Genomic DNA, 57,671 nt, shown 5'->3' with positions numbered 1-57,671 from the left:
GAAGTCATAAATCCTGAGCATGAAGTTCATGGAAAAATGAAACACAACACATCAAACAAACACGAAAGTGCGTTTACATCCGTGACCATTCAAGAAAATAATTCCGTAATGTTGTCCACATTGGCGGGAAGCACTTTGGGAGTTTGGATTTCGCATGGAGAAGGAAAATTTAACTTGCCATTACCCGAAGAAAACTACAATATCGTTTCTAAATATTCTTATTCAGATTATCCTGCAAATCCAAATGGATCCGATTATAACACGGCAATGCTTTGCGATAAAACCGGACGACATTTGGTAATGATGCCGCACATTGAGCGATCAACATTCCAATGGAATTGGGCTAATTATCCAAAAAATCGCACAGACGAAGTTTCCCCTTGGCACGAAGCTTTTGTGAATGCAAGATTGTGGATTGAAAACAATTAAAATATTTACATAAAAAAACTCATAATTTAATTATGAGTTTTTTTGTACCAATTGGAAAATTCCTATTTTTCCAAATTCAATTCTTTTCTGCTTTTATAATTGTGAAGAAAATCTCCTTTAGGCTTTCCTAAATCAAAGGAAGTCCATTTGGTAATAAATCGTGTACTTTTTCTTGCCTTGTCTCTATTCATGTTTTCATATTCAATTCTATAAATTGCCGAATACATTTCAGCACGCCCAACTCCGTGGTAACAATGAATTAAAACGGGGTAATTATTGGGATTATCCATAATTTCAAAAAACATATCTAGATTTTTCTGAACTGGAACTTGGTCAGATCCATTGTTGAAATAATTTACACCCTTAATTTTTTTAACCGCATTTTTTTCGGCAGTTAATTCAATAGGAATTTCTGGATTGTTTACATCATCACCAGTACCCGGAAAACGCAAGTCTATGATTGATTTTATATGATACTTATTTACATAACTTTCAATTTCATCTGGCGGTATTACTCCCGATTTATATACTTTCCCTTCAGTTATCGTTTCGAAATTATGATTGATATTCATGTCATAAACATATTTTCCAACCAAAATTAGAATGAAAGCTAATACGATAAATCCAATTTTCTTAATGTTCTTTTTCATTTCGTAAAATTAAAAACTAATTTCTATAAATAATGTTAATAATATGAATTAAAAAAAATGTTCGTGAATTTGTTTATTTTTCATTAATTTGCAATTATAAAATTATCAAGTCCAAAATGACAAATATAACGCGGTTATTCGAATTTCCTTATTATCAATTAGAGAAATTTAACTCTATTCCAGATGCATTAGTTACTAAGCAAAATGGAACTTGGATAAAAACTTCTACTCAAGAATATATTGCTAAAGCAAATGCTATTTCAAGGGCGCTTCTTAGAATTGGCGTGCAAAAAAATGATAAAATAGCGGTGATTTCGTCAAACAATAGAACTGAATGGAATATTACTGATATAGGAATTTTGCAAATAGGAGCTCAAAATGTGCCAATTTACCCAACGATTTCTGAAGATGATTACGAATATATTCTAAATCATTCTGAAGCTATTTATTGTTTTATATCTGATATAGAAGTCTTTAGAAAAATAAATCTGATTCGAAATAAAGTTCCAAAACTAAAAGAAGTATATTCATTTAATGAAATTGAAGGATGTGCAAATTGGACTGAATTATTAGAATTAGGAAAAGATACAAGTAACCAAGATGTTGTTGAAGACAGAAAAAATAGTGTTAAAACAGAAGATTTAGCAACTATTATTTATACTTCTGGAACTACTGGAAAACCAAAAGGCGTAATGCTTTCTCATCAAAATATTGTTTCAAATGTTTTGGATAGTGCGCCAAGAATTCCCTTTACCGCTGGAAATAGTCGTGCTTTAAGTTTTCTTCCTATTTGTCATATTTTTGAAAGAATGATTCTTTATTTATACCAATATTATGGTGTTTCAGTTTATTTTGGAGAGTCAATTGAGAAAATTAGTGATAACATAAAAGAAGTGAAACCAACTGTAATGACAGCTGTGCCAAGACTTCTTGAGAAAGTATATGATAAAATTTTTGCAAAAGGATTGGAATTAACTGGAATTAAAAAAGTACTCTTCTTTTGGGCAGTAGATTTAGGATTGCGATTTGAACCATACGAAAAAAATGGTATTTGGTATGAATTTCAACTTAAAATAGTCAGAAAATTAATATTCAGTAAATGGAAAGAAGGACTTGGTGGAAACTTAGATTTGATGGTTTCTGGAAGTGCTGCATTACAACCAAGATTAGCTCGAATATTTGCAGCAGCACAAATTCCTGTGATGGAAGGATATGGATTGACTGAAACTTCTCCAGTAATTACTGTTAATGACATAAGGAATTTTGGTTTCAAAGTCGGAACCGTTGGAAAAGTAATCGATAATGTAACGGTTAAAATAGCGGAAGATGGTGAAATTCTTTGCAAAGGTCCGAACGTAATGATGGGATATTTTAAAGATGAAAAATTAACAAGTGAAGTAATTACGGATGGATATTTCCATACTGGCGATATAGGCGTATTTGACGACGAAGGTTTTCTGAAAATTACAGACCGGAAAAAAGAAATGTTTAAAACATCAGGTGGAAAATATATTGCACCACAATTGATTGAAAATACAATGAAACAATCCCGTTTTATAGAGCAAATTATGGTTGTTGGAGATGGTGAAAAAATGCCTGGTGCTTTTATTCAACCCAATTTTGAATTTGTAAAAGAATGGGCAAAAATTCATAAATTAGATATTGGGACTACAAATGAAGAAATAGTTTCAAATCCTAAAGTAATCGAACGAATTCAGGAAGAGATATCCGAATTGAATGAGAAGTTTGGTAATTGGGAAAAAATAAAACGCTTTGAATTGACACCTGATTTATGGACAATTGATGGAGGTCACCTCACTCCTACCTTAAAATTAAAGCGCAAAATTGTGTTAGAAAAATATAAAGATTTATACGCTAAAATTTATGAATAACCCTACTATTTAAACTCCTCAGATTTGAGGAGTTTTTTTTATTATAAAATTAACACTAAATACTATGCGTGCATACTATTTTTTATTATATTTGAAAAGAATTAAAAAAGTATGAAAGAAAAAACTATAGATTATATTCTTAGAGCGACTTGGCAAGCTGTTTCCAGAATGTATAATGATGAAGCGCAAAATTATGGTGCAACGATGGCTACGGGTTTTGCCTTGTTAAGTATGGATAAAGATCATGGAACTCCATCGACTTCATTAGGACCAAAAATGGGTATGGAAGCCACGAGTTTAACACGAACTTTAAAATCTATGGAGGAAAAAGGATTGATTATTAGAAAAAAAAATCCTAAGGATGGTCGAGGTGTATTGATTTACTTAACCGATTTTGGGAGAGAAAAAAGAGAATTATCTAAAAATACTGTTCTGAAATTTAATGATACCGTAAAAAAGCATATATCTGAGGAAAAATTTCAACATTTTATAGAGGTTGCTGAAACTATAAATGAGTTAATCCAAGAGAAAAATATTTTTAATAGTAAGGAGAATTTAATTCTTCAAAAAAATAATAAATAATGAAACGCACCATAAAAAAAGTTGCAGTAATTGGTTCTGGAATTATGGGGTCAGGAATTGCCTGCCATTTTGCTAATATTGGAGTTGAAGTTTTACTCCTAGATATTGCTCCAAGGGAGCTTAACGATGCTGAAGCAAAGAAAGGATTAACATTGGTTAGTAAAATCGTTCGCAACCGTTTGGTAAACGAGCATTTAGCCAATTCATTGAAATCAAAACCTTCTCCTATATATAATCAAAAATTTGCAAGCCGAATAACTACTGGAAATACTTCTGATGATATGGCTAAAATTGCCGATGTCGATTGGATAATTGAAGTTGTTGTGGAGCGGTTAGATATTAAAAAATTGGTTTTCGAGCAAATTGAAAAATTCAGAAAACCAGGTACTTTAGTCACTTCAAACACCTCTGGAATTCCTATTCATTTTATGAGTGAAGGACGATCTGAAGATTTTCAGAAACACTTTTGTGGAACTCACTTTTTTAATCCTGCTCGCTATTTAAAATTATTCGAAATTATTCCAAGACCTCAAACTTCGTCCGAAGTATTGGATTTTTTAACGATTTATGGCGAAAAATACTTAGGAAAAACTTCGGTCGTTGCCAAAGATACTCCTGCTTTTATTGGAAACAGAATTGGAATCTTCGGAATTCAAAGTTTATTTCATTTGGTAAAAGAATTGGGATTGACCATTGAAGAAGTCGATAAATTGACAGGCCCTGTTATTGGAAGACCAAAATCGGCCACTTTCAGAACCGTCGATGTGGTTGGATTAGATACTTTGGTACATGTTGCCAACGGAATTTATGAAAATTGTCAAAACGACGAACAACACGAATTATTCAAATTACCTGATTTCATCACAAAAATGATGGAAAACAATTGGCTTGGAAGCAAAACAGGACAAGGTTTTTACAAAAAAGAAGGACGAGATATTCTGTCTTTGGATTTAGATACTTTGGAATATCGTCCTGCCAAAAAAGCATCATTTGCAACATTGGAATTAACAAAAACTATTGATAAACCGATTGATCGTTTCAAAATTTTGGTAAAAGGAAAAGACAAAGCAGGTGAATTCTATAGAAAAAGTTTTGCTGCAATGTTTGCTTATGTTTCCAATAGAATTCCTGAAATAGCAGATGAATTATACAAAATTGACGATGCTATGAAAGCGGGTTTCGGCTGGGAAAATGGACCTTTCGAAATTTGGGATGCGATTGGTGTAGCAAAAGGAATCGAAATAATGAAAGCCGAAGGTTTAGAACCAAATGCATGGGTTAATGAAATGCTGACTTCTGGAAATTCGAGTTTTTATACCGTAAAAGAAGGAGCAACTTATTTTTATAATATTTCAAATAAAACGCAAACTAAAGTTCCTGGACAAGATGCATTTATCATCCTGAACAACATTCGCAAAAGCAAAAAAATATGGAGTAATAGCGGTGCCATTATCCAAGATTTAGGTGATGGGATTTTGAATTTAGAATTCCAATCGAAAATGAATACTATTGGTGGCGATGTTTTACAAGCTATCAACAAAGCAATTGACTTATCGGAAAAAGAATATCAAGGTTTGGTTATTGGAAACCAAGGAGCCAATTTTTCTGTGGGGGCAAATATCGGCATGATATTTATGATGGCGGTCGAACAAGAATATGACGAACTGAATATGGCTATCAAAATGTTTCAAGACACGATGATGCGCGTTCGTTATTCTGGAATCCCAGTAATTGTTGCCCCTCACGGAATGACTTTGGGTGGCGGTTGCGAAATGAGCATGCACGCCGATAAAGTAGTTGCTGCAGCAGAAACGTATATTGGTTTGGTTGAATTTGGAGTTGGTGTAATTCCTGGAGGTGGCGGATCGAAAGAAATGACCTTGAGAGCATCCGATTTATTTCGTAAAAACGATGTGGAACTGAATGTTTTACAAGAATATTTTATGACCGTGGCGATGGCAAAAGTTTCGACCTCTGCTTATGAAGCATTTGATTTAGGAATTTTACAACACGGAAAAGACGTTGTTGTAGTGAATAAAGACCGACAAATTGCCGAAGCAAAAAAACACGCTTTGCTAATGGCAGAAGCAGGTTATACCCAACCAATTCGCAGAAATGACGTCAAAGTTTTGGGGAAACAAGCTTTGGGGATGTTCTTAGTCGGAACTGATCAAATGGAAGCCGGAAAATACATCTCCGAACACGACAAGAAAATTGCAAACAAACTGGCGTATGTCATGGCTGGTGGTGATTTATCTGAACCGACATTGGTATCTGAACAATATTTATTGGATATTGAAAGAGAAGCCTTTTTGTCGCTTTGCACGGAAAGAAAAACATTGGAAAGAATTCAGTTTATGTTAACTAAGGGGAAACCGCTAAGAAATTAATTATAAATTATAAATGTTGAATTTTAAATTTCTAAAAGACATTTGATTCAACCGATAATTTAAAATTTATAATTCAAAATTTAAAATAATTATGAAAACAGCCTATATAGTAAAAGCATACAGAACCGCCGTTGGGAAAGCACCAAAAGGGGTATTTAGATTCAAGCGTCCTGATGAATTAGCAGCAGAAACCATTCAGTTTATGATGAATGAATTGCCCGATTTCGACAAAAAACGCATTGATGATGTGATGGTTGGAAACGCCATGCCGGAAGCCGAACAAGGACTAAATATGGGCCGATTGATTTCCTTAATGGGATTAAAAATCGAAGATGTTCCTGGTGTAACTGTCAATAGATACTGCGCTTCAGGATTAGAAACTATAGGAATGGCAACTGCTAAAATTCAGTCAGGAATGGCCGATTGTATCATTGCTGGTGGTGCCGAAAGTATGAGTTTTATTCCTATGGGAGGGTATAAACCAACCCCGGATTATGCTGTTGCAAAAGCGGGAAATGAAGATTATTATTGGGGAATGGGTTTGACTGCCGAAGCGGTTGCAAAACAATATAATATATCGAGAATTGACCAAGATGAGTTTGCTTATAATTCGCATTTAAAAGCTTTGAAAGCACAATCGGAAGGTAAATTTGACAAACAAATTGTTCCCATAACTGTGGAGCAAATTTTCATTAATGAAAATGGCAAAAAAGAAACCAAATCATATGTTGTAAATAAAGATGAAGGACCAAGAGCAGGAACTTCGGTAGAAGCTTTGGCAGGATTACGACCAGTTTTTGCGGCAGATGGAAGTGTTACCGCTGGAAATTCATCTCAAATGAGTGATGGAGCTGCTTTCGTTTTAATTATGAGCGAAGAAATGGTAAAAGAATTGAACCTCACCCCTATTGCCCGTTTGGTAAATTTTGCTTCGGCTGGAGTTGAACCCAGAATTATGGGAATTGGTCCCGTAAAAGCGATTCCAAAAGCATTGAAACAAGCGGGATTACAATTAAAAGACATTGATTTAATTGAATTGAATGAGGCATTTGCCTCCCAATCATTAGCAGTAATTCGGGAATTGGGATTAAATCCTGATATCGTAAATGTAAATGGCGGCGCTATTGCTATGGGACATCCACTTGGTTGTACAGGTGCAAAATTATCGGTTCAACTATTTGAAGAAATGAAACTCAGAGGAAATAAATACGGAATTGTAAGTATGTGCGTGGGAACAGGACAAGGAAGTGCGGGGATATTTGAATTATTATAAGCCCCCTAACCCCCAAAGGGGGAACTCTCGTGATAATAAATAAAAAAAAGTATATAATCTAAAACCCTACTTACCCCTGGTAGGAATCCCCCTTCGGGGGTTAGGGGGCTGATATGGATAACAAAACAAGAGGCGGACAATTTATCGTAAAAGAGACAAAATGCGAAGACATCTTCACACCAGAAGATTTCAATGAAGAACAATTAATGATGCGGGATTCGATTAAGGAGTTTGTAGACAAAGAAATTTGGCCTAACAAAAGCCGGTTTGAAAACAAAGATTATGCGCTTACAGAAGAGACTATGAAGAAAGCGGGTGACTTAGGTTTTCTGAGTGTTGCAGTCCCTGAATCTTATGGAGGAATGGGAATGGGATTTGTGAATACAGTTTTGGTTTGCGATTATATTTCAGGTGCAACAGGTTCTTTTTCTACAGCTTTTGGAGCACATACTGGAATTGGAACAATGCCAATTACTTTATATGGAACAGAAGAACAAAAGCAAAAATACGTTCCAAAACTCGCTTCTGGCGAATGGTTTGGAGCGTATTGCTTGACAGAACCTGGGGCTGGATCCGATGCAAATTCGGGAAAAACAAAAGCAGTTTTATCGGAAGATGGAACACATTATAAAATCACGGGACAAAAAATGTGGATTTCTAACGCAGGATTTTGTTCGGTATTTATTGTTTTTGCCAGAATTGGAGATGATAAAAACATTACTGGTTTCATTATAGAAAATGATTCTAATAATGGGATTTCAATGGGTGAAGAAGAACACAAATTAGGAATTCGTGCATCTTCTACGCGTCAAGTTTTCTTTAATGACACTGTTGTATCTGTTGAAAACATGCTTTCTGAAAGAGGAAATGGTTTCAAAATTGCTATGAATGCGTTGAATGTAGGAAGAATAAAATTGGCCGCAGCCTGTTTAGATGCTCAAAGAAGAGTTACTTCTGGTGCAATAAAATATGCCAATGAAAGAATTCAATTCAATACTCCGATTGCACAATTTGGAGCTATTCGTTATAAATTAGCCGAAATGGCAACTTCGTGTTATGCGGGAGAAAGCGCCACCTATAGAGCTTCAAAGGATATTGAAGATAGAATTCATGCTCGTGAAGCTGAAGGAACATCACATCAAGAAGCAGAATTAAAAGGTGTTGAAGAATATGCTATTGAATGTTCGATTCTAAAAGTAGCTGTATCTGAAGATGTACAAAATTGTGCCGATGAAGGAATTCAAATTTTTGGTGGAATGGGATTTTCAGAAGACACACCAATGGAAAGTGCCTGGCGTGATGCCCGAATTGCTCGTATTTATGAAGGTACAAATGAAATCAACAGAATGCTTTCTGTGGGGATGTTGATTAAAAAAGCTATGAAAGGCCATGTTGATTTATTAGGTCCTGCTTCAAAAGTTCAAGAGGAATTGATGGGAATTCCGTCATTTGAAACCCCTGATTATTCCGAATTATTTGCTGAAGAAAAAGAATTAATTGGAAAATTGAAAAAAGCATTCCTAATGGTAGCAGGCGGAGCTGTTCAGAAATACGGTCCTGATTTAGACGAACACCAACAATTATTAATGGCAGCTGCAGATATGTTAATTGAAATTTACATGGCGGAAAGCACTATTCTTAGAGCAGAAAAAACAGCTAAAAAAGTAGGTGAAGATAAAGTTCAGGAACAAATTGCAATGGCAAAATTATACCTGTATAAAGCAGTTGATATAATCAATCTAAAAGGGAAAGAAAGCATAATTTCTTTTGCCGAAGGCGATGAACAACGGATGATGTTAATGGGTTTGCGCCGATTTACTAAATATACCAATATGCCAAATATTGTTGGTTTGAGAGAAGTTATTACATCCAAATTAGTGGAGAAAAATGAATATTGTTTCTAAAATATAAAGGTAGTTATTGATGTTTATGGTTAAAAGTCACTTTGTATTCATTTGCAAAGTGATTTTTTTTTAAAATAAGCCATAAATTTTAATATAACATTAAGTAATATAAACTCGATTTATAAGAATTTATACCTAATTTTAATAAAAATTAAATTTCCTACTATGAAAAAAATAATCGTCTCAATCGCAATAATTATTGCCGTAATTATTGGATGTAAAACCAATTCTTCAAATGGTGTTTCAAATAAATTAAACGTAACTTTTGAACCTAAAAGCAATAGTAATGTTAGTGGCTCTGGGGTATTTACAGAAAAAAACGGTCAGGTTACTTTTACAGCCAATTTCAAAGGATTAAAACCTGGAATTCACGCAATTCACATTCACGAAAAATCAGATTGTACTGCTGCAGATGGAAGTTCTGCAGGAGGACATTGGAATCCAACATTCAAAAAACACGGAAAATTAGGTGAAGGAGAAGCGCACAAAGGAGATATTGGGAATTTTACAACCGATGAATTTGGGAACGGAACAATCATTATCACAACTTCAGAATGGTGTATTGGTTGTGGCGATACTACCAAAGATATTGTTGGAAAAGGTTTAATTGTGCATCAAGGTCCCGATGATTATGTAACGCAACCTTCCGGAAATTCAGGAGCAAGAGTAGCATGTTCAGCAATTATCAAGTAAAAATTAATTTAGTGGAAAATCGCTTTATTAATGCTTGAAAAAATATAAATTTGTTGCTCTAATTCGTAGCAATGATAAACCCATCAGCAACCGGCTGGATTGATAAATTTTTTTTAGATCAAAAATCTTTAACGAATCCTGTTATTGAGAATCCTGACTTTTTTTATTCAAAAGTTAGAGATACAGGTTTCATTTACGGCTATACAATTTCATTGCAAACGCCTGTTTTTGTTGACAATCAAGGTTGGACGGAAGACGAAATTACCAAGATTGCCTTATTGAATACTTTATTTGGTATTTATAAAATCACAACTCTTGAAAGTAATCCTGAAAAATACATTTCCAACGTTTTAGCTTTCTATAATGAGATGCATCCGCAAGGATTTAACTTGTTTAAGAAGATTTTACCGAGCAATTCCAACTCGTTAAATTTAGAGAAAATCATCGATACTCGTGTTCAAACCAATATCGATATTATCAACAAACAGTTTTCTCACGTATTGACCAATGCGTTACTTTTTGTAGATGTTTTGGCGTTTCAATATTATTTAACGCACAATTCTATTCCTGAAAAATATTTAAAAAAGATTGAAGAAACTATTATTAGTTTGGTTTCATTGGCGTTAAAAACGAAATCCAATAAGACTAAATATGACGATTTGCTGATAAAATTATTTGAAGCATCGGTTCGTTACAGTAAGTTTTCAAATGTGAGTATTCAAAATTTAGAAGAATTGAAATTGGATTATTTTACTTCCGATTTAGAAAAATACTATTTGATAGATTTGGCAGGAATGGCGTTGTGGAGTGAAGGTATTGTGGAGAAAAACGAAGCCTATTTCCTTCATAATTTGGCTGAAATAATGACTGTTTCCGATGATTTTGTTTTGGAAAGCATTGCTAAAACAAATGAATTTATTACAGAATACAAAGATGAAATTCCTTATTTTAAATACTCAAATCCCGTAAAACACTTTTTTGATCACACTACTCAAAGTGTGGAAGTTTTGATTAGTCGAAACAAAAATAGATTGTTCAAAGAACTTTCCGAAAGCAAAGAATTAATGATTTTACTTGCAAAATCCACCAGGCGCGATTTAGACGATAAGGAAAAGAAGAAAGTAAAAAAACAATTGTTGGATATTTGCAAATCAATTCCTTCCTTGACCATATTTTTGTTGCCTGGCGGAAGTTTGCTTTTGCCAATATTAATCAAATTTATCCCCAATTTACTTCCTTCGGCGTTTAATGAAAATTTAGACGTAGAATAACATCCCTATTTTTTATTTCTTTAGGAGCGAATTGTCCTCTTGTATTTGGAATTGCAATACCCGCTTTCGGCTATATCTCTTCGCTTCGCTGCGAGGATATCGCCTTAATCGGGGTTAATGGAAGAATTGTTTTGATAATTTTTATATTTCGGAAAACAAAAAATTTATTGAATATTTAAAACTATATTTGAAATAGATAATGCGAAACAAACCTTCGCCAAACCCGAAACCGTTATGCGGCATTTTATGAAACGACAACCAAAATATGAAAATCATCAACTATTTAGCTGACATACTATTCCGACACCAGAAGAAATTGGAAATTATTGCAATATTTCTTCTTTGCTTGACAATTAGTTTTCGTTTCACAAATTTCAAAACAGAATGGCTATGGAGTGACAAAACTTACATTGCTGTCATTTTAGTTTTAATGTTAATTTCAATAGCATTGATTTGGATAAAAATTGAAAAGGTAAAGACCGATAATTTAATCAAACTGATAAAAACTGAAATAATTGTAAACAGAACGAACACAGAAAATCAGTTAGACGAATTATCAGCTAAACAAAAACAGGTTTTTGATTTAATATTAATTGGAAAATCTAACAAGGAAATAATGGATGAATTATGTATTGAGTTAAGCACTCTTAAAACACACATAAATAAGATTTATAAAATACTCGGAATAACATCACGACAACAGATTAAAAAGTTAAAAATCTAAGACTAAAACCCTTTATGCCGACAATTATTCAACAAATCAACCTTTTTTCAACCTTTTTTCAACCCTTCTCAACCTTGACGGACAGCAACGAACAGACTAATTTTGCAGTTCACAATTTAAATAAAGAGAAAATGAAAAGATTAAGAATTACAGGGTTGATGATTTTTGCGTTTACATTATTTTTCACAAAAACGTATTGCCAAACGGGTAAATATCAAAAATTAGTTTATCAATGGAGTGCACCCATTGGCCTGAATGAATTTCCAGTTGTTCTCATTATAGGAGGGTCAGAAGGTGGTATGAATTATGGACAGAAATGGATACCATTACTTAACAAAAAAGGATTTGGTGTAATGGCGTTAGCGTACTTAGGCAAGGATTCTTTAAATGAACAATTTGAAGAAATTCCAATTGAGTATTTTCAAACCGCATTAGACACACTTAGAAGTTTTAAAGGAGTAGATGTAAAAAAAGTTTCAATAATAAGTATGTCAAAGGGAACAGAAGCTGCGATGCTTTTAGCAATTGACAATCCGGATATCAAACTTTTAGTAGTAGCTTCACCAAGTCATTTAGTATGGCAAGGTATTAACCGTGAAAATTACCAATCGCTCAAATCAAGCTGGACCAAGAATAAAATGTCTTTGCCATTCATTTCATATGATTATTCAAAAGGATACTATCCTTTGATAAACTTTTATTTGGGTGCACTAGAAAAGCCAATCAATCAGTATGCAATAATACCGGTTGAAAGAATAAAGTGTAAAATTGTGGTTCTATCAGGTGGAAAAGATATGGTTTGGCCTTCAACCATAATGGCAAATAATATTAAAAGTAGGTTTTTAGAATCGCATACAGTGAATGAAATTGTTTATAAGGACTTCCCAAATTCGGGACATGGTTTTTTAATACCATTTCAGACAGATATTGAAAAACAACAAATCCTCGAAAAAATTAGAAAAAATATTGATTTTTTAGGTGGAAGTGTTGATGCTTTTGAAAATGCAATGACCGAAAGCCTGAAAATAGTTATAAATGAATTATCAAAATAAGAATTGCTAAAAAAAAACGAATTCCATATGAAAAAAAATAAAAAAAAAAGAAATCTGTTTATGTCCACAACAATAATGTGTGGACTTTTTGTTGTTGCATTTACGTTCAAAGGTGACCAAATTACTTGGTTATGGGCTGACAATAAACCCGTAGCAATTATTTTAGGCATCTTAGCTATTGTATTAGGAACACAATGGATAAAGTATCAAAGACTATTGAATAATGCAAAACAGAATTAGAAGAATGTAACAAAAACGGCTTATACCACGGGTTTGGCAAAAGTGGCGGTTCAGTGCTCCGCAGACACATTTGTGGTTAAGCAAAGTTTGGTTCTCCGAATCAACATTTGTGGTAAAAATCGCCACCTTCGCCAAGCCCGAAACCGTCATGTAATATTTTATATCTTAAATTTAGAAAATCTATCTTAAAGAGTAACTAAACAAAAAATAAAATGAAAACAAAAATTACCCCTTTATTCGTAATAGCTTTAGCTATTTTTTCTACAAATTCAAAAGCACAATCAGTTAGTTTTACGAACTTACCAAATCAACCATCTGATAATATTATATCCATTGTCAATGACCCAACATCTAACGACATATATGCTGCAGGCACTTTAAAAGTTATAAAATCAATTGATTCAGGTGCAACATGGTCATTAACAGGCAACACAGGTGCGGCAAACTTAAATGTCATATACTTTACAACTAGTGGGCAACTATATGCAGGCGTTGACAAAACAAATGGCTCTAATTTAGGGTTAATTAAATACATCAAAACCACTGATACTTGGACTGCTGTTGCTGGCTCACCACAAGATATTACCGCAATTGTTGAAGATAATAGTGGTAATTTAATTGTGGGGACAGGCTCAACTGGTAATTATGGTGCATCTAATCCAATCAATAAAAGCTCAGGTATGTATTATTATACTGTTGCTACAAGTACTTGGAGTACTATCAATACAGGTTTACCATCTGTTCCAACTTATACTGTTTTTCCTTTTATTAAAAGTTTAGTAAAAACAGTTGCGGGTACTGTTATTGCAGCTACTTATGGCAATGGTGTATTACAGTTCAACGGCGCTACTTGGAGTAATTACGGTACTGGCTTATCAACTAATTATATAAATACATTAGCACTCACTAGCACAGGGAGTTTATTAGCAGGTACAGACATCGGTGTAAGTGTGGTATCAAACGCTGCAAGTGCATGGTCTGTAATCAGCTCTGGATTACCTGCTAATAAACCTGTTCGTACCTTGTCTATAAACAGTAGTGGAACTTTTTTTGCAGGCTTGGGATTTTATCATTACCAAAATGGTAATATGGCTGGCGATATTTATTCGAGTACTAATAACGGTACATCGTGGTTAAATACTTCAACAGGTTATACGGGTGGAGTCGTATATTCAATCTGTTCTCATCCATCGGGTAATTTATTTATTGGTTCGGCAGGTATTTGGAAAAGCCTCAATAATGGGGCATCTTGGGCATACTCTATGACTGGTGTGAAACTAGCCAATCAAACTATTAAATTAACAAAAAACTCAGCTGGCGATATCTTTGTGATGTGCCATAATAATCTTTTAGGAACACGTTTGCCTTATGGAGGCGTATTTAAATCTACTGATAATGGCGTAACGTGGCAACAAATTGTAAATGGTATTAAAGCACAAAATTTAGATGAGATTTTTGTTGACAGCCAAGATAATATTTGGCTAAGTGGGAGCATCCTCAAATCTAACGCTAATGGTACTAATACAATTTGGGGTACACCAGAATTATATAAATCAACTAATGGAGGAAATACCTGGGTTCAAAATACCTCAATAGTAGCGGCCTCGGGTGCCTATAATCATATTAAAGAATCAAGTAATGGTAAACTTTTTGTGGCGAGTTCATGGGGTACTGGTCAAACAAATATTTCTTCGTCCACAGATTATAATACGTTTGATAATAGCCTTAACATGCCCCCAAACAATGGCAATTTTAGTTTTGGTTTAGCAACTAATAGTAACAATGACGTTTTCCTTGGAACAGAAATAAACGGCATTATGCGTTCAACGAGCAATGGTGCCTCAGGTACATTTATCCCCATTACAACAGGCTCAACTTACACAGCAAGTACACCTTGCCCACTTGGTAATACAGGTGTTTTTGTAGATCCTTATTCGCAATATGTATTTGGTACTGGAACAAATGGCACAACAACAGGTATTCGATATTACGCATCAACAAATACAAATAATGGAACCATTATGTTTCCGTTCTTAAATTTCCCTCCAACATTTACAGCCGCTGCTGATGTGGCCTTTTCTAATACAGGTAAAATGTACACATTAGTACAGTCAAGTCAATTTAATCAAGTAGGAATATATGAAACTCAAGGCCCATTTAATACAAATTCAGCTTTCACAAAAACAATTAGCACAGGTACTTTGTCGTATTATTTCAATTCATTATACATTGATAAGTGTGGTTACTTGTATGGTACATATCAAGGAGGTGGCATTTCAATTTCAAATGGTCATGTAAACTCGCCTTCACAAAGCATTTTAGCACTTCCTACTAACAATGCAATAAATGTATCAATAACTCCTCTATTAACATGGAATGCCTCTTGTTTAGCTGATAGTTTTAATATAGAAATAGCAACAACCCCTAGTTTTTTAAGTACAATAGTTAGTCAAGCAAATCTTTTAGGTAATAATTATTCCGTTTTAACTGGAACTTTAAACCCAAGTACTACCTATTACTGGAGAGTCTATGGTACGAATAATGTTGGAGTCGGTTCGTGGTCTAGTATTTTTAATTTTACAACGGATCTTGCACCATTGTCTATTCAAACACAAGATTTACATGGAGCTTTTGATATTTACCCAAATCCAACAAATAGTTTTGTGAATATTGTTTTGCGTGAAAATAAGTTTGCCGCAAATAAAATTATTATTTATGATTTAACAGGGAAAGAAATAAAATCATTAGATGTAAAATCAAATATGGATTCATTACAAATAGATGTATCTACTTTCTCTAAAGGGTGTTACCTTTTGACTTTACAATCCGACGAAATGAAATATTCAAAAATTTTTACTGTAAAATAAATAGAAAATTTGAGCCACTTAACAACGAAAAAGAAACAACGAACTGGCTAACACAACCTAAATCCCATTTGGGCATTCGGCTTCGGCTTTTGCAAAAGCGGTAGACAATTAGTTAATTTTCGCTTTGCAAAAATCCAATAAACATTTAGCTTTGTCAATAATATTTCGGTAAACAAAGATTAAAATACCCAAACGGAATTTAGTTTGAAACCGAAAAGCGATAACGAAACAAGCTGGAAAAAGATAAAATCAAGCTAATGATAGAAACGGAAAGATTAATTTTAAAACCATTGACATACGGCCAGTTAGTAAAATACACTAAATGTGATAATTCTTTGGAAGCCGAACTGAATTTGAACGAGACTTCAAGAACAATTTCGCCAGAACTAAAAGAAGCATTTCAACAAACTATTTTACCAAACGTAGCGAACAAATCTAAAAATTATTTGTATTCAACACTTTGGACAGGAATTTCAAAATCTGAAAACAAAATGATAGGTGACTTATGTATTGTTGGAGAACCAAATGCAGAAGGAGAAATTGAGATTGGTTATGGAACTTATGACGAGTTTAAAGGAAAGGGATTTATGACAGAAATTGTAGGAGGAATTATTGAATGGACTAAAACACAACAAATCGTAAAAGCAATAATTGCTTCTACAAGCAAAACGAATACTGCCTCTTTCAAAGTGCTTGAAAAAAATAATTTTATTAAAATTGGAGAAACTGAAGCATTGTTTAATTGGAAATTAGAAATGAAAAAAATAATAATTCCATAACTAGAAAAACAACGAACCGCTTACACTTGCTAAATCTCATGGCTGGTTTTTCGGTAAATTGTTCGTTTACTTTTCATAACTTCGCTTGGTCGCTTTTGAAAAAAAAGATTTCCATAAACCGCCACGAGCTCTAACAAGGAAACTTGTCCAGACAAAGCAACCTTCAAACAGAAAACAAAAAGTAATGGAACAAAAAATAATTTATAGAAAGGCTAATCAAACGGATGCTATTAAGCTTTCCATTCTTTTTAAAACAGTGTACATTCAAACTTATGGTACAGAAGGTGTATCAGACGAGTTTGCAAATTTTATTACAAAGCAGTTCTCTGTCGAAAGGCTACACGACTTAATTGTGAACAACCCAGACACATTGATTTTAGCCGTTTATAAAGACAATTTAGTTGGTGTAGTAGAAATAGAATTTGACAAAAAATGTCCAATAAACAATATTATTGCACCAGAACTAAACAAATTATATATTTTAGAATGGTTCTGTGGACAAGGAATAGGATATAAACTATTGGCAGAGGCCGAAAGAGTTGTGAAATCAAAAGGAATCAGTGAAATGTGGCTTTGGGTTCTTGTTACAAACGAAAGAGCCATCTCATTTTACGAACGACAAAATTTCAAATGGATTGGAAACGCTCCTTTTTAAATGGAAACAAATAGTTACGACAACAAGGTTATGGTGAAACAATTTTAATGCTGAAACATTAAATAGACAAGCTATAAATGACAACATATTAACCATCAAATAAACAACAAAATAGTATGACAGGATTTAAAATCACGGACTCAGAAAACATAGAAATAAAATTTGAGTTTTACTTTGACACAGCACCTTTGACATCAAAGGCATTTATTGACATTTTACCTTTTACAAGAACTTTTAATCATGCAAGAGTATCTGGACAAGAAATTTGGATAGACAACGTTCCTCAACTTGACATCATTCAAGAAAACGCATCGGTATTTACAGAACAAGGTGAAGTTGTATTCGGTCCAAAAAAACCAATTAGAACAAAAACAGCAAACTGTTTTGGCATTTACTATGGCGAAGGCAAAGGGCTTGATGCTTGCAACATTTTTGCTAGAGTAATCGAAAGTGACAAGCAAAAATTGATTGACCTTGGAAATAGTATTTGGAAAAACGGCTCAAAAGAATTGACAGTTTCAATTGCAGACAATTCTAAATGACAACGACAAAGAAAAAACAACGAACCCGACCGCTATGATATGTCCCTAAAACGAATAAATGATTTTTATTCCAAACCACCTGAATTATAATTTGAGGCTTTTAGAATGAATTTTGATACTAAAAGCTCGAAATTGCGAGCTATTAACCTGAAATTTCGAGTTAAAAGCCTGAAATTTTCATTTTGGTTATCCTCAAAGGTTTCCAAAACCTTGTAGGTTATTATTGCTTACGCAGAGACAAGAAAAAACGAATATTCTTGTCATGCTGAACTTGTTTCATCATCTCAAAGAAGATGAAAATAGCATCTGAAATAAATTCAGATTGACAAATCAAAGGTGAAATTCAGATTTTCCAAATAATCGCATCAACGATTAACCGAATAAACACTTCTTCCAAATAACCAAATCCACGAATAAACCCTTCCTAAAAACTATCTCGTAAAAACCAATTTCATTTCAGTGGATAAATTAGCGTCATAACAATATCCCTCATAATTAAACCCTTTCAAATCGTCAATAGTTTGGGCATTAGTATCAATGATGTAACGCACCATCAAACCCCTAGCTTTTTTAGCAAAAAAACTAATCATTTTTAATTTTCCGTCTTTATAATCTTTAAATTCTGGAGTAATCACGGGTACTTTCAACGCTTTTACATCTACTACCGAGAAATATTCGGTACTTGCTAAGTTTACAAACAACTCCCCTTTAGCCAGTGATTTGTTTAAAGCAACAGTAACATTATTTTTCCAAAAGGCATATAGGTTTTTAGCATCGCCAACAGCTATTTTCGTACCCATTTCCAAGCGATACGGCTGGATTAAATCCATAGGTTTCAACAAACCATACAATCCAGAGAGTATGCGTAATCTGCTTTGTAAATCTTCCAATTTGTCCAACGGAATCGTACGAATGTCAATACCAGTATAGACTTCACCATCAAAGGCAAAGATCGCGGGACGTGCATTTTGGGGTGTAAAAGGTGTTTTCCAATCTTGGTTGCGTTGCCAATTCAAATTTGCCAATTTATCAGAAATATCCATTAATCCTGACAAGTCTTTTGGCGAAAGTTTTTTCAAAACGCTGTGAACTTGTCGTGATTGCTTTAGAAAAGTAGCTTCCGAATAAATATCGGTTGATAAAGGCATTTCAAAATCCAATGATTTAGCTGGAGAAATTACGATTTTCATAGTGGTTTTTATTGAATTCCAAAAGTACAAATTAGTAACAAAAATTACTAATGTGAGATGGAAATTGTTTTTTAAAACACTAATAAAGAAAATTAATTAGTATTTTATTAATCAAAACAATTTATATAGATTTTCTAAAAAACGGAAATAATTTGTATGAAAATAAAATTACATAAAAGATTTAAAATCAGAGATATTAGAAATATTTAATTTTATATTTTTCAATTCATTAATATTCTATCTTTGATAGATATATACAAATATTGGTTTTAAGAAATATTGGTTTTAACAGAAATATTTAGAATGGAATTACAAATAATATAACTATTAAATGAAAAAAAATGAAAAAAATTACGCTATTATTTATTTTATTGATGTGTTCAAATATGTACTCCCAATGGACTACAAACACAGCTCTGAATACACAAGCAGTTAGTTCTAATTCAGATGATATTAAATCTGTTGGTACTTCAACTGGAAAAACGTATGTGGTTTTTTGGAAAGTAGTTCCTAGTCCAGCTAATTATGAATTACGACTTCAGGTATTAGATGCAGATGGAAACAAACTACTTGGCTTAGATGGAATATTAGTGAGTAGCACACTTCCTATGAGCACTTCAACAGCTATTTCTAAAATAGCTATAGATAAAGAAGATAATTTATATATTGGAGTTACGGGTACTTCCAACTATTACGGATATGGTTTTAAAATGAATACTAATGGTGTCCACCTTTGGAATCCAAATGGTGTGAATCTTGGAAGTGGAAATTTGGTAACTATATTACCCTTAACAACAGGAGAAGCCATAATAGCTTGGCTTGCCAATGGACAAACATTAATGCAAAAATTTGACACAAGTGGCAATCCAATTTGGAACACGAACCAACAAGTATCAAATGGTGCTTCTGGAACAAAAGGACCTGGCGATTTATTCGAACTTTCGGGGGGACAATTTATGTTGGTTTTTCACGTAGTGAGTTCAAGTATCTATTCAACGCTATATGCTCAAAAATATGATGCTAGCGGAAATTCTCTTTGGGCTTCTCCAACCCAATTATCAAATAAAACAACCACTTACAACTCCTTTTATAGCGGAACCCAAGACGGTGATGTTGTTTATTATGGTTATAAAGCAAGTAGTTCCAACCGTTTCGACTCCTTTTTACAGCGAATAAACCCTGACGGCACAATTCCTTGGGGAATTAATGGGATGGATTTTGATGTAAATCAAACCAACTATGAAATGGATACAAAAATAGCCTTTTCTCCTGGCTCGCAATACATTTGGTCTATTTGTAATTATACAAATACATCTCAAAGTCAATTTGGCTTATACATTCAGAAATTTAATAAAACTACCGGCGCAAGACTATTAACTGATACTGCTAAAGTTATTTACGCCATTGGATCATACAATCAAAATAGTGGCGATTTAAGATTAATTGGCGATCAACCTTTATTTTTAGTAAAAAGTGGAATGGATAATGGTGCGAGTCCTACAACGCTAAATGCCTGTTTATTGAATACAATTGGAGATTTTGCATGGGCTGGAGAAACAAAACCTATGGCAACTTTTTCGGCTAATAAAGGTCGGATTCATTTTAATAGACCAGTAAATGGAAAAGTTGTGAGCGTATTTATTGAACAAAAAACAACAGGAAACTCAATGATTTACGCACAAAGCCTTTCTGATAATACCATTTTGTCAACTGAAAATTATTTTTCTGCCAACGAAAATATATCTTATATAAACCCTGTTCAAAATGAACTAAACATTCTATCAAAATCAATAATCACGGAAATTCAAATCTATACTTTTTTAGGACAAAAAATAAGTGAAAATTTTAATGTTAATAGTTTATTTTACAATTGTACTACTCAGGGATGGAATTCAGGAATTTATATTATAACCTTGAAAACAAATTCCGGTATTGTCAAAAAAATAAGAATAATTAAAAACTAGCATTCGATTAACCTCAAAAAAAAAGCCAAGAAGTACTAATTTTAATTCATGGCTTTTTTATTTTCAAATATTTCGGCTTTGAAAACGTTACTTAAATACTTTTAAAAAAGAGTAAAATTTACTTACTATTTAGTGCAAATAATTCTTTTTATATTTAGAAATGTAATTATTAATAGCAAAGATAGGTTACCATAAAGAAATTGGTTAATCGTTTAATAGAATCTGAAATAAATTCAGATTGACAAAACAAAGATTAAATTGAGATTGACAAAAAAAATTAAATTCAGATTTTCCAAATAACCGAATCAACGATTAACCAAATCAAACCTTCCCCCTCCAACTACTTCACTCTTTTCTTCTTCTCTTTTCATAGAGAATTGAGAAAAGAAATAGCCAAATCTAGGATTAACCGATTTTTATTTTTTTTGGTTCTGAACTACGAATAATCTCATAATTTAACTTGCTAAGGAAATAAAATCCGAAGGAATCTGTTAATTAGTTAATCGATTAATTAATTTTTGTGTAGCTATAGCTCCGTTTTCTAATTTGATTTTAGCTATGTAAATTCCTTCAGAAAAATTAAATACAGTAGTACTAGATGTTAAATCAGCACCTTTGATAGAGGTTACTTTTCTTCCAGCAATATCATATATTTGTATGCTACTAATTCCTATTGAAGCAACAACTGATAACATTCCGTTTTCTATGAAAGCAATCGCCTTAGGTCCTTGATAATTAGGATTATTAAGCGCTCCGTCTTGATATACTATTTCAAAACGATTGTTAGCCGCAGCGGAATCACTTGAAAAAGTATAGTCAGTAAGTGTTAAATCGGTATAGGTATTCAAAATTAAATCATGCACATAAACTGGGGTTGCAGCAGCAAAAACTCCTTCTTTTTCTTGAATGCTCAAGGTAAAATTTTCCAATGAAGTGCCTGTTTTACTAACTCCTATAGGTACTACATCTGTATTTATAAAATTAGGCCTTGCGTTGATGGCTAATTTTCTTCCATCATTTTCAAGGATACTGTATAATTGTGCGGTACTTACAGAATTTCTACCAGCATCATACATACGGTCGTAGCCCATTGTGCCTTCAGGCAAATAGGAAACTACTATTTGGCTAAATACCCCATTGTCTCCGGTCATGTTCACTTTGTAACGATCCATAACGGGTGTTTCATTCGCTACTCTGTTAAAATCAGTGTTATTGCCAGTTAAACGCATACAATTGGTAAATGTTATATTTCCTGTTGCCAAAGCCTTAACCAAGAATCCTTGCCCGGATGCAATTTTACCTGCAAAAGGGGTTGACGATACATTTGATGATGCAGTAGTTCCAGCTCTTGTATAGGCAATGTAATCTGCTTGGCCATAAGCGGCTCCATTGTTTGGAGTAATCGCTTTCCAAATATATATAACTCCATCTACAGTGGTGTTATTTTGCAAAAACACATCGGCGTCAATGGCACTAGGATAAGGATTTGCTAATAAATTATGACTTGTCCCTCCGTTTGGATTTGAAGCATTCTGAACTACTCCCACTGTAATATCTCCGTTATTCGCAGTACCCGTAAATTTAAGATTAATATAATCAGTAGCACTTAAAGTTGTAAAAGGTGCTTGCGCTTTTACTCTAGCTATAAAACCTTTTCCAATTTCTGTAGTAGTTAGGTCTTGCCATCCACCACCTGTTCCAGAAACATATTTATATTTGCTATCAAAAGCACCTGCAGAAGCAGCGGTGCTTGCTTGTGCTAATGCCAATTGACTGAAAGCATCTTCTACTATTGGAGAACCAAAATAGGTATAATCGTTTTGGCGTATGGAACGAGTAGCTTTAGTAAGCTCAATTAAAGGTTTAGCTACACCCGTAGCTCTTTGAACTAAACTAGCGCCACTAGACATAATAATTTTTCCTGTACCTGTAATTCCATTCACCACTTCTATAGATTGACCATTTGTTAAAGTTATATTTGCATTTAACACTAAACTATTACAAACAAAAGAACCGGGAGAACCTGCAGAAGAAATTGTAACTGCATCTGCAAGTGTTGGAGTTATTGAGAAATTTGAACCGGCCCAAGATAATGCACTACCTGCTGAAAAGGATAATTCAGGACAAACAGTTCCTTTTAATCCAATTGAAAAGCCACTATAATTAGCCAGTGGAACATTTCCAGTGGAAGACACAGAACCAGTGGTTATAGTGCTTGCTCCTCCAAGTATTGAGGTGACATCTACTAACGACGGAATCGCTTCCCATTTTGAAGTACTTGTTTTGTATCCTGCAATGGAAATATCAGCCAATCGAAAAGTTGTTAAAGCGCTTATAGAGCTTGCCGCGTTCCAAGTTAATGTCAATGCAGTATTAGAACCCGTAACTTTCCAATATTCTAGTACTGAAATGCTAGTTAAACTTGCGTCTAAAGTTGTTGTTTGACCAATTGTAGTTGGATTGGCTCTAAAATAAGCAGCTTTAACTCCTGTAGATCCAGAAACTGGGGTAACTTTAATTGGCGCATAATAATTTGTTGCTGAAACAATTTGACCAATTGGGAATGTAAAGGCGGTAGTGCCTAATGTACTTACCCAACCGTCTACAAATTGTGTTGCTGACCCAGTAGCTGTTGTAGCTCCTGCATTAATAACTAAAACACCTGTTGTTCCAGTTTTTAAAGTAGAAGTTGAAGCCAATGTTCCAAAACTCAAATTACCAGAACTCAAAAAAACCGATGCGTTAGATCCTACATATAGTGGACCGTTATTTTGCATTTGAGCAACAGCATTTAAAATTATAAATAACATTCCCAATGAGGAAGTGAAGTTTTTTTTATTTTTTTTAATTGTAATTATTTTCAAAATAGTGAAATTTAATAGTTATAATTTTTTAAAGTAGTATTATTCAATAATATACTTTTTTTTGACTTTAAATAAAAAATATCCCCCTAACAAAACAGCTACACAGACAAACGAGATAGTATAATCATTTATAGGTGAAGGAGGAGGTTCTGGTCCATCGATTGGATCCTGAGCAAAACTTTTCGCTACACTAATTAACCCAATTAATAATACTAGGAAATTTTGTTTTTTAAACATTTGAATTTATGTTAGTATTAAAATTTTATTTGTGGCATTTTGCTTTAAATAAGAAAATATTCTTGCTTTCAACTTATTTGAATTAAGAAAAATATTGCAAATTTAGCTTGGTTTTACAAATAAAAAAATACTAAGTAATAAGTGGTAACATATTCGTATAAGTGGTAATATATCGTTTTAATTGTTTTTTTAATCTTTTTTTATTTGCATTTAATTGAAAAATGAGTGTTTAATTTCTATAAAAAAAATAAAAAACAAGCGGAAAAAATAAGTGGAAAAATTAAAATATCGTAAAATCAAATGTCATGAAATAGTAAAACACTATTTAAACATCCGATTTCAATAAATTACATATTTTTGAATATATAATTTATTATACGAATTACTTATAATGGGGATTTTAGGCAATTCGATTTGTTGTATATAAAGTAAAAAAATTTAGCGTTATTTTCAAAAATAATTACTCTTAAAAAAAAATTTTTTAAAAATCAAACTTATAGCTCGCTCCTAAAATCACTTGAAATCCTTGAACAGGATAATTCATCCATCTTTGATAGGCTTGATTACCAATATTATTGAATTTCAAAAATCCTGTTAAGCGCTCACTGTGTTTGTATCCAACGTTTAAATTTGCATCGAAATAACTGGAAATAGTTGTTATTCTTGGAAATGCAAAAATATCTGTGTTTACTTGCAAATCTTTTCTTTCACCAACGAAGAACACATTGGCACCAGCATACCACTTTTTAGTGATTGTTACATTCAAATTAGAACCCAATTGTATCGCAGGCAAATTCCAAGCTTCTTCTTGAAAATGAGTTGAATAGCTGCTAAAAGTTCCGTTTATCCCGAAAGATACTTTCTTTGAAAAATCAGCATTTAATTCGCTGAAAAAACGCACCGTTTTAATATCATCATATACAACTCCAAAAGAATTTCCGAATTCGTAATCTTCATTGGCACTATTTTCAGTGAAGTTATTGCTTTTGAATAACGCTTTATTTTTCTCGTTTTGAAAGGAACCTCGAATAGTATAACTCACCGCACTTGCTAATTTTCCTTTCAATCCAGCAAAAATATCATATTGTTTGTCGGTTGGGGCAATCGCCAATGTAGGTGAAATATTTGGATTTTCATTTGAGAAATCACGATAAGAATTTTGATCCAAACTCCCCTCTGCGCCTGTGTAGAAAATCATATAATCGCCAACAACTTTCAAAGAAGCATTTATTTGCGGATAAACGAACAATTTATTTTTACTGTTTTCATTGTCAATGCTATAAAAAACAGCAGCTCCAAAGTTCACAGACCAATCATTTTTATTGATTACCACACTTGGATGAATTCCAAAATTGGTATATCCGTATTTTATGGGATTCGTTGTAAAAAAGTCCTTTTCAAAACTTCCACCTAAATAATCAACAATAAAATTGGTCTTAATTTTTTCATCAAATGCATCAAATTCAAAAGACGGTTTTATATAAAATCTATTTTCAGACGAACCTCGTGCATCCCAAAAATGATTATATTTTACGCTCCCTTCCATGAAAAAACTATCATTTAAACTGAATTTTGCACCAGCATAAAAATTATGAAAAGTATGTTGCGGATTGATTCCGTCAATTAAAATTGGAGACAAATTTTCAGGCAAACCGTACCAATTATATACTTGGTTTTGATAGCCTAAATCGGCATTCCAAGTCAAGTTTTTCTGTTGATTTCCGTAGGTTAAATCCAAAGAAGTCGTATAGAATTTATCGTCCAATGCAACGCCTTTAATTCCACCTTGAGACGAAAGATGGCGCAGCATTCCACCTACATATTCGGTATCACTGATATTTTCTGTCACGAAAAGTTCTGCATTTAGCGTGGTATAATTCCCAAATCCCAACGTCAGGTAATTTTTGAATAATTTCTCCGATTCTGATTTGTCTACATTTGCGGCCCTACCTTTAGAAGGCGTGAAAGTAGAAGCCACCGGAAAAGAAAAAATCGAGTATTTAATCACTTCCTTTTTAGTATTGTCTTCATCTTCTAAAGCGGGTGTTTCCTTTACTTTAAAAGCATCAGAAATTGTTGGTGTGTATGGTTTTACCACATTTACAACTTCAGTTCCAATGTTTTCGTCTTTCTTTTGGGAAAAGGAAAATTGAGAAACTAAAAGAAGACTAAAAGATAACAATCGAAGATTAAAAGATGACAGACGAAGAGATGATAGACTCAATAGAGAAAGATTAAAAGATAATAGACGAAGAGATAATATTCGGGTAAGTATGGGGTTATTTGACATAAATTATTTGTTTAATGTATTTTGAAATGACATTGTTGCTTTTTGAAATTCTTCTATTTTATTCTCAATATATTGCGATGATTCATCCGTTATGTATTTTTGACTATTTGCCAATATCAATTGCGTTTGAAGTTCAAATGACGAACCTAATGAAATATCGATAAAATGACTGAAAGATTTATTTGTCCGGCTTGAACCTTCAGCAATATTAGATGGCATAGAAACAGAACATCGATTCATTTGACTCGCCAAACCAAATTTTTCTGAACTTGGAAAACTCGCTGATATCTTAAATATTTCCTTTGCTAATTCCATTGCCATTTGCCAAATCTTTAGTTTTTTAAAATTATGTCTTTTAAATTCGCTCATGTTTTATTTGTATCTACCTTAAATTAAAAAAACATTTTCTCAATTTCTAACTGTCTATTATCTATCCGTCTATTATCTTTTCGTCTATTTAATTACAGACGAATTCGTCTTAGCTTCTTCAGTTTTAATAACATCCAATTCCTTTTGCGCTTCTTCTACAACATCCGGAAAAGCAGTGAAATTCTTAATGACACTATCCAAAATATACGTCGCTTGGAAACTGTCTTTCAATCCATAGAAGTTTTTTGCCATAACGACCAATCCTTTTGCACCAAAATATTTATAGCCCGAATAATCTTTAGTTAGTTTTTGAACTACGGTATTGGATTCTTCAAATTTCGCATCAATATTTTTGAAATAGGCATCATAATACAACGCTTCAGCAGCCAATTCTCCTTTTGCAAGTGTCAATAATTTGGCGTAAGCCAGACGTGATTTAGGTTCATCATTAGAATTTATAGCCGAACGAGCCACTATAATTTGAGCATCACTTTTTACTTTATTGTCTGTTTTCGGATTATTCAAAACCTTGTCTGCATAAACTACGGCGTTCACATAATCCTTTTGTTCGTAATACGTTTTCATCAAATTAGCTTGCGCAAATGTTATATTTTGAGGAAAATCAGCTTCTGTTTCCAAACGTTTTAAAATTGGAATCAACTTCTCAAAATCATTTGATTTAGTATGAATTTGAGCCAATCTTGCCAAGGCTTGTTCCGTAAATTCATTCCTTGGTTTCGAAATAACAAAGTCATAATTGGCAACTGCGTTTGATTCTAATCCATCGGCAAAATACGATTGTGCCAAATAGAAATTGGCGTTCAAAGCGTGATTTCCATTAGGAAATTTTGAAACATAACTGCTAAATGCCGAAATAGATTGCTTGGTATTGTTCTGCAAATATTGTTTTTCGGCAGCTTCGTACGTGTCATTATCTAATTCTGCATCGGTCACAGAAACAAAATCCAAAGTTCGCACCCAAGTCGCATATTCATCTACTTTTCCATTGTCAACATAAATAATTCTGGCGGTTGAAACGGCTTCTAAAGCTTCTGGAGTTTTAGGATATTCTGCAGCCACTTTCTTGAATTTACCAATCGCCAAATCATCTTTTTCAGAATTATAATAAATTAATCCTTGACGCAAAATTGCTTTTGAAGCATACGAACCATTTCTAAATTCGCTAATCAATTGGTCGTAGGTTTTAATTGCCAAATCCGATTTCTTTTCAGCAACATAAGTATTTCCCAATTCAAATAAGGCATCATCACGGTATTGCGATTTTGAATACGTAGCAATTAACTTATTCAAGTCCTCAATTTTCTTATCATTTTTAGATACAAAACCGTAACTAATTGCTTTTTGAAAAGCCGCATAATCCGCATCGATGCTTTTCAAATCAATCGCTTTATTATACGCATCCATCGCTGGCCAATACTTTGTCGAAACGAAACGGCTGTCGCCCAAACGTAAATAAGAATCGTTCAATCTGATTTTATCGTCTTTAACGGCGTCAATTTGCGCTTGGAAAAAATTTCCTGCTTGCTCGTATTCTTTTAATTTGAAATAGGAATAGGCAATATTGTAATTTATATTTTTGAATTCGGTAATGTTTTTAGCTTCTGCAAAACCTATAAATTGTTTGAAACTCAACAACGATTCATTGAAACTGTCTAAAACAAATTCAGTTTCACCTTTCCAAAAAGTAGCACGAGCGGTAAATTTTGAATCTTTTTGTTCTCCAATAGATTTCTTGAACATTGCTAATGCTTCTTGGTAATTTCCATCAGTATATAATTCTAAACCTCTATAAAAAGTCACTTTTTGATACGCCTGTTTGTTGGCAAAACTTTTATTTTTTTCTAATAGTTCTAATGCGCCTTTATAATTTTTTGATGTAATAAAGGAATTTATCAATAGCGTTTCAATATCTGTTTTGCTTGGGGAATTAGGATATTTATCTAAAAAAGCGGACAATACATCAGGAACGCTTTGATATGAATTTCCAATATCATAACTCAATTTAGCATAATTTAAAGCAGCATCTTCTTGAATTTTTACATCAAATACCATTTCTGAAGCATTTTTAAAAGCATTCAAAGCTTGTTGTTTTTTATCGGTTTTCAAATAACTTTGACCTAAATGATAATATGCATTTTGTGCAACAAAGTCTTTGCCATCAATGATTTTATTGAATTGGGCGATGGCGTTTTCAAAATCATTTTGTTGATAATAAGCAAATCCCAATTGGTAAAAATCGGTATTGTTCCATTTTCCTTTTTTACCTTTATATTCTTTCAAAAAAGGAATGGCTTTTTCATATTGATTCAAATTAAAATAGCTTTCGCCAATGATTTTATTCAATTCTGATTTCTCTAAAGCATTGGATTTTGCCATTGCAACCAAACCTAAATCAATAGCTTTTTGGAAATTTCCTAATTTGAAATTCATATCAGCCTGAAAATACGAGAGCTTTTCTTTATATTTTTCCTCGCCAGAAACTTGGTCGAAATACTTAGTTGCATTTTTATAATCATCGCCTTCATAAGCCATAAAACCTAAATAATACTTGGCTTGCGAACCATAATTTGGCGAATTGAGCACTTTGTTAAAATACGGTGTAGCTTCAATTTTGTTTTTTGCGGTAAAAAAAGCATATCCTTTTTGGAAATTAAATTTATCAATATCGTCAGAATCCAATGTGCTTTCATCTACTTTATCAAACCAAATTAGAGATTTTGGATAGTTACCTTGTTCAAAATAATATTCTGCAACTTCAATGTAGGCTTGGTTTCTTTTGGTACTTGTTGGGTAATCAGAAACGAAATTCTCCATCATTGCATCTGCATTCGATTGATTGAGATGAATTGCGCAATTTGCACTGTAATAGGCACAATCCGATTGTACTTCGCTACTTTTATTTTCTAATTTTACTTTGTCAAAAATAATTTGAGCAGATAAATATTGCCGGTTATTATTTAGTGAAAGAGCATTATTGAACGCTTCCAAATCGTTCGTATAAATTGCGGATTTTTGAGCAAAAATGGTTGATATTCCGATGAAATATAACAGTAAAAAGAGCCAAGATTGTTTGCGCATAGTAGGATTTGTTTAATACATTCAAATATATCGTATTCTGTAAACTATAACGGGGTTGCATTCGTTTTTATTATGAACATCTTTTTAAACAATTAATAATAATTTGGAAATTGGAAATTGATTAAATCTTATTACTTTTACAAAATAAACAAAAAAATCTTATGTCAGAACCTATATTATTTTTAAGAAACGTAACCATTTACCAAGAAGAAAAAGTCATTTTATCTAATATTAATTTGGAAGTGAATCATGGTGAATTTATATATATAATTGGAAAAACAGGTTCTGGAAAAAGTAGTTTTATGAAAACTTTATATGCCGATTTGTCTTTAATAGAGGGACAAGCGAGCATTGTAAACTTTGATTTGGCAACTTTAAAAGAAGATGACATTCCTTATTTAAGAAGAAAAATAGGAATTGTATTTCAAGATTTCAAATTGTTACCAGACAGAACAGTAAACGAAAATATGCTTTTTGTTTTGAAGGCTACAGGTTGGACAGATCCAATAGAAATGCAAAACAAAATCGATGAAGTTTTGGATAAAGTGGATATGAAAGCGTTTGCTACAAAAATGCCGCATCAATTGTCAGGTGGCGAGCAACAAAGTGTAGCAATTGCTCGTGCTTTATTGAACGACCCCGAATTAATTTTAGCGGATGAACCAACTGGAAACCTTGACCCTCAGACAAGTGTAGAAGTTTTGGAAGTTTTACGAAAAATTAATGCTGCTGGAAAAACAGTAATAATGGCAACACACGATTATGCACTTTTGATGAAATTTCCGTCAAAAACCTTGAAATGTGAAGACAGTAGTATTTTTGAGGTAGTTCAAAAAACGGTTTAATGTTATCGATTCTCATTCCTACCTATAATTATAATGTTTTTAAGCTTGTAGATGTCTTATACAATCAGGCTAAAGAAGCTAAAATTGAATTTGAAATACTTGTTTTGGATGACGGATCACAAAAATTTCATTCGGAAAATAGCAACATAAATGAATTTCAATTTTGTAGCTATGAAATTCTTAAAGTCAATATTGGAAGAAGTGCAATTCGGAATTTATTGGCAAAAAAAGCAACATTTGATAATTTACTGTTCCTCGATTCAGACACTATTCCAGTTGATAGTAATTTTATTTCCAATTATTTACTTCAAATAAATAAAGAAGAAAAAATCGTTTCTGGTGGCATTTTATATTCTAAATTAAAACCCAAAGAAAGTCAATTATTAAGATGGAAATACGGAAATTCTAGAGAAGCGTTATCAGCAAAAGTTAGAGAAAAAAATCCTTATTTAAGACTTTTGACTTTGAATTTTATGATAAAAAAATCGGTCTTTGAAAAAGTAAGTTTTAATGAAAATATACCCAATTTAAGACACGAAGACACCTTGTTTTCTTATGATTTAAAAAATCATAAAATTCGAATTGAACATATTGAAAACCCTGTTTATCATCTTGGATTGGATGAATTTGAAATTGCACTCAAAAAAGAAAATGAATCATTAATTGCTTTGAAATTTCTTATAGAAAACAAACTTATTCCAGCGGATTATATAGGTTTATCAAAATTATTTTATCAATTAAAGAAAATACAAGTAGTATTTGTATTGAGAGTATTTTATAAAATAACAAAACCTTTTTTATTGAAAAATTTGGCTAGTAAAAACCCTTCATTGTTTGTTTTTGACATCTATCGATTGGGATATTTTAGTAGTATGTTTTAAATAATTTCTTCTTTCAAAAGCGAATTCCATTGCTTCATAATTGATTCTATTTGATATTTATTGACTGAAATTTTAGCTTTATTTCCCATATCAATTCGCAGATTTTCATTTTCAATCAAATTATCTAATTTTTGAATAAATTGATTTTCATTTCCATCTTCAATTAAAAACCCATTCTGATTGTTATCGATAATGGTTCTTGGACCGCAAGGACAATCGTAAGCAATACAAGGCAATCCCGATGCCATAGCTTCAATAAGCACCATTCCGAAACCCTCAAATCGTGATGCCATTAAATAAATTGATGCTTCTAAATATTTCTCATTAATGTTTTTTACAGGGTCGTGAAAAGTAATGTTTTTTTCAATATTAAGTTTTTTAGCCAATGTAATTAAATCAAAATCGGGATTAGATTTCCCATAAATGGTAAGGTTCCAATCTGGATATTTTAAAATTACTTTTTTCCAAATTTCGAGCAATCGATCAAATCCTTTTTCGTACACATGTCGCCCAACAGCAATTACATTTTTTTGATATAAATTGGTATCTGCATTAGTTGAAAACCATATCGGATTTGGAATTACAATACCGTTTTTTACCTTCCACTCTTTAATACTTTCTTGAGTTTCTACAACTACTTGATTGTATTGAGCGGCACCAAATTGTTTATAGAAACAAGTTAATTTAAATTTTAGGTAGTGTAGCAACGTGTTTTTACGAAAGTTTTCTTCGACGTATAATGAACTATGAATTTCGAGTAGTAAAGGAATTTTAGAATTTAAAATAAAAGGAATCAAAAATGCCTTTAATCCATTATCACCAATAATAATTCGATCGGGCTTTGTCTCGTTTATAGTACTGTTTAATTGATTTCTAAAGGGATTAAAGAAAGGAAAAAAAGTTGCATTTAGTTCCATGTCATAGAAAACAATTTTTTTATTAAATTCATAAAACAAATTTTTATGACCCTTATTTTGAGTAAGAATTGCAATTTCATAACCATAATTATCAATAAGATAATTGGTTTTAATAGCCATAATTCTTGAGATTCCGTCTGCATTATTAATTTGAGGAACTACATAAAGGATTTTCATTGTTTTGAACTCCAAAATTCATTATAATCTCGAATATAATCGGACTCTTCAAAAACATCCGAGGCTAAAACAAGACAAACCGCACCCGAGGAAAAATTCTCTAATTCACGCCAAATGCCTGTTGGAATGTGCAACCCAATATTAGGTTTGTTTAATAAATAGCTCTTTTTATCCTTACCATCATTGACTGTAACTTCAAAACTTCCGCTCAATGCGATTAAAATTTCGTGTTGGTTTATATGGGAATGTCCACCACGAAAAGCGGTACTTGGAACATCAAAAAGGTAATAAATTCTTTTGAATTCAAATGGCAAAATATCATTTTGAACAAAGGCTAAATTACCCCGTAAATCTTCTATAGTGGGTATTTGAATTAGTTCTAAATCGCTAATTTTCGTCATATATTATTTAATAAATAAAATTTTCAATTCATATTATTTAAAATTAGATAAATTCAAAATAAGCATAAAAAACTTTTCAATTATTAATCAAATTAAATGAAAAAAAACGATATTTACAATATAAATTGTAATAAAAAAAATGATAAATTATATCATATTAGTGCACGAAAACCCTTTACAACTGATTCGATTAATAAATAAATTATCGGACAATCAGGTTAATTTTTACATTCATATAGACAAATTAGTTGATAGTAGTCCCTTTCTTGAAGCTACAAAAACGATAAAAAACATTCATTTTATTAGTGAAGACAAAAGAGAAGAGGGAATTTGGTGCGGTATTGGATTAGTGAAAGGTACAATAAATGCTTTAAATCAGATAGTTAAGGAAGGCAGAAGAGGATACTGCATTTTACTTAGCGGGCAAGATTATCCCGTAAAAAACAATAATTATATTAAGACCTATTTATCAGAAAACTATGGGAAAAATTTTATAGAAACATTCAATATCCCAACAGATAATTGGTCAAATAATGGAATGGATCGAATTAATAATTATAAATTTAACTTATCAAATAAAAGGGGGCATTTTGTAATTATTCCAACAATTTATCAATTAGATTTTTATAGTTTAAGAACAATTAAATCCATAATAAAATTAATTATGGTCAATAAATTCAGACTTTTATTTAATGTATTAAAAAAAAGAAAGCATCCAATATATATGTATCCTAAAGGAGGAAGTGCGTGGTGGGGACTTTCTATTGAAACTGTGAAAAAAGTAATTTACTTCCTAGAAAGAAATCCTGACTTTTTAACATATCATAAATATACTTTTATTCCTGATGAATTTTTTTTTCAAACTATTGTTTCTCATTTAAATAAAAAAACACCTGAATTAATGTCTAATTCACTAACTTTTGTAGATTGGGAACAAGAAGATTCAATTGGAGCTCCAAATTTGTCTATTGACCATTATAATAAAATTATCAATCAGCCAGATTCTATTTTATTTGCTAGGAAATTCAAATTTGATTATGATTCAAAAATACTGGCTAAATTAGATGTCTATCTAGAGAAACCCTATTAAATCCAACCATTGTTTTCCGATATTTTCTAAAGTAAAATGACGTATACTTTTAAACGTATTTTCTTTACAAAACGTATATAATTTATTATCTTCAACAAATAAATTCATTGCTTCTGATAGTTTTTGAACGTTTTGATTTTCAACTAAAAGTCCATTTTGTTTGTCTAAAATCATTTCGCTAGGACCAGACAAACAATCAAAGGAAACAACTGGAGTTCCGCAGGCAAATGCTTCTAAAATTACATTTGGCATTCCTTCATTTAAACTGCTTAAAACAAAAAATCTAGCATTTTTTAAATACGTATATGGGTTTTCTAGAAATCCTAAAAAATGTACTTTTTCTTCAATATTTTTTTGTTTTGCCAATGCTTTAAATATTGAAATTCGTTCGCCATCGCCAAGTAAAATAAGATGAATATTATTAGTTGGTAAAATTGAATTAGAATAGGCTTCAATCAATTTGTCGAACTGTTTAACATTGGTTTCCATTTGTCCAATTCCTATAATATATTCAAAACTTATATCAATAGATTCATTAAATTTAGACTTAATTTCATTATTATTTATTGGATTATATATTGTTTGAACATTATTTAAATGATGTTTAAATTCAATTAATTCTTTCGCTTTATTGGTAATAGTAACCATTTTAAAGCAATCTTGGTACATAAAACGTGTTAAAAAAGACCAATTTGGCATATAATGATCAATCAAATAACTGTGAACAGTGAAAATCGTTTTAGATTTATAAAGCCATTTTGCAATCAATAGCTCTTGAATTGGGTTGATTCGGAATCTAAAATCAATGATAAAATCAAATTTATTTTCATTAAGATACTTCTTCAAAAACAGCATGCGATGAAGTTTATTGAATATTCCATTACGCTTATTTTTTAATAATCCTAAATTAACCAACTTCCCAGAAAAAGTATAGGAAACAACATCCAAAACAATAATATTATGGACTTCAATTCCTTGCTTTTCAAAAAAAATAGACAAATTTGCCATCACTCGTTCTGCGCCACCAATTCCTAATCGGTACCCAATTAGAGCAATTTTAAATTTTTTGTTAGGCATTATCATCAACGTTTTCTTATTTTCGTATCAAATATAACTCTTTTAAAAAAATATGCAAGAAAATCAGCTTGTAACGATAATTTGTTTGTCTTATAATCACGAGAAATTTGTGTTGGAAACATTGAATTCAGTGGTGAATCAAAACTATTCGCCAATTGAACTTATTATTGTGGATGATTGCAGTTCGGATGCTACAAAATCATTAATTGAAGATTGGTTACTTTCTCATCCAAATGTTACTTTTATTCCAAATGAAGTCAATTTAGGAAATACAAAATCGTTTAATAATGCCTTGAAAATGGCAAAAGGAGACTATATAATTGATTTGGCAGCCGATGATTTATTAATGCCAAATGGAATTCTAATGCAAATGGAAGCATTCCAAAACAGTGCATACAAAAATCTAGGAATTGTTTATGGAAATGCTGAAATAATTAATGAAAATGGCAGTTTTAATTCTTTTTATTTTCCTGTAGATGCAAATGGAAACGTAATTACCAAAAGAAAAACTGGTGACATTTACGCAGCTGTTTTATCAAGTGGCGATAGTATTTGCTCGGTTTCAACGTTGATTAAGAAGGATGTTTTTGACTTTCTTGGTGGTTATGATGAAACACTTGAATATGAAGATTTAGATTCTTGGATTAGAGCTTCTCGGGTTTTTGAATTTGATTTTATTGATGCGATTTTGATAAAGAAAAGGATTGTTTACAACTCTTTAGGAACTCATTTTTTTAAGAAAAATCATAAAATCAATATTTCTACCTATAAAATTCTAAGAAAAGCATTGAAATTAAATCGTTCAAAAATTGAAGATTTAGCACTTCAAAAAAGAGTTAATTATGAAATAATCCATTCTTTTAAAAATAGAAGTTTCAACTTATTTGTAAAAAATATTGGACTTAGAATTGAAATATCTTTGAGAAAAAAAATTAAAAAGTATTAGAATTTAATTAATATTTCTCCGAATTATCTTATTTAATGGGGTTTCTAAATATTGAAATAAAACTACAGAAATAACATTTAAAGCTATAAAAACAAATCCTTGATTACTAGAAATTTTATTCAAAATTGTTACGAAAATTCCAAGATGAATTAAATAAAAAATATACGAACTTTTACCCAAAAGCAGTATAATTTTGGTGCTAAAAAATTGTTGTAAAATCGTCTTTTCTTTAATTAACCCCAAAAAAAGAGGTGCAATTCCAAAAACAGGAAGAAAAAACGTGTTAATGACTTTTCCAAATGTAGTATCCACGCCAAAACCAGTTCCAGCTTTCAAAGAAACTAAAGCACAAATACTTAAAATAATTCCGAAAAAACCAAGGTAAGTAAACCCTTGAAATTTTAAATCAAATCTATTATTTCTAATAAGTAATGCAAGTGCAATTCCAACAAAAAATTCCGTTACCCTTCCAAAGAATGTGAAATCTAACATAAAACTAATTGATTTCATAAAACCGAAGCAATCTAATCCTTTGAAAATTGAGACAAATAAAAGTCCAAATCCAACAAAAAATAGTGGCGTAATTAATAGAAAGAGTTTGTTTTTTTTAATCAACAGAAAGAAAATTGGTACCAATAAATAGAAAACTTCTTCCACTGTTAATGACCAACTTTGAGCGATTCCAGTGAATTTCAAATCATCTGAAAAACCTTTTAAGAGAGAAATATTATAGAAATAATTTTTCAAATCGATTAAATTAGTTTGAGAATGAAAAATTGCGAAAAATAGAAACGTAAATGTTGTAAGTAAGAAATACATTGGAAAAATCCTGGCAAAACGCTTGATGAAATAGCTTTTGAAATTGAAATTTTGTTCCTCATAATAGCGATTGCAAATTAGAAAACCGCTTAACACAAAAAAAATGGTAACACCTATGTGAAATTCACTGAAAAAATCGTGACAATATTGCCCGAAAATTTCAACTGAAAACGGATTATAATGATGGATATAAACCATAAAAGCAGCAAGCGCACGAATACCAGTTAAGGGTGGAAAATTGACTTTATTCATTGCGCTTGAATTTATTTTTAACTTTCAAATAATAGGAAAACAAGTCAATTCTTTTGTCTAATTCTTTGTAAGAATAAAACATCGAAAAAATAAAAATACTTCCAAGCGGGTAATAAGCATAGGGATAATCAATTGTAAAAGTTATTATGCAGGACGCTAATCCAATAAAAAAACAAACCCAAATTATTTTAAAAGTGTCTTTTCTAATGGTAAAATTGTACTTTTTATTTAAAATATTTATGATGTAAAACGCATAAATTATGAATTGAAATAGACTAGCAATTCCGATTCCTACCAATCCAAAAAAATGATATAAAACTACCGTTGAAACAAGCAGGAATAAATCGCTCAAAATTTCTTGTTTGAAATACAATTTAGTATCTCCTTTTGCTAAAATTATATAGGCTAAAGGCCAAATTATTGCTTTAATAATTACTGCAAATAAAGCCGCTTTCAAAATCAATAAAACACCTAAAAATTCTTTTGTGTAAAGTGCTTGAATTAGTAATGGTGCGCAAAAATACAAAAAAGTTATCGCTGGCGTAATTAACAATAAGCCAATTTCTATTTGGTCGTTTACCAATTCTTTTATCTTAAAATTATCACTTTGAATGGCAGTAATTCTTGGATAAAAATCGGTTCCCATAGCATTAAAAATCATTCCTACATAAGAAATTAACAGCACAGAACTCACTTCAAAAAGTCCTAAAATTTCTGTTGTAGAACCACTTCCACTTAAATATATTTTAATTAAATAGCTGCAAATTTGACCGAAAATAACATTTATAGATAAAAGAAAACCCATTTTTAATAATGGAATTCCTCTTTGAAATGTTTCAGAAATTGAAATCTTACTTTTGTTGATTTTTATATTTCGTGAGAAGTAAGTATTTACTAAAAAACTCATTACACTTGATAGTAAAATAACAGCAACTATTCCATCAAATCTAAAAAAATAATAAATTGGAATTGTAAAAAGAGTGATTATGACTGAAGACAAAACATTAGAAATAGCAATCGATTTTATCATTCGCAAACCTTGTAAAAGGGCAATTCTACTAGCTGTTAAACTTGAAAAAACAAAATTTACAGCTAAAATTACAAACCAAAAATAATAATCAGTAGTTCCAAAAGTCAAATTACTCAATAGTTTTGAGAATACAATAGTCACTAAAGCCCCAAATAAACCAATTAAAAAAGACCACCGCTGAAGAACAATAAAACGTTCTGAAAATTTGATTTCGTCATTTTCAGCATGAGCCAAACTCACTTCTCGAACACTTGTAATAGAAAGTCCAAAACTCGTTAAAGAGCTTATAATTGCAATGGTATTGTTCAATAATCCGACAGTTCCTATTCCAATAGGACCCAAAAAAATAGCAACACATTTCGAACCAATAACTCCAATAAACATTTTCATTGCTTGAGCAAATCCAAAAATACCAGTGGCTTTGACGATTGTTTTGTGGGAGTTTTCGTTGTCTTTTATTTCCATTTTAATCAATTTTGCAGCCGATAGCGATATATTGATTTTTAAAAGCTTGGACCCATTTTTTCCATTCGGAAACTTGCGATAATGGATTATTGCTTCTAATGAGTAATTGTTCAATCTTATGAGAATTTATATCATTTGGATAATTTTCCATAGAATCAAAATCATTATTAAACCAAGCTTCATTTATGATTTTATTGAAAGCAAACATATCAATAATAACATTTTTAAATCCTTTATTTTGATTGCTCGCAGAAGATAAAAATCCAGTTTTCATTAATTCACTATTTGAAAATCCAAAATTTGAACTTTTTTTCTTTTTATTAATGAATTTAACCGCATTTAGTAATTGAAGCCGCTCATCAACAGAATTCATGTGATTTTTCCATAAATTAAGAAAATATTTCCTTTTAAAAATAGCACCTGAAGTTGCGTAAATGGTATAATAATTTAAAAATCGCTCTTCACTATAAAATTTAAAAAAAGTTACAATTTTTCGAATTTTAAAACGGTCAATTCTGAAAATTAAATTGAACAAATAGGGATTTTCAGTATACAAATTTGGACTATATATAGAATATAAATTATTACTAGAATTAGTATATTCAGAGATTAACCTTGGATTTCCTAACCAACATAATTTTAACATTTTAATCTTATCTGTTTCTAAATTCAATCTAAATTTCTTCAAATTAAATGGTTTTGTAAACCAGAAATCATCTTCAATTAAAAGAAAATAATTTGACGCATTTTGGGCTGCGCTTACCCATAAATCTATAGGTATTTTTGAATTAATATTTTGTATGTCATTAGCAATAGCATTTGACTTTTCATCATACAAATCTGATTTTAAAATTTTGATTTTTGGATGTTTTTGAAGTATTTTATCTAAATACTTTTGAGGTGTTCCATCGTCTAAAATAACAATTTTGTATTCTAAACTTCGACTGTTTAAAACTATACTTTGAATGCATCTGTCCAAATAATACGGACGATTAAATGATTTTATTAAGATTTCCATAAATTCAATTTTTGTATGACAAAATCAACTTCATAGGCTGTCATTATTGGACTTATTGGCAAACTTAAAACCTCATTATGAATTTTTTCGGTAATTGGAAGAGATAAATGTTTCCAATTTTCAAATGCTTTTTGTTTGTGCGGCGGAATTGGATAATGAATTATTGTTTCAATCCCATTTTCTTTTAAATAATCTTGTAATTCCTCCCTTTTCTCTGTCCGAATTACAAATAAATGAAAAACATGATTCTCCGATAAATCCCAAAATGGCAACCATATTTTATCGTTTTTAATTTCCGATAAATAGCGTTTTGCGATAGTTCTGCGATGTTCATTATCGGAATCTAAATTGGGTAATTTTACATTCAAAAATGCCGCTTGCAATTCATCCAAACGAGAATTTATCCCAATACAATCATTGAAATATTTAACATCGGAGCCATAATTTCGCATAGAAAATAGCACTTTAGCCAATTCATCATCGTTTGTAATTATCGCTCCTCCATCTCCCAAAGCTCCTAAATTTTTACCTGGATAAAAACTATAGGCTTGAGTGTTATTTGATTTTCTATTTTTACTTAAGAAAGCTCCGTGAGATTGTGCAGCATCTTCAACTACAATCAAATTATTTTGATTGGCAATTTCATTAATTATATCCATTTCAGCCAATTGTCCATAAAGATGAACCGCTAAAATTGCTTTGGTTTTTGATGTGATTTTATCCTGAATTAAATCGGTATTAATAGTGTAGGTTTCTAAATTTGGTTCAACCAAAACCGGAACTAAATTGGCTTGCAAAACAGACAAAATTGTAGCGATATAGGTGTTTGCAGGAACAATAACTTCATCTCCTTTTTGTAATCTTCCTAATTGAATTTGGGCTTTAAAAATTAAAGTCAACGCGTCAAATCCATTGCCAACTCCAATGCAATTACTGGCTTTGCAATAATCGGCGAAATTTTTCTCAAATTCTTGAACTTCATTGCCCAAAATATACCAACCTTTATCCAAGATACTTTTCAATTTTTGTTGAAAAGCATTTTCGTAATGGGCATTTATTTTTTGCAAATCGAGAAATTTAATCATATCAAAATAGCAGCTAAATTATTGTAATTCTTGGTTTCAATCTCATAGTAATCCTGAACAGTTGTTTTTGCACCAAAACTTTCTTTCCAAAATAGGATTCCTTCATTAATTTTCATCCCATTTTCTTCGTGTGAAGGTCCAAAATCAAAATACTTTTTATCTTTAAAAACTACATTTATCAAATAATCGTATAAATAGTCTAAACTTCCCAATTCATTTTTTTGATTATTACCCGAAATATATTGTGGATGTACAACATTATCAGAAATAAAAATAGTGGTTCCAGCAACAATATTGTTTCCTTCATAGATATTAAAATGTCTAATGTTATTTGGAAATGTAATTTGTAATTTCGTGATTTCTTCTATAGAATGGACTGGTTTTGCACTGTGCTTTTTATCCAAATTAGGAATCAATATTTTATTCCAAAACAACTCAAAATTAAGTTCTTCTTTTATAACCAAATTATTTTTTAAGCCTTTACGAATGCTTTCCTTTCTTGTTTTAGAAATTGAAAAAGACTTAGTTAAATCTAAAACTGACAAACAATCTCTTCTGATTAATTGTGCTTTTAAAAGAAATAATGAATATTCAATTTCTTCCGAAAAACGATTGCAATATATGGACGGAATCAACTTTAAGTTCAATTTATCAATCTGATTTTCATTTAAATAAATTAGAATATCTCGAAAAATAGCAATTGAATTCCCTAATTTATTATTATTTTGAAACACCAAACCTCCATAAGTCAACCCTTGATGCGAATAAATTGTACCCCCTATTTTATTCGCTGGCAAAACGGAAACTAATTTATCTTCGTCATAAATCATCAATGAAAAATCTTCAAATCGATCGCTGTGGTACTCCATAAAGTCCCTATTAAATAGGAATGTAGCATTTTTGGAAATGCTAATAAAAGCATTCCAATCGCTATGATTTTTTGTTTCGTATCTTTTTACAATGTGCTTTTTCAAAATTGTGTTTTAAACATTGGAAAATTAATCATTTATTTATTAAGAGAACATTATTTTTTTATAAAATTAGATTTATAAAATTAATTGACTAATTTTAAATTAATTATGAAATTATAAATGAAACCACACATTCAAAATATACTTTTTGGAACTCTATTACTTTTTTCGTTCACGATTTTTGGGCAAGATATTTCATTGTTTCAGCAATTTAATGGCAGATACGACTTTGTTTTTATTGGCAACACGTTAAATCCGATTGAAAATTCATATCAAATTACACCTTCCATTTATACAACTTCTTCTGCAGATTTGACCCTAAATCCAAACGATGTAATTGAAAAAGCCTATTTATATTGGGCGGGTTGCGGAACGGGAGATTTTGACGTTAAATTAAATGGACAAACCATCACTCCTGACAGAACTTTTAGCCATCAAAGAGCTTTTTCAAATTTAGTTTTTGATTATTTCAGTGCTTTCAAAGATGTTACTACTCAAGTTCAAGCAACTGGAAATGGTAGTTATACTATTTCGAATTTTGATGTTTCCAATTTAATTGAATATTATGCACAAAATAGCACCAATTTTGCTGGTTGGGCATTAATTATAGTTTATAAAAATCCGAATTTACCCCTAAATCAATTGAATGTTTATGATGGAATGCAAGCCGTTCCTGACGAAATTAATATTACCCTTAATAGTTTGAATGTCATTGATAATGTAGATGCAAAAATTGGTTTTCTGGCTTGGGAAGGAGATGCAGCAATAGCCGTCAATGAAACTTTACGAATTAATGGAAATGCTATTGGAAACCCTCCTTTAAACCCTGTTGATAATGCATTTAACGGGACAAATAGTTTGACAAATTCTTCTGTTTTGTACAATATGGATTTGGATGTATATCCAATTCAAAACAACATAAATATCGGTGATACTTCTGCACAAATTCAACTCACTTCAGGACAGGATTTTGTGATGATAAATGCCATTGTAACCAAGTTAAACAGTCAATTGCCTGATGCAACTGTTAGAATAAATAATGTAATTACTACTTGCGATTCAAGAACGATTATTGCCGATTATAAAGTTTCAAATTTAAATTCTACTGCAGTTTTACCCGCAAATACTCCAATTTCAATTTATGCTAATGATATTTTTATTCGCACTATTTTTACACAAAATAGTATCCTAATTGATGGAAATGAAACTGGGCAAGTAACACTTCTTATTCCAAATACAATAGCCGATAGTTTCGATTTGAAATTTGTTGTTGATGATATAGGTTCTGGAATTGGAATAATTGCAGAAATTAGTGAGATCAATAATAAATATAATGTTCCCGTAGTTCTAAGCGTTTCACCCTTGTTCAATTTATTGCCAAATGTAGAATCCTGTAATGAAGGTTCAAGCAAAGGAACTTTCAACTTTTCAGATTATGAATCCTTAGTAAAAGTTAATTCTACCGATACAATTCGTTTTTATGACTCTTTAATAAATGCTCAAAACAGCACAAATCCAATTTTTAATACCGCCAATTTTGTAGCTTTAACAACTCCGAAAACTATCTACATCCGTATAGAAAATGCACATTGTTTCAACATTACTTCATTTATATTGAAGACAAAAAACTGTCCGCCATTAGTTCATAATTTTGTTTCTGCTAACAATGACGGTGAAAATGACACTTTTCATATTGATGGATTGAAAGACATTTTCTTAAAATACAAAGTCTCCATTTACAACCGTTGGGGAGCTTTAATTTGGACCGGAAATAGCGCTTCTCAAGAGTGGGATGGTTTTGCAACCAATGGGATTTTACTTGACAATAAAGAAATTCCTGCGGGAACTTATTTTTATATAATTGATTTAAATGACCCTGATTATAGCGAAGCGCTTACAGGATATTTGTATTTAACACGATAGTTTTTTGATTGTTTAATAAATTATAGCTTACTTTAACTCTTATTTTAAACATTAATCACAAAATCTTACCGATTATTACCGCATGTTCCCGAATATTACTTTGTTTTGATAATTTTATTTACTTTACAGTTTAATTAATACTTTTGCGATCGGTTTTAATGTTAGTCAGTATAATTGATAAACATTATTTTGGATAATAATTAAAAAAAACTAGAAAATAAAAATGATTACTTCTTTACAATATGAAACAGCATTAAAAATAATTTCTGATTATATAGTTCAAACAGAGCGAAAATTAAATTTTAATAATTTAACAGAATCCCTAAAAATTGATATTCAAAAAAATATTAATAAATCACTTTTTAATGTACTTAAAAGTTACTATTTAGATGAACATAAAATAACTTTAATTTGGGATGATTTAAAAGTTATGGACGTAAATTTATTACAAACGATTAATTTTACAAAATTGAGACAATATTCTAGATTTGGTGCTATGGGCGAACATAAATTACAGAAAATTTTGATTGACTGTTTAATATTTGAACCCGAAAGATTTTGAAATAATTTTTCTAAAAAAGTATAAAAAATTGAAATAATAACAATTTAAAATCTGTAAAATATTTTCAAAAAGCATTAAAATTATTATATTTGGGGTTATTGCGCTCTAAAATTTAAAAAATGCAAAAATTTTTCTGTCGAATTTTATTTATTTCATTCTTGTTCTGTCAAATAGCAAATGCTCAACAACCTTCAAAACCTAATGCTGTTGCTATTTACAATCAAATTCAAAAACTTAATTTTTTAGGTTCTGTATTGTATATAGCGGCACATCCTGACGATGAAAATACCCGCTTAATTTCCTATTTATCAAATGAAAAAATGGCTCGAACAGGCTATTTATCATTGACTCGTGGTGATGGCGGTCAAAATTTAATTGGCTCCGAATTGCGAGATCAATTGGGCGTTATACGAACGCAAGAACTTCTGGAAGCCAGAAAAATTGATGGCGGAGAACAGTTTTTTACTCGTGCTAATGATTTTGGATATTCTAAAAATCCTGACGAAACTTTACAAATCTGGGATAAAAATCAAGTGCAAAGTGATGTAATTTGGGTAATTCGTAAATTCCAACCCGATGTAATTATCAACCGATTTGATCATCGCTCTCCAGGAACTACCCACGGACATCACACTGCTTCTGCTATATTGAGCGTTGAAAGTTTTGATTTAGCAAATGATGCAAAAATATTTCCTAACCAACTAAAATTTGTTCAACCTTGGCAACCAAAACGACAGTTTTTCAATACTTCGTGGTGGTTTTATGGAAGCAAAGAAAAATTTGACGCAGCCGACAAGACCAATTTAAGCGCCTTGCAAATTGGCGTTTTTTATCCTTTATTAGGAAAATCAAATCAGGAAATTGCAGCGTTGAGCAGAAGTTGTCATCAATCGCAAGGATTTGGAAGTTCAGGAAGCCGTGGCGAAGAAACTGAATATTTAGAATTTCTCAAAGGAAGTCCTTTAAAAGATAAAACTAATTTATTCGACGGAATTGACACTACTTGGAATCGTGTGAAAGGTGGCGCCGCTATTGGTCAATTATTAGAAAAAGTGCAACAAAATTTTGATTTCAAAAACCCATCGGCAAGCATTCCCGATTTGGCGAAAGCCTATTCCATGCTTCAATTATTAGAAGACGAACATTGGAAAACCATAAAATCTGAAGAAATTAAGAAAATAATTACAGCCTGTTCTGGATTGTATCTTGAAGCAGTTGCTGAAAATCAAACGGCAACTCCAAATAGCACAATAAAAGTTAAAATTGAAGCCATAAATAGAAGTTCGATAGTTATGAAATTAGAAAGTATTACTTTGTTACCAGAACAAAAAAATACACTTGAAAATATCTATTTAAAAAATAATATTTCTCAAAACCTAATTTTAGAAGTGCAATTGCCTGCGACATTAGAATATACCAATCCGTATTGGTTAAACGAAAAAGGTACGGTTGGAATGTACCGCGTTGACAATCAAATGAACGTGGGTATTCCAGATGTAATTCGGGAAGTCAAAGTAGTTTTTATGATTGCTATAAATGGAATTTCAATCCCTTTTGAACGAAATGTTATCTATAAATATAATGACCCCACAAAGGGAGAAATTTATAATCCGTTGGATATTGCACCCGAAATTACGACTTCAATTATTGACAAAGTAGCTATTTTTAATACTAATAAATCAAAAACTATTGGCGTAAAAATAAAAGCTGGGAAAGACACAGAAAACGGAGTGTTAAAGTTAGATATTTCAAAGAATTGGAAAGTTAATCCAACTGAAATTACATTTGCCTTGAGCAAAAAAGGAGAAGAGCAAATTGTATATTTTGAGGTATTTCCACCCAAAAATGCAGATGAAATTACAGTAAAATGTGTAGCAATTGTAAATACCAAAACGTTTGACAAAGAGCTAATCAACATCAATTACGAACACATTTCAAAACAACAAATTTTGAGAACTTCTGAAGCGAAATTCATCAAATTAGACATAAAAACGGGAAGCGAAAAAATTGCGTATGTTATGGGTGCGGGCGATGAAGTTCCAAAGAGTTTAATGCAAATGGGATATGAAGTTTCTATATTAAAACCCGAAGAAATATCAAAAGAAAAACTACTGAATTTCGACGTGGTTATCACTGGAATTAGGGCATACAATACTGATAAAGCATTGGCATTCAAACAAGATATTTTATTCGATTTTGTAAAAGAAGGGAAAACAATGTTGGTGCAATATAACACGACAGATGAATTGGTGACTAAAAATATTGCGCCTTTTTCACTGAAAATTTCCAAAGATCGCGTTACTGAAGAAAATGCAGAAATACGGTTTTTAGAACCACAACATCCTGTTTTGAATTACCCAAATAAAATTACTTCCAAAGATTTTGAAGGTTGGAAACAAGAACAAGGACTCAATTACCCGAGCGAATGGGACGCTGCTTTCACCCCTATTTTATCTTCAAACGACAAAGACGAAACTGCAAAAAAAGGAGCGTTACTAATCGCAAAATATGGAAAAGGACATTATATATATACGGGTTTGAGTTTCTTTAGAGAATTGCCAGAAGGCGTTTCTGGAGCGTTTAGATTAATGGCAAATATAATTTCTATTAAATAAATCGATATGAACGAAAATAAAATTTGGAAGAAAAATTACACTTGGGTCTTAGTTGCCAATGCAATTTACATTGTATTTTACTTTATAATTATGCAAATATTTTCCTAAGTTATGCAAAAAATTGATTGGATTGTTCTAGTGATTACCCTGCTTTTTATCGTGATTTATGGCGTTTGGAAGACCAAAGGAAGTACAAAAAATGTTGAAGATTACATTTTAGGAAACAACGAAACCCCATGGTGGACGATTGGACTTTCTGTTATGGCGACACAAGCTAGTGCAATAACTTTCCTTTCTACGCCCGGGCAAGCGTACCACGACGGAATGGGATTTGTACAATTTTATTTTGGATTACCCATCGCAATGGTTGTTATTTGCATCACTTTTATACCTATTTATCACAAACTAAAAGTTTTCACGGCGTATGAATATTTAGAACAAAGATTCGATTTGAAAACGCGTTCCTTAGCTGCTATTTTATTTTTGGTTCAAAGAGGTTTGGGAACGGGAATTACCATTTATGCGCCTTCAATTATATTATCGTCGATATTGGGTTGGAATTTAACGCATTTGAACATCATCATTGGAACGCTCGTTATTATTTATACGTTTTCTGGTGGCACAAAAGCTGTAAATGTCACTCAGAAATACCAAATGTTTGTAATTATGTTTGGAATGTTTGTCACGTTTTTCTTGATTTTACACCTATTACCAAACGATATGACTTTTGGAAATGCACTTCATATTGCTGGTGCAAATGACAAAATGAACATTGTAGATTTTTCATTTGACCCCGAAATGCGCTATACTTTTTGGAGTGGAATTACGGGTGGTATTTTCTTAGCACTTTCCTATTTTGGCACCGATCAATCGCAGGTAGGACGTTATTTATCTGGAAAATCTGTTCGGGAAAGCCAAATGGGATTAATTATGAACGGATTTTTGAAAGTCCCAATGCAGTTCTTTATTTTATTGATAGGAGTAATGGTTTTTGTGTTTTTCCAATTCAATCCTGTTCCATTAAATTTCAATCCAAATAACAAAATTGCCATTGAAAAATCCATTTACAAAACAGAATACCACGAACTCGAAAAGCAACTTGTAGATTTATCCGAGGAGAAAAAAGAATTTAATCTTTTGTATATCGATCACTTGAATCAAAATTATGACAATCCCATATTAAGACGGAAATTAATCGCCCTTTCCAATAAGGAAAATGATTTGAGAGACCAAGCCAAAGAATTGATTTCTAAAGCCGATGATAAAGCAGAAACAAACGACAAAGATTATGTGTTTATAAACTTTATTCTAACCTATTTACCCAAAGGATTAATTGGATTATTGTTGGCTGTAATTTTGTCGGCAGCAATGTCATCAACAGCTTCAGGGCTGACTGCATTGGCATCTACTACGGCAATTGATATTTACAAAAGGAATTTAAAATCACCAAAATCCGAAAAACATTATGTCAATGCAACCAAACTTTTTACTATTTTTTGGGGAATTATCGCCATACTTTTCGCATGTATTGGAACCCTATTTGAAAACTTAATTCAGTTGGTAAACATTGTCGGATCGGTTTTTTACGGTACCGTTTTAGGGATTTTCTTAGTTGGTTTTTACATCAAATACATCCGAGCCAAAGCGATTTTCTGGGGCGCAATAGGCTCGCAATTAGCCATATTCTATATCTTTTACTTGGATATTGTGAGTTTCCTATGGCTGAATTTCATTGGAGCGGTACTAACCATTTTGGTTTCATTATTCCTGCAAACTTTTATTTTCAGAACAAAGAAAATCGAAATATAGCGTTTGCTATTAATTAAAGAATTGTTATCATGGCGACAACCTATCAATTTTCCAAGAAAAATCATCTTGCAATTGATATCTAATTCTATCGTGCAATCGATTAGGGCGTCCTTGCCAGAATTCAACTTCAACAGGTTTTACCAGAAATCCACCCCAGAAATCAGGTCGTGGAATTTCTTTTGCTTGAAAATCTTTTTCTAATTGTTTTAATTTGTCTTCCAAAACAGTTCTTGAAGAAATAACTTCACTTTGATTGGAAACTATGGCGCCTAATTTACTTCCATCTGGTCTCGATTCAAAATAGCCATCAGAAATAGTAGTTGCTGTTTTTTCTGCAATTCCTTTTATAATTACTTGGCGTTCCATCGTTTGCCAAAAAAAGGAAAGGCAAATGTTAGGATTATTCGAAATCGCTTTACCTTTTTCTGAATTGTAATTCGTATAAAAAATAAAACCTTCAAAAGTATATTTTTTCAGAAGTACCACTCTTGATTTTGGGAATCCATCCAATCCTATTGTAGCAACTGTCATCGCATTCACCTCATCTACTCCGCCAAAATCTTCTACTTCGTGAAACCATCTGTTGAATAAATTGATTGGATCTTCTGGAATTGTAGTTTCCAAAAGTTCACTTTTATCATACGATTTTCTATAATTACTTAAATCTTCCATTGAATAGATTTTAGATTTTAGATTTTAGATTTTAGATTTTAGAAAAGAGATTCTAAAATCTAAAATAATTAATTTATTTTAAAATTCAAAACTTTTTCCGTCATCCGCCAAAAGAACATCAGGAAAAATAGTTGTTGCCTCGTCTTTAAACAATGCTATACTTTCATATCGAGTAGAATAATGTCCTAAAACCAATTGCTTTACGTTGGCTTTCAAAGCAATTTTAGCTGCTTGTTTTGCCGTGCAATGCATTGTTTTTTCAGCCAAGCTTTCTTCTGAATCCAAGAAAGTGGCTTCGTGATACAACACATCTACATTTTCAATAATTGGAATAATCGCTTCGTTGTAAACTGTATCCGAACAAAAAGCATAACTCTTTGCAGGAATTGGGTCGAAAGTCAGTTTTCCGTTCTCAATTACACGACCGTCGTCCAAAGTGATATCTTTTCCATTTTTAATTTTTTGATAATAGCATTTATCAATTTCATAATTTTGAACGGCATCTAAATTCAATTTTCTATCGCCAACTTTCTCTTGAAATAAAAATCCATTGGTGTAAACCCTATGTTTTAGTGGAATTGTTTTTACAATAACTTTATCGTCTTCAAAAACAACTTCGCTTTCCTTTGAGTTCAATTCGTGAAAAAACAAACCATATTTCGTCCAAGAATTTGATAATTTCAGTTGTAATTTAATCACTTCTTCAATTCCTTTGGGACCGAAAATATGCAAATCATTAGTCCGATTGAGCAACATGAATGTAGAAACCAAACCTACCAAACCATAAAAATGATCCCCGTGCAAATGCGAAATAAAAATATGATTAATTTTTGAAAATCGAATCTTATTTTTCCGCAATTGCACTTGCGTTCCCTCGCCACAATCAATTAGAAACAGACGATTTCTGATTTCTAAAACTTGTGAAGTTGGATTTGTAAACGTTCGTGGCGTTGCAGCGTAGCAACCAAGTATGGTTAGATTCAATTTATGTTTATTCGTTAATTTGGTTATTTGGTAATTCGTTGAAGCTGGTTATCTCGATTTAATTACTAAAACTCCTTTTCTATTCCCCCTTTGGGGGTTAGGGGGCCTAAAACCCCAAATCTCGTTCAATTTCTTCCATTTCGATAATATCGTGGGCTTCCAAAACGGAAGGAACAACTAGTAACGATTTTGGAACGGCGTTAAAATCGATATTTTCAGCTACAATCACAAATGATTTTTTTCCTTTTTTATGTAATTTAGACAATTCAGAAAATGCTTTTATAGATGAAATTGTAGTCGTTTTATCGTGAGTAACATCCAAAATCAAATTCTGATGTTTATAACTTTCGTGCTGATTGGTTACCTTTTCTAAAAACGCAACACAATCGCCTTGAGTGTCTTTGATAACGGTTGTTTGCCCTTTTGCATCTACTTTCATCTGGAATTAATTTAAATATTATTGGATTTTTGAAGCCAATAAATAGATAACCGCCATTCGAATAGCAACTCCATTTTCTACTTGGTTCAAAATTAAAGATTGCTGAGAATCGGCAACATCCGAAGTTATTTCTACTCCACGATTAATTGGTCCGGGGTGCAGAATTATAATTTCTTTATTTAGCGAATCCAAAAGTGCTTTATCAACACCATATTGTTGTGCATATTCCCTTGTTGAAGGAAAAAAGTTTACATCCATTCGTTCGTTTTGAACGCGTAACATATTCGCTACATCACACCATTCCAATGCTTTACGCAAATTAGATTCAACTGAAACTCCAAGTGATTCAATGTGTCTTGGAATTAGCGTTTTAGGACCGCAAACTTTCACTTCAGCACCTTGCATTTGCAAGGCATAGATATTAGAAAGTGCCACTCGGGAATGCAAAACATCACCAACGATAACTACTTTTTTACCAGCTACTTCGCCTAATTTCTCCCGAATTGAATAACTATCTAATAGAGCTTGTGTTGGATGTTCGTGGGCGCCATCACCAGCATTGATAATACTTGCTTTTACATTTTGTGATAAAAAGTGAGCCGCTCCAGGATTGGCGTGTCGCATTACAACCATATCCACTTTCATTGAAAGTATGTTATTTACGGTATCAATTAATGTTTCTCCTTTTTTCACCGAAGATTGCGCTGCAGAAAAACTAATTACATCTGCAGAAAGTCTTTTTTGTGCCAATTCAAAAGAGAGTTTTGTACGCGTACTATTTTCAAAAAAAATATTGGCAATCGTAATGTCTCTTAATGAAGGTACTTTTTTAATGGGACGATTAATGACTTCTTTAAAATGATCGGCAGTTTCAAAAATAAGGTCAATATCATTTTTGGTGATATTTTTTATTCCTAATAAATGATTTACACTCAGTTCGCTCATTTTTTATAGTGTTGTTTGTTTAATACTAGTTGGAACCAAATAAACAGCGTCTTCGCCATCTTGTTCCTTCCAGCATACTTTTACTTTTTCGTTATTTATAGCATCAACTTGACGACCTCTAAAATCGGGTTGAATTGGTAAATCACGGCTAAATCTCCTGTCAATTAAAGTCAAAAGCTCGATTGAAGCGGGTCTTCCAAAAGATTGAATAGCAGTTAAAGCCGCACGAATGCTTCTTCCGGTGTACAAAACATCATCTATGAAAATTACCTTTTTATTTTCAACCAAAAAATCAATCTGTGTTTTATTCGCTTCCAATAATTTATCATTTCTACGGAAATCATCTCTAAAAAAGGTAATATCAAGATAGCCCAAAGCAATATTTGAAATTTTATATTCTTTTTCTAATAAAGATTTTAGTCGTTCAGCCAAGAAAGTTCCACGAGGTTGAATTCCAATGAGAATTGTATTTGAAAAATCTAAATGTTTTTCAATCAATTGACAAGCCAAACGATGAAGAATGATATTGACTTCCTTTGAAGTAAGCAATACTTTTTGACTCATATTGAAGTGTTTTGTTTGGTTATGCAAAGATATAATTTTTTTGGAAACTTAGTTATTGATTTTTACAGTTATAAAAAATAATTTTAATGTGGATTAAAACCAAAAAACTCCTGATTTCTCAAGAGTTTTCGTTTAATCTTTATAAAATAAAAATTAAGAATACATTTTAGTTCTTAATTCTTGAACGCCCTCATTGTCTAAATATTCGTCAAAAGTCATGTACCTGTCAATTGCTCCTTTTGGTGTCAATTCAATCACACGATTACCGACAGTTTGTGAAAATTCGTGATCGTGCGTTGTGAAAATCACAGAACCTTTGAAGTTTTTAAGAGAATTATTAAAAGCCGTAATCGACTCTAAATCCAAGTGATTTGTAGGTTCGTCAATCATCAAAACATTGGCACGTTGCATCATCATTCGTGACAACATACAACGCACTTTTTCTCCACCAGATAAAACTCTACTGGTTTTCAAAGCTTCTTCGCCAGAGAAAATCATTTTACCAAGAAATCCACGAATATTAACCTCATCACGTTCTTCTTCGGTTTTTACCCATTGGCGCAACCAGTCAACCAAAGAATAATCATTTTCAAAGAAAGAGTGATTGTCAACTGGCAAATACGCTTGATTTGTAGTTACACCCCAATCAAAATTTCCAGAATCTGGTTTTTGCAATCCATTCAAAATATCATAAAATGCGGTTGTAGCTCGAGAATCTTTCGAAAATAAAATGATTTTATCGCCTTTCGCCATATTCAAATCTACTCCAGTAAATAAAACATCGCCATCTACAGAAGCACTTAAATTTTGAACGTTTAGAATTTGGTCACCCGCTTCTCTTTCTTGATCGAAAATAATTGCAGGATAACGACGGCTTGAAGGTTTAATTTCGGAAATATTCAATTTAGAAATCATTTTCTTACGAGAAGTCGCTTGTTTTGATTTGGCAACATTCGCACTAAAACGACGGATAAATTCTTCTAATTCTTGTTTCTTTTCTTCCGCTTTTTTGTTTTGTTGTGCGCGTTGTTTTGCAGCCAACTGACTTGATTCGTACCAGAACGTATAATTTCCTGAATAGTGGTTTATTTTACTAAAATCAATATCAGAAATATGAGTACAAACAGCATCTAAGAAGTGCCTGTCGTGAGAAACTACAATTACCGTATTTTCATAATTTGCCAAGAAATTTTCTAACCAAGCGATGGTTTCAAAATCCAAATCGTTGGTAGGCTCATCCATAATAAGCAAATCAGGATTTCCAAAAAGAGCTTGCGCCAATAGGACACGAACCTTCATTTTTCCTTCTAAATCGCCCATTAAAGTATAATGACTGTCTTCGGTAATTCCAAGATTTGACAACATTGAAGCGGCATCAGAATCGGCATTCCAACCATTCATTTCTTCAAATTGCACTTGCAACTCCCCTATTCTATCGGCATTTTTATCATCATAATCAGCATACAAAGCGTCCATTTCCTTTTTAACGGCATACAAAACTTTGTTTCCCATCATCACCGTTTCCAAAACCGTGCTTTCGTCAAACATGTTGTGGTTTTGATTTAAAACCGACATCCGTTTTCCAGGTTCCAAGTGAATGTGTCCTGCTGTAGGATCCATTTCACCTGTAATAATCTTTAAAAAAGTTGATTTTCCAGCCCCGTTTGCACCAATAACTCCGTAAATATTTCCGTGTGTAAAGACTGTATTTACTTCGTCAAACAAAATTCTTTTGCCAAACTGAACTGATAAATTATTAACTGATAACATTGATTTTCTATTTAAATAAAATTTTTGCAAAAGTAGAAAAAATACCTGAATTTTAGCCAATTCATAGCTTGAAAAAGAAGCGTACTTTAATTTAACTATCTATTAACATTGATTTTAGATTGTACTCGATATTTTTGTATGTAGCTACATGTACATGAAAACCCCCAAATCGTCCTTTTTATTAATATTTTCACCTCTATTTCTACTTTTTTTGAGTTCTTGTAATAAAGAATTTAAATCGGGTGATTATCGTGCGTATTTTGGTGGAGAAGTTACAAATCCTACAAATCGTTTCGTCTATTTTTCTAAAGATGGCGTTGTAATAGACACTATTCCACTTCAAAAAGACAATTCATTTTTTGTTCAATTCGATTCTTTATCACCTGGAATGTACTCATTCAAGCACGATCCAGAATATCAATATGTCTATTTTGATAAAAATGACAGTATTATGGTTCATATAAATTCCAAAGATTTTGATGAATCTATCATTTTTTGTGGAAGAGGTGATGCCAAAAACAATTATTTGATGGAATCGTATTTAAAAAACGAATCGGATAAAGAAAAAATGTTTGATGTTTATGATAGTGAGGTATCAAAATTTATATCCAATATAGATTCTACTTACAAAACAAATAAAAAATCCTATAATATTCATAAAAATGATATTAAATGGAGCAAAGAATTTGATGCATTTGCAAAAGCATCGTTGGATTTTAATTACTACTCCAAAAAAGAATTATATCCCGTGATTCATAAATTGAGAACAGCGGAAGATGTATTCGAAAAATTACCAAATCATTATTATGATTATCGAAAAAATATAGATTTTAACGATGTGAGATTATCAACATATTCCCCTTATGTACTTTATTTATCCCATTTATTGAATAATGTTGGTGCTATAAAATATCACAATCATTTTTCGGATGTTGATTTGGCTTTAACTACAAACATTAATAAATTAAACATTGCAGATACTTTGATTAAGAATGAAAAAGTTAAAAATAGCATCCTTAACAACATTGCCTTTTCCTATTTGTTAGAAGATCAAAATATGGTAAATAACCAGAAATTTCTTGAATCATATAGAAAATTCTCAACCGATACTAGTAAGAAAAATGAGATTTTAAAAATCGGAAATGCCATTCAATTATTAATTGCTGGAAATTCATTACCCGAGGTTTTTCTTATAGATAAAGACGGAATGACCGTTTCTTCTAATTCATTTGGTAAGAAAAAAACCGTTTTATTTTTTTATACAAAAGAAGCTTTAACACATTTAGCAGCAGCTCACAAAAAAGTATTGGCATTTAAATCAAAATATCCTGATTATCAATTCATCGCAATCAATCTTGATAAAGAACAAGACGATTGGTTAGATTTGTTATCAAATTATAAATTTGAAGGAATTCTAGAATACCGTTGCAATGATTTTGAAGATATTAAAAATAAATGGGCAATTACTAAAATTCACAGAACTTTAGTTTTAGATGCCAATGGAAAAATAAAAAATGCTTTTACTAACTTATTCGACGTAAAATTTGAAAGTGATTTAAAGTAGCTTTATTAAACTATAACATTATTGTCCGACAAAAACCGCATAAAATAAGGCAACCCCAACGAGTATAGTCCCTATGGAACATTTTTATGGGTAACACTTCTTATTATTCTACCAACATTTAACTCCTATCTGAGAGTATCTCGTAGAGATTATATGTTGGTGAATAGATAGTTATGAAGTTTATTTTTGTCCCGTAGGGACTACACTTCTTTTTATCGGACGACAATGAAATTTAATTATAAAAAAAGCGATTTTCAATGAAAATCGCTTTTTGTACATTTAATCTTTTTAAAACTATTTGTTTCCTTTTTCGAAATCAGCAATAAACTGAGCCAAACCAATATCTGTTAACGGGTGTTTCAATAAACCTAAAATTGCAGAAAGCGGCCCTGTCATGACATCGGCACCAATTTTCGCGCAATTTACAATGTGCATGGTGTGGCGCACCGAAGCAGCGAGAATTTGAGTTTCATAACCATAATTATCATAAATCAAACGAATTTCTTCTATCAAAGCCAAACCATCGGTAGAAACATCATCTAATCTTCCGATGAATGGAGATACATACGTTGCGCCTGCTTTTGCTGCTAATAATGCTTGACCTGCTGAAAACACCAACGTTACATTGGTACGAACTCCTTTATCAGAAAAATATTTACACGCCATAATTCCCTCCTTAGTCATTGGTAATTTAACTACAATTTGCGGATGTAAATCTACCAATTCTTCACCTTCACGAATCATTCCGTCGAAATCAATTGCATTTACTTCGGCACTTACATCGCCGTGAACACTTTTACAAATGTCGATATAATGCTTTAAAATATTATTTTTCCCGGTAATACCTTCTTTTGCCATCAAGGATGGATTCGTAGTAACGCCATCAAGAACTCCAAGAGTTTGTGCAGCTTTTATCTCGTTTAAATTTGCTGTATCAATAAAAAATTTCATAGATTTCGTTTTAAATAATTATAGTTTTTAAATTTGATGCTAAATTACAATTTATAATGGTTCATAAGTAATTTTTCATAGACTTTATCTGGCAAAATTCTCTTTAGAACTATGGAGAATTTTTGAATAAAACTTCCCACTTTATAATGAATTTTAGGATTTTGAGTTTGAATGATTTCAAAAATTGCTTGTGCCACTTCAACTGGATTATTCCCGCTATCAACTTGTTCCTTCATCATTTTTAAAGTAGCGCCATAAGAACCTTCATATGCTGAATCCTTTATTACAGGCGCATGAAATCTTCCATAGGCAATGTTTGTTGCAAAATCTCCAGGTGCTACATTAACGATGTTGATTCCGAAAGGCTTGACTTCCATGTTTAATGACTCCGTAATGAGCTCTAATGCTCCTTTTGAGGCAGAATAAATCCCACGGTAAGGCAAACCCATATAACCCGCAATAGACGTAATATTGATTATTAAACCTGATCTTTGCGAACGCATTTGAGGCAAAACCGCTTTCATAACTTCTATAGGTCCAAAAAAATTTGTATCAAAATTGTTTTTTATTTCTTGAGAAGGAATCTCTTCCATTGGCCCCGTGATTCCTACTCCAGCATTGTTGATTACAACGTCTAATCTTCCTGAAAGTTCTATTATTTTTTGAACTGAATTAAATATGGATTCTGAATTTCGCACCTCTAGAGAAAGTAATGGAAAAACAGAATTTGTAATTTTATCTGGATTTCTGCTCGTTCCATAAACTATGAATCCTTTGTTGTGTAAAAATTCTCCAATGGATTTACCAATTCCTGATGAAGCACCAGTTATTAAAACTACTTTGGTCATAAACAATGTATTAATAATTAATTACGATAACTATATTTTAAAACATTAATGTCCGATAAAAAATAAAAACGACTGTTTTTGTTTTTTATCTAATT

48 protein-coding genes (1 of these 48 running past the window's edge) are annotated in these 57,671 nt (G+C 31.8%); 25 read left to right on the top strand and 23 right to left on the bottom strand.

Going from position 1 to position 57,671, the window contains the following annotated elements; translation table 11 throughout:
• A protein-coding gene (gene purL, locus AC9UEH_RS03400) for a phosphoribosylformylglycinamidine synthase (protein WP_509528393.1) crosses the window boundary here: on the top strand, nt 1-429 show its end. 3,237 nt of this gene lie to the left of the window's left edge; the window shows 429 of its 3,666 coding nt (coding positions 3,238-3,666); its start codon lies beyond the left edge, outside the window; it ends in the stop codon at nt 427-429.
• A gap of 62 nt (nt 430-491) precedes the next feature.
• Here the strand turns inward: purL and AC9UEH_RS03395 are convergent, their stop codons facing one another.
• Entirely contained in the window at nt 492-1,079 is a 588-nt protein-coding gene (locus AC9UEH_RS03395) for a dual specificity protein phosphatase family protein (protein WP_509528391.1), read from the bottom strand.
• A gap of 116 nt (nt 1,080-1,195) precedes the next feature.
• On the opposite strand from AC9UEH_RS03395, the gene AC9UEH_RS03390 reads away from it, so the two are divergent.
• From AC9UEH_RS03390 to AC9UEH_RS03325, 14 genes are all read left to right on the top strand, one after another.
• Nucleotides 1,196-2,971: an AMP-dependent synthetase/ligase gene (locus AC9UEH_RS03390; protein ID WP_509528388.1), complete on the top strand. Its 1,776-nt coding sequence runs from the start codon at nt 1,196-1,198 to the stop codon at nt 2,969-2,971.
• Nucleotides 2,972-3,082: 111 nt separating this feature from the next.
• Nucleotides 3,083-3,553, top strand: a complete 471-nt coding sequence (locus AC9UEH_RS03385; protein WP_509528386.1) for a MarR family winged helix-turn-helix transcriptional regulator — start codon at nt 3,083-3,085, stop codon at nt 3,551-3,553.
• Nucleotides 3,553-5,943, top strand: coding sequence for a 3-hydroxyacyl-CoA dehydrogenase/enoyl-CoA hydratase family protein (locus AC9UEH_RS03380; protein ID WP_509528383.1), 2,391 nt, complete (start codon nt 3,553-3,555; stop codon nt 5,941-5,943). The genes AC9UEH_RS03385 and AC9UEH_RS03380 overlap by 1 nt, the downstream gene beginning before the upstream one ends.
• Before the next feature lie 91 nt (nt 5,944-6,034).
• Complete coding sequence (locus AC9UEH_RS03375; protein ID WP_509528380.1) at nt 6,035-7,216, top strand: acetyl-CoA C-acyltransferase; 1,182 nt, start codon at nt 6,035-6,037, stop codon at nt 7,214-7,216.
• Between the two features lie 113 nt (nt 7,217-7,329).
• On the top strand, nt 7,330-9,120 hold the full coding sequence (locus AC9UEH_RS03370) for an acyl-CoA dehydrogenase FadE (RefSeq protein ID WP_509528377.1): 1,791 nt from the start codon (nt 7,330-7,332) through the stop codon (nt 9,118-9,120).
• A 165-nt stretch (nt 9,121-9,285) separates the two neighbouring features.
• Entirely contained in the window at nt 9,286-9,813 is a 528-nt protein-coding gene (locus AC9UEH_RS03365; protein ID WP_509528374.1) for a superoxide dismutase family protein, read from the top strand.
• A gap of 71 nt (nt 9,814-9,884) precedes the next feature.
• Nucleotides 9,885-11,084 (top strand): LETM1-related biofilm-associated protein, encoded by a 1,200-nt coding sequence (locus AC9UEH_RS03360; protein WP_509528364.1) that lies wholly within the window; start codon nt 9,885-9,887, stop codon nt 11,082-11,084.
• A 265-nt stretch (nt 11,085-11,349) separates the two neighbouring features.
• Nucleotides 11,350-11,808 carry a helix-turn-helix domain-containing protein gene (locus AC9UEH_RS03355; protein ID WP_509528362.1) on the top strand — a complete coding sequence of 153 codons (459 nt, stop codon included), beginning with the start codon at nt 11,350-11,352 and terminating at the stop codon, nt 11,806-11,808.
• A 14-nt stretch (nt 11,809-11,822) separates the two neighbouring features.
• Complete coding sequence (locus AC9UEH_RS03350) at nt 11,823-12,860, top strand: acyl-CoA thioester hydrolase/BAAT C-terminal domain-containing protein (protein ID WP_509528360.1); 1,038 nt, start codon at nt 11,823-11,825, stop codon at nt 12,858-12,860.
• 60 nt (nt 12,861-12,920) lie between these two features.
• A complete protein-coding gene (locus AC9UEH_RS03345; RefSeq protein WP_509528358.1) occupies nt 12,921-13,100 on the top strand; it encodes a hypothetical protein in 180 nt (59 codons plus the stop codon).
• Nucleotides 13,101-13,312: 212 nt separating this feature from the next.
• Nucleotides 13,313-15,967 carry a T9SS type A sorting domain-containing protein gene (locus AC9UEH_RS03340; protein ID WP_509528355.1) on the top strand — a complete coding sequence of 885 codons (2,655 nt, stop codon included), beginning with the start codon at nt 13,313-13,315 and terminating at the stop codon, nt 15,965-15,967.
• Nucleotides 15,968-16,224: 257 nt separating this feature from the next.
• Entirely contained in the window at nt 16,225-16,746 is a 522-nt protein-coding gene (locus AC9UEH_RS03335) for a GNAT family N-acetyltransferase (protein WP_509528352.1), read from the top strand.
• 184 nt (nt 16,747-16,930) lie between these two features.
• Nucleotides 16,931-17,401 carry a GNAT family N-acetyltransferase gene (locus AC9UEH_RS03330; RefSeq protein ID WP_509528350.1) on the top strand — a complete coding sequence of 157 codons (471 nt, stop codon included), beginning with the start codon at nt 16,931-16,933 and terminating at the stop codon, nt 17,399-17,401.
• Nucleotides 17,402-17,517: 116 nt separating this feature from the next.
• A complete protein-coding gene (locus AC9UEH_RS03325; protein WP_509528348.1) occupies nt 17,518-17,943 on the top strand; it encodes a DUF3830 family protein in 426 nt (141 codons plus the stop codon).
• 431 nt (nt 17,944-18,374) lie between these two features.
• On the opposite strand, the gene yaaA is transcribed toward AC9UEH_RS03325, so the two are convergent.
• Nucleotides 18,375-19,133: a peroxide stress protein YaaA gene (gene yaaA / locus AC9UEH_RS03320; RefSeq protein ID WP_509528346.1), complete on the bottom strand. Its 759-nt coding sequence runs from the start codon at nt 19,131-19,133 to the stop codon at nt 18,375-18,377.
• A gap of 341 nt (nt 19,134-19,474) precedes the next feature.
• On the opposite strand from yaaA, the gene AC9UEH_RS03315 reads away from it, so the two are divergent.
• Nucleotides 19,475-21,097, top strand: coding sequence for a T9SS type A sorting domain-containing protein (locus tag AC9UEH_RS03315; protein WP_509528344.1), 1,623 nt, complete (start codon nt 19,475-19,477; stop codon nt 21,095-21,097).
• A 491-nt stretch (nt 21,098-21,588) separates the two neighbouring features.
• Here AC9UEH_RS03315 and AC9UEH_RS03310 read toward each other — a convergent pair whose 3' ends face one another.
• The 5 genes from AC9UEH_RS03310 to AC9UEH_RS03290 all read right to left on the bottom strand — a co-directional run bounded on the left by AC9UEH_RS03310 (nt 21,589) and on the right by AC9UEH_RS03290 (nt 29,956).
• Nucleotides 21,589-23,961 (bottom strand): RemA C-terminal-like gliding motility protein, encoded by a 2,373-nt coding sequence (locus tag AC9UEH_RS03310; RefSeq protein ID WP_509528342.1) that lies wholly within the window; start codon nt 23,959-23,961, stop codon nt 21,589-21,591.
• A gap of 39 nt (nt 23,962-24,000) precedes the next feature.
• Nucleotides 24,001-24,198: an Fjoh_0651 family PID-CTERM protein gene (locus tag AC9UEH_RS03305; protein WP_509528340.1), complete on the bottom strand. Its 198-nt coding sequence runs from the start codon at nt 24,196-24,198 to the stop codon at nt 24,001-24,003.
• A gap of 481 nt (nt 24,199-24,679) precedes the next feature.
• Nucleotides 24,680-26,422: a TonB-dependent receptor gene (locus AC9UEH_RS03300; protein ID WP_509528337.1), complete on the bottom strand. Its 1,743-nt coding sequence runs from the start codon at nt 26,420-26,422 to the stop codon at nt 24,680-24,682.
• A gap of 69 nt (nt 26,423-26,491) precedes the next feature.
• Entirely contained in the window at nt 26,492-26,857 is a 366-nt protein-coding gene (locus AC9UEH_RS03295; RefSeq protein ID WP_509528335.1) for a four helix bundle protein, read from the bottom strand.
• Between the two features lie 84 nt (nt 26,858-26,941).
• A complete protein-coding gene (locus AC9UEH_RS03290) occupies nt 26,942-29,956 on the bottom strand; it encodes a tetratricopeptide repeat protein (protein WP_509528333.1) in 3,015 nt (1,004 codons plus the stop codon).
• 161 nt (nt 29,957-30,117) lie between these two features.
• On the opposite strand from AC9UEH_RS03290, the gene AC9UEH_RS03285 reads away from it, so the two are divergent.
• On the top strand, nt 30,118-30,801 hold the full coding sequence (locus tag AC9UEH_RS03285; protein WP_509528330.1) for a cell division ATP-binding protein FtsE: 684 nt from the start codon (nt 30,118-30,120) through the stop codon (nt 30,799-30,801).
• Nucleotides 30,801-31,682 carry a glycosyltransferase family 2 protein gene (locus tag AC9UEH_RS03280; protein ID WP_509528327.1) on the top strand — a complete coding sequence of 294 codons (882 nt, stop codon included), beginning with the start codon at nt 30,801-30,803 and terminating at the stop codon, nt 31,680-31,682. Before AC9UEH_RS03285 ends, AC9UEH_RS03280 begins: the two co-directional genes overlap by 1 nt.
• Here the strand turns inward: AC9UEH_RS03280 and AC9UEH_RS03275 are convergent.
• A complete protein-coding gene (locus AC9UEH_RS03275) occupies nt 31,679-32,776 on the bottom strand; it encodes a glycosyltransferase family 4 protein (protein WP_509528325.1) in 1,098 nt (365 codons plus the stop codon). The genes AC9UEH_RS03280 and AC9UEH_RS03275 overlap by 4 nt on opposite strands.
• A complete protein-coding gene (locus AC9UEH_RS03270) occupies nt 32,773-33,177 on the bottom strand; it encodes a sugar 3,4-ketoisomerase (protein WP_509528323.1) in 405 nt (134 codons plus the stop codon). The genes AC9UEH_RS03275 and AC9UEH_RS03270 overlap by 4 nt, the downstream gene beginning before the upstream one ends.
• A 139-nt stretch (nt 33,178-33,316) precedes the next feature.
• Here AC9UEH_RS03270 and AC9UEH_RS03265 point away from each other — a divergent pair, with 139 nt between their 5' ends.
• On the top strand, nt 33,317-34,267 hold the full coding sequence (locus tag AC9UEH_RS03265) for a beta-1,6-N-acetylglucosaminyltransferase (protein WP_509528321.1): 951 nt from the start codon (nt 33,317-33,319) through the stop codon (nt 34,265-34,267).
• Here AC9UEH_RS03265 and AC9UEH_RS03260 read toward each other — a convergent pair.
• Nucleotides 34,250-35,344, bottom strand: coding sequence for a glycosyltransferase (locus AC9UEH_RS03260; protein WP_509528319.1), 1,095 nt, complete (start codon nt 35,342-35,344; stop codon nt 34,250-34,252). The two genes, AC9UEH_RS03265 and AC9UEH_RS03260, sit on opposite strands and share 18 nt — an antisense overlap.
• 52 nt (nt 35,345-35,396) lie before the next feature.
• Between AC9UEH_RS03260 and AC9UEH_RS03255 the strand changes: the two genes are divergently transcribed.
• Nucleotides 35,397-36,290, top strand: coding sequence for a glycosyltransferase family 2 protein (locus tag AC9UEH_RS03255; protein ID WP_509528317.1), 894 nt, complete (start codon nt 35,397-35,399; stop codon nt 36,288-36,290).
• Between the two features lie 3 nt (nt 36,291-36,293).
• On the opposite strand, the gene AC9UEH_RS03250 is transcribed toward AC9UEH_RS03255, so the two are convergent.
• From AC9UEH_RS03250 to AC9UEH_RS03230, 5 genes are read right to left on the bottom strand one after another with little or no spacing between them, the layout of a single operon-like run.
• The gene (locus AC9UEH_RS03250; RefSeq protein ID WP_509528315.1) at nt 36,294-37,361 is read right to left on the bottom strand and encodes an acyltransferase family protein; all 1,068 of its coding nucleotides are present in this window, start codon (nt 37,359-37,361) and stop codon (nt 36,294-36,296) included.
• The gene (locus tag AC9UEH_RS03245) at nt 37,354-38,856 is read right to left on the bottom strand and encodes an oligosaccharide flippase family protein (RefSeq protein ID WP_509528314.1); all 1,503 of its coding nucleotides are present in this window, start codon (nt 38,854-38,856) and stop codon (nt 37,354-37,356) included. The genes AC9UEH_RS03250 and AC9UEH_RS03245 overlap by 8 nt, the downstream gene beginning before the upstream one ends.
• Nucleotide 38,857: 1 nt before the next feature.
• Entirely contained in the window at nt 38,858-39,874 is a 1,017-nt protein-coding gene (locus AC9UEH_RS03240) for a glycosyltransferase (RefSeq protein WP_509528312.1), read from the bottom strand.
• Nucleotides 39,862-40,959 carry a DegT/DnrJ/EryC1/StrS family aminotransferase gene (locus tag AC9UEH_RS03235; protein WP_509528311.1) on the bottom strand — a complete coding sequence of 366 codons (1,098 nt, stop codon included), beginning with the start codon at nt 40,957-40,959 and terminating at the stop codon, nt 39,862-39,864. Before AC9UEH_RS03235 ends, AC9UEH_RS03240 begins: the two co-directional genes overlap by 13 nt.
• Nucleotides 40,956-41,933 (bottom strand): GNAT family N-acetyltransferase, encoded by a 978-nt coding sequence (locus AC9UEH_RS03230; RefSeq protein ID WP_509528309.1) that lies wholly within the window; start codon nt 41,931-41,933, stop codon nt 40,956-40,958. The genes AC9UEH_RS03235 and AC9UEH_RS03230 overlap by 4 nt, the downstream gene beginning before the upstream one ends.
• Nucleotides 41,934-42,050: 117 nt before the next feature.
• Here AC9UEH_RS03230 and AC9UEH_RS03225 point away from each other — a divergent pair, with 117 nt between their 5' ends.
• From AC9UEH_RS03225 to AC9UEH_RS03210, 4 genes are all read left to right on the top strand, one after another.
• Nucleotides 42,051-43,853, top strand: a complete 1,803-nt coding sequence (locus AC9UEH_RS03225; protein WP_509528307.1) for a T9SS type B sorting domain-containing protein — start codon at nt 42,051-42,053, stop codon at nt 43,851-43,853.
• Between the two features lie 223 nt (nt 43,854-44,076).
• Nucleotides 44,077-44,415 carry a hypothetical protein gene (locus AC9UEH_RS03220; protein ID WP_509528306.1) on the top strand — a complete coding sequence of 113 codons (339 nt, stop codon included), beginning with the start codon at nt 44,077-44,079 and terminating at the stop codon, nt 44,413-44,415.
• A gap of 119 nt (nt 44,416-44,534) precedes the next feature.
• Nucleotides 44,535-47,030 carry a PIG-L family deacetylase gene (locus AC9UEH_RS03215; RefSeq protein ID WP_509528305.1) on the top strand — a complete coding sequence of 832 codons (2,496 nt, stop codon included), beginning with the start codon at nt 44,535-44,537 and terminating at the stop codon, nt 47,028-47,030.
• Between the two features lie 111 nt (nt 47,031-47,141).
• A complete protein-coding gene (locus AC9UEH_RS03210) occupies nt 47,142-48,839 on the top strand; it encodes a sodium:solute symporter family protein (RefSeq protein ID WP_509528303.1) in 1,698 nt (565 codons plus the stop codon).
• A 27-nt stretch (nt 48,840-48,866) separates the two neighbouring features.
• Here AC9UEH_RS03210 and pdxH read toward each other — a convergent pair whose 3' ends face one another.
• From pdxH to AC9UEH_RS03180, 6 genes are all read right to left on the bottom strand, one after another.
• A complete protein-coding gene (pdxH, locus tag AC9UEH_RS03205; RefSeq protein WP_509528301.1) occupies nt 48,867-49,511 on the bottom strand; it encodes a pyridoxamine 5'-phosphate oxidase in 645 nt (214 codons plus the stop codon).
• A 78-nt stretch (nt 49,512-49,589) separates the two neighbouring features.
• Nucleotides 49,590-50,495 (bottom strand): ribonuclease Z, encoded by a 906-nt coding sequence (locus AC9UEH_RS03200; RefSeq protein ID WP_509528300.1) that lies wholly within the window; start codon nt 50,493-50,495, stop codon nt 49,590-49,592.
• 106 nt (nt 50,496-50,601) lie between these two features.
• Entirely contained in the window at nt 50,602-50,934 is a 333-nt protein-coding gene (locus AC9UEH_RS03195; protein WP_509528299.1) for a ribonuclease Z, read from the bottom strand.
• 18 nt (nt 50,935-50,952) lie between these two features.
• Nucleotides 50,953-51,879 (bottom strand): aspartate carbamoyltransferase catalytic subunit, encoded by a 927-nt coding sequence (locus tag AC9UEH_RS03190; protein ID WP_509528298.1) that lies wholly within the window; start codon nt 51,877-51,879, stop codon nt 50,953-50,955.
• A gap of 3 nt (nt 51,880-51,882) precedes the next feature.
• Nucleotides 51,883-52,443, bottom strand: coding sequence for a bifunctional pyr operon transcriptional regulator/uracil phosphoribosyltransferase PyrR (gene pyrR / locus AC9UEH_RS03185; protein WP_509528296.1), 561 nt, complete (start codon nt 52,441-52,443; stop codon nt 51,883-51,885).
• Between the two features lie 153 nt (nt 52,444-52,596).
• Complete coding sequence (locus AC9UEH_RS03180; protein WP_509528294.1) at nt 52,597-54,213, bottom strand: ABC-F family ATP-binding cassette domain-containing protein; 1,617 nt, start codon at nt 54,211-54,213, stop codon at nt 52,597-52,599.
• A 211-nt stretch (nt 54,214-54,424) separates the two neighbouring features.
• Between AC9UEH_RS03180 and AC9UEH_RS03175 the strand changes: the two genes are divergently transcribed.
• Complete coding sequence (locus AC9UEH_RS03175; protein ID WP_509528292.1) at nt 54,425-55,777, top strand: TlpA family protein disulfide reductase; 1,353 nt, start codon at nt 54,425-54,427, stop codon at nt 55,775-55,777.
• A gap of 294 nt (nt 55,778-56,071) precedes the next feature.
• On the opposite strand, the gene fsa is transcribed toward AC9UEH_RS03175, so the two are convergent.
• Both fsa and AC9UEH_RS03165 read right to left on the bottom strand, forming a co-directional pair.
• Complete coding sequence (gene fsa, locus AC9UEH_RS03170) at nt 56,072-56,728, bottom strand: fructose-6-phosphate aldolase (RefSeq protein ID WP_509528290.1); 657 nt, start codon at nt 56,726-56,728, stop codon at nt 56,072-56,074.
• Between the two features lie 44 nt (nt 56,729-56,772).
• Nucleotides 56,773-57,576: an SDR family oxidoreductase gene (locus AC9UEH_RS03165; RefSeq protein WP_509528288.1), complete on the bottom strand. Its 804-nt coding sequence runs from the start codon at nt 57,574-57,576 to the stop codon at nt 56,773-56,775.
• Nucleotides 57,577-57,671: the final 95 nt, after the last annotated feature.

This window comes from Flavobacterium sp. (assembly GCF_040402835.1).
Classification (GTDB): Bacteria; Bacteroidota; Bacteroidia; order Flavobacteriales; family Flavobacteriaceae; genus Flavobacterium.
Note: the sequence above shows the minus strand (reverse complement) of the source record. Positions and strands in the feature narration are given on the sequence as shown.

Coding starts and splice junctions, on each gene's coding strand:
- AC9UEH_RS03395 (WP_509528391.1), bottom strand. CDS start 1,079: ATGAAAAAGAACATTAAGAAAATTGGATTTATCGTATTAGCTTTCATT.
- AC9UEH_RS03390 (WP_509528388.1), top strand. CDS start 1,196: ATGACAAATATAACGCGGTTATTCGAATTTCCTTATTATCAATTAGAG.
- AC9UEH_RS03385 (WP_509528386.1), top strand. CDS start 3,083: ATGAAAGAAAAAACTATAGATTATATTCTTAGAGCGACTTGGCAAGCT.
- AC9UEH_RS03380 (WP_509528383.1), top strand. CDS start 3,553: ATGAAACGCACCATAAAAAAAGTTGCAGTAATTGGTTCTGGAATTATG.
- AC9UEH_RS03375 (WP_509528380.1), top strand. CDS start 6,035: ATGAAAACAGCCTATATAGTAAAAGCATACAGAACCGCCGTTGGGAAA.
- AC9UEH_RS03370 (WP_509528377.1), top strand. CDS start 7,330: ATGGATAACAAAACAAGAGGCGGACAATTTATCGTAAAAGAGACAAAA.
- AC9UEH_RS03365 (WP_509528374.1), top strand. CDS start 9,286: ATGAAAAAAATAATCGTCTCAATCGCAATAATTATTGCCGTAATTATT.
- AC9UEH_RS03360 (WP_509528364.1), top strand. CDS start 9,885: ATGATAAACCCATCAGCAACCGGCTGGATTGATAAATTTTTTTTAGAT.
- AC9UEH_RS03355 (WP_509528362.1), top strand. CDS start 11,350: ATGAAAATCATCAACTATTTAGCTGACATACTATTCCGACACCAGAAG.
- AC9UEH_RS03350 (WP_509528360.1), top strand. CDS start 11,823: ATGCCGACAATTATTCAACAAATCAACCTTTTTTCAACCTTTTTTCAA.
- AC9UEH_RS03345 (WP_509528358.1), top strand. CDS start 12,921: ATGTCCACAACAATAATGTGTGGACTTTTTGTTGTTGCATTTACGTTC.
- AC9UEH_RS03340 (WP_509528355.1), top strand. CDS start 13,313: ATGAAAACAAAAATTACCCCTTTATTCGTAATAGCTTTAGCTATTTTT.
- AC9UEH_RS03335 (WP_509528352.1), top strand. CDS start 16,225: ATGATAGAAACGGAAAGATTAATTTTAAAACCATTGACATACGGCCAG.
- AC9UEH_RS03330 (WP_509528350.1), top strand. CDS start 16,931: ATGGAACAAAAAATAATTTATAGAAAGGCTAATCAAACGGATGCTATT.
- AC9UEH_RS03325 (WP_509528348.1), top strand. CDS start 17,518: ATGACAGGATTTAAAATCACGGACTCAGAAAACATAGAAATAAAATTT.
- yaaA (WP_509528346.1), bottom strand. CDS start 19,133: ATGAAAATCGTAATTTCTCCAGCTAAATCATTGGATTTTGAAATGCCT.
- AC9UEH_RS03315 (WP_509528344.1), top strand. CDS start 19,475: ATGAAAAAAATTACGCTATTATTTATTTTATTGATGTGTTCAAATATG.
- AC9UEH_RS03305 (WP_509528340.1), bottom strand. CDS start 24,198: ATGTTTAAAAAACAAAATTTCCTAGTATTATTAATTGGGTTAATTAGT.
- AC9UEH_RS03295 (WP_509528335.1), bottom strand. CDS start 26,857: ATGAGCGAATTTAAAAGACATAATTTTAAAAAACTAAAGATTTGGCAA.
- AC9UEH_RS03290 (WP_509528333.1), bottom strand. CDS start 29,956: ATGCGCAAACAATCTTGGCTCTTTTTACTGTTATATTTCATCGGAATA.
- AC9UEH_RS03285 (WP_509528330.1), top strand. CDS start 30,118: ATGTCAGAACCTATATTATTTTTAAGAAACGTAACCATTTACCAAGAA.
- AC9UEH_RS03280 (WP_509528327.1), top strand. CDS start 30,801: ATGTTATCGATTCTCATTCCTACCTATAATTATAATGTTTTTAAGCTT.
- AC9UEH_RS03275 (WP_509528325.1), bottom strand. CDS start 32,776: ATGAAAATCCTTTATGTAGTTCCTCAAATTAATAATGCAGACGGAATC.
- AC9UEH_RS03270 (WP_509528323.1), bottom strand. CDS start 33,177: ATGACGAAAATTAGCGATTTAGAACTAATTCAAATACCCACTATAGAA.
- AC9UEH_RS03265 (WP_509528321.1), top strand. CDS start 33,317: ATGATAAATTATATCATATTAGTGCACGAAAACCCTTTACAACTGATT.
- AC9UEH_RS03260 (WP_509528319.1), bottom strand. CDS start 35,344: ATGCCTAACAAAAAATTTAAAATTGCTCTAATTGGGTACCGATTAGGA.
- AC9UEH_RS03255 (WP_509528317.1), top strand. CDS start 35,397: ATGCAAGAAAATCAGCTTGTAACGATAATTTGTTTGTCTTATAATCAC.
- AC9UEH_RS03250 (WP_509528315.1), bottom strand. CDS start 37,361: ATGAATAAAGTCAATTTTCCACCCTTAACTGGTATTCGTGCGCTTGCT.
- AC9UEH_RS03245 (WP_509528314.1), bottom strand. CDS start 38,856: ATGGAAATAAAAGACAACGAAAACTCCCACAAAACAATCGTCAAAGCC.
- AC9UEH_RS03240 (WP_509528312.1), bottom strand. CDS start 39,874: ATGGAAATCTTAATAAAATCATTTAATCGTCCGTATTATTTGGACAGA.
- AC9UEH_RS03235 (WP_509528311.1), bottom strand. CDS start 40,959: ATGATTAAATTTCTCGATTTGCAAAAAATAAATGCCCATTACGAAAAT.
- AC9UEH_RS03225 (WP_509528307.1), top strand. CDS start 42,051: ATGAAACCACACATTCAAAATATACTTTTTGGAACTCTATTACTTTTT.
- AC9UEH_RS03220 (WP_509528306.1), top strand. CDS start 44,077: ATGATTACTTCTTTACAATATGAAACAGCATTAAAAATAATTTCTGAT.
- AC9UEH_RS03215 (WP_509528305.1), top strand. CDS start 44,535: ATGCAAAAATTTTTCTGTCGAATTTTATTTATTTCATTCTTGTTCTGT.
- AC9UEH_RS03210 (WP_509528303.1), top strand. CDS start 47,142: ATGCAAAAAATTGATTGGATTGTTCTAGTGATTACCCTGCTTTTTATC.
- pdxH (WP_509528301.1), bottom strand. CDS start 49,511: ATGGAAGATTTAAGTAATTATAGAAAATCGTATGATAAAAGTGAACTT.
- AC9UEH_RS03195 (WP_509528299.1), bottom strand. CDS start 50,934: ATGAAAGTAGATGCAAAAGGGCAAACAACCGTTATCAAAGACACTCAA.
- AC9UEH_RS03190 (WP_509528298.1), bottom strand. CDS start 51,879: ATGAGCGAACTGAGTGTAAATCATTTATTAGGAATAAAAAATATCACC.
- pyrR (WP_509528296.1), bottom strand. CDS start 52,443: ATGAGTCAAAAAGTATTGCTTACTTCAAAGGAAGTCAATATCATTCTT.
- AC9UEH_RS03180 (WP_509528294.1), bottom strand. CDS start 54,213: ATGTTATCAGTTAATAATTTATCAGTTCAGTTTGGCAAAAGAATTTTG.
- fsa (WP_509528290.1), bottom strand. CDS start 56,728: ATGAAATTTTTTATTGATACAGCAAATTTAAACGAGATAAAAGCTGCA.
- AC9UEH_RS03165 (WP_509528288.1), bottom strand. CDS start 57,576: ATGACCAAAGTAGTTTTAATAACTGGTGCTTCATCAGGAATTGGTAAA.